Genomic DNA, 57,671 nt, shown 5'->3' with positions numbered 1-57,671 from the left:
CGCCGCCACCCTGGTGGACCGCCTCGGCGGACTCGCCGCACTCGTTCCGATGGACGGATTCCATCTCGCCCAGACCGAGCTGAACCGGCTCGGCCGGGCCGGCCGCAAGGGCGCGCCCGACACCTTCGACGCCACCGGCTACGCCGCCCTGCTCGCCCGGCTGCGCGCCCCCGAGCCGGGCACCGTCGTCTACGCGCCCGCCTTCGACCGCTCCCTGGAGGAGCCGGTGGCGGGCAGCATCGCGGTCGGACCCGAGATCCCCCTCGTCATCACCGAGGGGAACTATCTGCTGCACGACACCGGTCCCTGGGCCCCGGTCCGTACGCTCCTCGACGAGGTGTGGTTCCTGGAACTCGACCCCGGGGTGCGGGTCGGCCGGCTCGTGGACCGGCATGTCCGCCACGGCAAGGAGCGGGCGTACGCGGAGCGCTGGGTCAGGGAGTCCGACGAGGCCAACGCCCGGCTCGTGGAGCGTGGCAGGGACCGCGCCGATCTCGTCGTCCCCCTCTCGGACTAGCATCGGAGATACGGCGATCACCGGTGTGGCGGCGATCGGCCGGGCCCGGCCGGACATGAGCGGAGGCGATGGTGTGGGGCTGTTCCGACGAGGGCCCAGGCGTGACAGTCGCGAGACGACGCCGAGGGACCCCGCCTTCTCCTTCTTCTCGGTCGACGAGGCCGCGCGGTTCCGCGGCCAGGTCCGGGAGGCCTTCGCCGAGCGAGGGCTGGAGGTCACGCTCTACGCGGACATGGTGACGGACAGCGCGGGACGCCAGTTCGGACTGGGCAATCTCGCGGCCGTCTGCCACAACGACGACCGCGGCCCCCGTATCTGGGGCGAACTGGTTCGGCGGCACGTCGGGATGGTGCTGCGCACCATGGACGCCCCCTCCGCCCTGGACACGCTGCCCGCCGAGCAGATCCGCGCCCAGCTCTACCCCCGCGTGATCAGTCAGGACGGTCTCGACCCGCAGACCTTCGGTTACGCGCGGTCCGTCGCCCCGGGGCTCTACGAAGTGCTCGCGCTCGACCTTCCCGAGAGCGTCATGATGCTCACGGACGACGCGCTGGAGCCCCTGGGCGAGACCCGGCAACTGCGCGAGCGGGCGCTGCGCAACCTCCGCGGACTGCCGGTCGAGGGCCGTGAGACCGTCAAGGACTCCGACGGGACCCGGTTCGAGGTGGTCCTCGGCGACTCGTTCTACACGGCGAGCCGGGTGCTGGCCCTGGAGACGGTCGTGGAACAGGTCACGGGCCGGCCGATCCCCCCGGAAGGCGCGCTGGTCGCGATGCCCTTCCGCCATCAGCTCGCCTTCCATGTCATCCGCGACAGCACCATGATCCCGTCCCTGAACTCCATGGCCTCCTTCGCCGCCTCCGGGTACGAGGACACACCGGGGGCCATCAGCCCGTACGTCTACTGGTGGCGGGGCGGCACACTCACCCAGCTCAGCGACGAGGACGAGGACGGCGAGGGGCTGCGGATCGTCGTCGGCGAGGACTTCCAGGGCCTGCTGGAACGCCTGGTGGAACGGGAGCCACCGGAAGGGCACTGAACCCCGTGCCCGCGCGTGCCCCCCGTGTCTCACGCGCGGCTCGCGCCCGCGCGTGGGACGTGTCGCGCCCGCGCCTCGTGTCATCCCCCGGACAGGACGACACCGGACTCGGGCGGCAGGTGCAGCACACCGTTCCCGTCCGGCGGGCCGACCGGCTCCCAGGCGGCCAGGACCCGCCCGGCCTCGCCCCGGGGCCGCAGGCCGCCCAGCGGGATCCGCACCGGCTCGCCGGAGAGATTGACCGCGATCCGCAGCTCGCCCCTGCGGTAGGCGAGCCAGCGCGCCTCCTCGTCGAACGCCACCTTCGTCCCGGCCAGATCCGGATCGGAGAGGTCCGGCTGGCCGTGGCGCAGGGCGATCAGTTCGCGGTACCAGGCCAGCAGCCGCGCGTGCGGCTCCTTCCCGGTCTCGGAACGGTCCAGGCAGGAGCGCTCCCGGGTGGCCCGATCCTGGGGATCGGGGATCTCCTCCGCCGCCCAGCCGTGCGCCGCGAACTCCCGGCGCCGGCCCGTCCGTACGGCCTCGGCGAGCACCGGGTCGGGATGGTCGGTGAAGAACTGCCAGGGCGTGGTGGCGCCCCACTCCTCGCCCATGAAGAGCATCGGGGTACCGGGAGCGGTCAGGACGACCAGCGCGGCGCAGGCCAGCAGCCCGGGGGAGAGGGTGGCGGAGAGCCGGTCGCCGAGCGCCCGGTTGCCGATCTGGTCATGGGTCTGGGCGTAACAGAGGAAGCGGTGCGCCGGTGTTCTCGTACGGTCGACCGGTCGGCCGTGGGTCCGGCCCCGGAAGCTCGAATACGTACCGTCGTGGAAGAAGACCCGGGTGAGCGTCCTGTCGAGCGCGGCGAGCGGCTCACGGGCGAAGTCGGCGTAGTAGCCCTGGGATTCACCGGTGAGCGCGGTGTGCAGGGCATGGTGGAAGTCGTCGTTCCACTGGGCGTGCACACCGAGGCCGCCCTCGGCGCGCGGCGTGGTGGTACGGGGGTCGCCGAGGTCGGACTCGGCGATCAGGAAGAGCGGGCGGCCCAGATCGGCGGAGAGCGCGTCCACGGCGGTCGACAGCTCTTCGAGAAACGTCAGCGCGCGGTGGTCGGCCAGCGCGTGCACGGCGTCGAGCCGCAGCCCGTCGAGCCGGAAGTCCCGCAGCCAGGCCAGCGCGCTGCCCAGGAGATACGCCCGCACCTCGTCGGACCCGGGGGCGTCGAGATTGACCGCGGCGCCCCAGGGCGTGTGGTGCGTCTCGGTGAAGTACGGGCCGAAGCGCGGCAGATGGTTGCCGGAGGGACCGAGATGGTTGTGCACCACGTCGAGCACGACCCCGAGGCCCAGACCGTGCGCCGTGTCGACGAAGCGCTTGAGCGCCGCGGGGCCGCCGTAGGGCTCGTGGACCGCCCACAGCGACACCCCCTCGTACCCCCAGCCATGGGTGCCGGGGAACGGGCACACCGGCATCAGCTCGACATGCGTGATGCCCAGCTCGGCCAGCGGCGCCAACTGGGCCGCCGCCGCGTCGAGGGTGCCCTCGCGGGTGAAGGTGCCGAGGTGCAGCTCGTACAGGACCGCGCCGGGCAGCCCGCGGCCCTGCCACGGGGTGCGCCACTCGTACGCCGCGTGGTCGACGACGGCGCTCGTGCCGTCGGGGCCGTCCGGCTGGCGACGGGAGCGTGGATCGGGCAGTACGGGGCCGCCGTCGAGCGCGAAGCCGTACCGTGCGCCGTCGGCGGCCGGCGCCTCGGCGGTCCACCAGCCGTCCCGCTCCGGGTCCCGGTCCATGGGCAGGCCGGTGTCCTCCAGGTGGAGTACGACCCGTTCCTTCGCCAGTGGTGCCCATACCTCGAACCGCACGAGGGTTCCCCCTTGTCGTCGGGCCTGCCGCCCCGGCCCCTCGCCAGGTCCTGCCCTCGGCGCCGCGCTGTCGGCTGTCCCTCCCATGGTCGCAAGAGTGGGGGCCGGGGGCCCGGCGATCGGGACGATTCGGGTGGAGGTGCGGTGGAGCCTCGGTGGAGGCCGTGAGGACCCCCGCCCGCCGCCACGGGCGGGAGCGGAGAGAGGGGGGTCGGCGGCGGGAGCGGAACCGGACGGAAGGGGGCGGTGGTGCGAGAGACGGCGTGCGGGACAGGAGCGTCCCCGCCATCAGGTCCGTCCGGTCCATCAGGTCCGTCAGGTCCGTCCGGTCCGCGGCTCGTAACGGACGTAACGGCGGGCGTAACGGTGCGGCGGGGTGGGCCCGTTCCGTCTGGACACCCCAGGGCCCTCCGTCGGACAATCACACGTGTGACGTCCTCCTTCGAGTTCCACACGTATCCCGCGCGGCTCTCCGACGCCGAGCGCGACCGTGTGCTCGCGGTGCTCAGGGAGGGCGCGGCGCAGGGCATGCTGTCGCACGACACCTTTCTGCGCCGGATGGATCTCGCGCTGGCCGCTCGGAGGGCCGACGAGCTGAAGCTGCTCACGGCGGATCTGGAGATCGAAAGCCCTTGGTCACGGCGGCTGTTCGGCACGGTGAGCCGGGTGTCGGCGTTCTCCGTACGGCTGCGCAGGGCCTGGCAGGCCGAGCGGCTGCCGAAGCTGCTGCTGCCCCAGCCGGGACCGTATCCGCTCCGGATCGGCCGCGACCCGATGAACGGACTGCGGCTCAGCCATGACACGGTCTCGCGGCTGCACGCCGAACTGAGCATGCAGGGCGGGGTGTGGGTGCTGCGCGATCTGGGCTCGACCAACGGCACGACCGTCAACGGACGGCGGGTGACCGTGACGGCCGTCGTCCATGACGGGGACCTGGTGAGCTTCGGGCAGATGAGCTTCCGGCTGGCCTCGGACTGAGCACGGCCCCTCCCGAGGACCGCACCTCCCCGAGGACCGCCCCCCCGAAGCCCCCCCGAGGCCCCCGGCGGCCCTCGCGGCCCCGGCGGAATGTGTCGGACGGGGGGGCTAGCGCTGGTGCAGCCCCCGGCCCGCGAGGCTCAGGAATGTCTCCCCGACCGCTTCCGACAGTGTCGGATGCGCGTGGATGTGCCGTGCCACATCGGAGGGTTCCGCGTCCCAGCCCACGATGAGCTGGCTCTCGGCGATCATCTCGGAGACCTGCGGTCCGACGAGATGGACCCCGAGGACCCGGCCGCCCCGTTCCGCGACGACCTTCACCATGCCGCCCCGCCCGTGCACCATCCCCTTGGCGACGGCCGTCAGCGGCATCGTGTTGACGGTCACCTCGTGGCCGCGGTTGCGCGCCTCCTCCTCCGTCAGTCCCACGGCGGCGGTCTGCGGACTGGAGTACGTCACCCTCGGCACCGCCGCGTAGTCCACCGGCGCCGTGGCCAGCCCGGCCAGGGTCTCGGCCACCAACAGGCCCTCCGCGAAGGACGCGTGGGCCAGTCCCAGGGACGGCGGCGGCAGCAGATCCCCCACCACATGGATCCCGGGCACGGCCGTCTCCAGCCTCGACCAGTCCGCGGGGGCCACATGACCGCGCTCGTCCGCGGTGAGCCCGGCCGCCGCCAGCCCGAGCCCGTCGGTCACCGGCGCCCGGCCCACCGCGACCAGCAGCCGTTCGGCCTCGACCGTACGGATCTCGCCGCGCGCGGTGCGTACGGTCGCCCGCACCCCGTCCGTGACCAGTTCCGTCTCCACCAGTCGTGCCCCCGCCCGCACATCGACTCCGCGCCTCTTCAGACCCCGGGTCAGATGCCGGCTCACCTCGGGGTCCTCCAGCGGTACGAGCCGGTCCGCGGCCTCCACGAGGGTGACCTCCGCGCCCAGGGAACGGTGGAACGAGGCGTACTCCACGCCGATCGCGCCCCCGCCCAACACCAGTACGGAGCCCGGCAGTCCGGGCGCGAACAGGGCGTCGTCGCTGGTGACCACACGGCGTCCGTCGGGCACGAGACCGGGGAGGGTACGGGGCCGCGAACCGGTCGCCAGGACGATCCCCCGCCGGGCGCGGACCTCCCCGTACCCCTCGACGACCACCGAGCGAGGGCCGGTCAACCGCGCGCTCCCGTACGCCACTTCGACGCCCGCGTGCGCCAAGTGGTCCACGACCCCGCGGTGGTTGCGGGAGACGATGTCGTCCCGGGTGGCGACCAGCGCGGGCCAGTCGATCGAGTCGAGCGTCGAGGCCACGCCCCAGCGTTCCCGGGCCTCGGCGATGCCGTCGACCAGTTCGGCCGCGTGCAGCATCGCCTTGCTGGGGACGCAGCCGCGGTGCAGACAGGTGCCGCCCACCCGGTCGCGCTCCGCGAGGACGACCCGCAGACCCAGCGCGGCGGCGCGCAGCGCGGTGGAGTAACCGCCGGTGCCACCGCCGATCACGATCACATCGGCTTCGGAAAGTGTCATGGCTCCACCCTCCGTCCGGCGCTTGCCATGAGTCCAAGGCAATGTTTATGTGGTTCTGATGAACATCATTCATGGGGTACGCGTGCGCACGGCAGCCGGACACCACGCCGGCGGGATCGGAGGGCCGGAAGGATGAGCCTGCGGCAGATGGAGTACTTCCTCACGGTCGTCGAGGAGTCGTCCTTCACCCGCGCCTCCGAGCTGCTCCATGTCACCCAGTCCGCCCTGTCGCACCAGATCAAGGCACTGGAACGGGGGGTGGGAGGGCCGCTGCTCGAACGGCTGCCGCGCGGGGTGCGGCTGACCCCGATGGGACGCGCCTTCCTGCCGCACGCCGAGCTGGCCGTCCGCAGCGCCGCCCAGGCCCGCCGCGCGGCCCGTGCCGCGGCCGGGGCCGAGGGCGGTGAGCTGCATGTCGCCGCCCTGCACGGGGTGGCGGTCGGTGTGCTCCCCGAGGTCTTCGCGGCCTGGCGGCGGGCCCATCCCGAGGTGGCGCTCTTCCTCCATGAGTACGCGACCACCGAGGCGCTGGAGGAGCAGGTCGAACGCGGCACCGCGGACCTCGCGGTCGGACCGCCGCCCCGGAACTGGCCGGGACCGGTCGTCACGGTCGGCGAGGAGGAGATCGTCCTCGTGGTCCCCTTCGACGACCGGCTCGCGGGCCGTACGTCGGTGACGCTGGCGGAGCTGTCCGACCGTATGTGGGTGCGCTGTGCCATGGAACCGGTCGTCGAGGGCCAGGACTTTCTGGACTGGGCCTGCGCCGGGGCGGGATTCACCCCCCGTACGGCCGTCAGAACCGAGCACACCTCGACGGCCGTCCGGATGGCCGCGGCGGGCGTCGGCATCGTCACCGCGCCGTCCCATGTCGTCCGGGGAGCGGTCGGCGAGGACTGTGTGATCCTGCGGGTGGACCCGGACTGGCGGCGCCCGCTGACGGTGTTCTCCCGGGTGGAGCTGACGGGCGCGGCGGCCGCCTTCGCGGAGCTGCTGCGCGCCGCACAGCCGTACGCCTGACGAGGGCCCCGGGGCGGGGGACGAGCGCCCGGGGCCGTGACGAGCGCGCCCTACGGCCGGGGGCCGGACGCCCGCATCGCGTCCGGGGCAGCCCGGCGCGCGCCCCAGGCCCGGGGCGGGCCCGGACGCCCCAGGCCCGGCGCTGACCCGGCGTGCGCCCCAGGCCCGGGGCCGGCCCGAGGGCCGTCAGGGCCGCCGCGCGATCAGGGCCACGGGTCGGTCCGCGAAGAGCACGGCCAGATCGACCGGACCGCCGCCCTCGAACTCCCGTCCTGGCGAGGCGAGCAGATCCGTCCAGCGGCCCTCCGGCAGCGTCAGCTCCGTACCGGCCCAGCCCCCCGACTCCGCCAGCCCGAGCGCCAGGCGCGTGACGGCCGTGACCACCTCGCCCGAGCGGCAGAAGGCCAGACAGTGGTCCGCCGCCGGGCCGGCCGCGAGCAGCGGGGCATACGTCCCCGACTCGCCGAAGACCCGGGGCCGCTCGCGGCGCAGCCGCAGCGCGGCCGTCGTCACCACCGTCCGCTCGTCCGGCGGCCCGGTCCTGAACGGCCGCCGGTTGTCCGGGTCCACCAGCGCCACATACTCGCGCTCCGTGCCCTGGTAGAGGTCGGGCACCCCCGGCATGGTGAGCTGCACCAGCGCCGCGCCCAGCGCTCCGGCCCGTACATACGGGCCGAGCGAGCGCCGGAACTCCGCGACCGTCTTGCGCGCGGGACCCGCGGGACCCGCCTCGACAAAGGCCGTCACCGCCTGTTCGTAGAGCGGATCGGGCTCCGTCCAGCTCGTGTGCAGCCCCGCCTCCCGTACGGACTTCAGCAGCGCGGGCACCATCCGTGAGCCGTCGGGAAGGTCCGCGGCCCCGGTCTCCCCGTCGGCCGGGGTGAAACCGACCGCCGTCTGCCAGGCCTGCCAGGCCACCTGGGGATCCGGCGCCGCCACCCCGGTCTCGCCCGTGACCCTCTCCAGCAGCGCGGACCAGCGCCGGGGGCACTCGGACAGCACGGCGATCCCGGCCCGTACATCCGCGCTGCGCTTGGTGTCGTGCGTGGTCAGTACGGTGCCGGTGGTGGGCCAGTCGCGCGCCAGCCGCGCGCAGTACGCGTGGAACCGCTCCGGGCTCACGGCGGGGTGCCCCGGATCGCCGCCCACCTCGTTCGCCGAGATCAGCGGCACATAGCGGTAGAAGGCCGTGTCCTCGACGGATTTGGCGCGCAGCGCGGACGCGGTCTGGGCGAAGCGCACACAGAAGGCCGCGTGGTCCGGGCCCGTACCGAGCCTGCCGAGCGCCAGCTCCCGCACCACGTCCACGGCCGTCGCCTCCCGCTCCACCGTGAACGCGGCCTTCGCCTGGCGGGCCGCCTCCTCGGGGACCGCGGCCTCCGCCGCCTCCGGGCAGGGCCCGCCCGCCGTCACATAGGGGCGGTAGACGGGGACCCGTACGAGCAGCTCCTGGACCGCCGTACGCAGGGCCCAGGGGGCGTGGTCGCGCAGCGCGGGGTCGGCGGCGCAGATCCGCCGCGCCGTACGGACCAGGAAGGAGGTCTCGGCGGCCAGTTCATGGAGGACCACCTTGTAGGCGGCGCGCCGGACCGTCCCCTCCCAGTAGCCGCCCCGGTCCCCGACGGGCCCCACGACATCGCGGTAGTGCCGCTCCAGCACGGCGGCGCCCGCCGGGTCCGTGAAGAGTCCGTCGACATGGCGCAGCGCGTCGTAGCCGGTGGTGCCGGCGACCGGCCAGCCGGCGGGCAGCGTCTCGTCGTCGGTGAGGATCTTCTCCACCACCGTCCAGCAGCTCCGGCCGGTCGCGGCGGTCGCCTCGTTGAGCCGGCGCAGATACTCCTCCGGGTCGGCGAGCCCGTCCGGGTGGTCGACGCGCAGGCCCTCGACGACCCCGTCCCGTACCAGTTCGAGGATCTTGGCGTGGGTGGCTGCGAACACCTCCGGGTCCTCGACCCGTACCCCGATCAGCTCGGAGATGGTGAAGAAGCGCCGGTAGTTCAGTTCGGTGCGGGCCAGCCGCCACCAGGCGAGCCGGTAGTGCTGCGCGTCGAGCAGACCGGGCAGCGGGAGCCGCTCGGTGCCGGGCGCCAGCGGATAGCGCGCGTCGCCGTGGCGCAGCTCACCGCCCTCCACGCGCAGCGCGTCCAGTTCGTCCCCGAGCGGGGCCGGCAGCACCGGCAGCATCAGCTTGCCGTCGCCCGCGTCCCAGTCGATGTCGAACCAGCGGGCGTACGGCGAGTCCCGGCCCTCGCGCAGCACCTCCCACAGGGCCCGGTTGTGGACGGGGGCGGCGGCCATGTGGTTGGGCACGATGTCGAGGACGAGCCCGAGGCCGTGCTCCCCGGCGGTACGGGCCAGCCGGCGCAGTCCCTCCTCACCGCCCAGCTCGGCCCGTACGGCGGAGTGGTCGACCACGTCATAGCCGTGGGCGGAGCCCGGTACGGCCTCCAGGACCGGCGACAGATGGAGATGGGATACCCCGAGCGCGGCGAGATACGGCACCGCTCTCTCTGCGGCCGAGAAGGGGAAGTCCGGCTGGAGCTGGAGCCGGTAGGTCGCGGTCGGCGTCATACGATCGTACGTACCCAGCTCGGCGGGTTCTGTGTCATCGGTACGGCGTAAGGCTGGCCGACGGCCCAGGGAAAGCAGCCCGGGGACGGCGCGGTCGATGGCGCAGGGACGACGACGCGGACGACGGCCCCCGCGCCCGCCGACACCCCCCGGCCGACCCGGCCCCCCCGGCCCGGACCGGACGAGAACCGGACCGGGAACGGGAGCGCCGACCGGGTCCCGCGCCCGCGCCCGTTCCCGCGCCCGGCCCCGGGGGCTACGCGGGCCGCATCAGTACCGTCATACTGCGGCCGATCATGGTGATCCGGTCGCCCCCGTCCACCTTCTCCCCCTGCCCCGGGGCCACCCCCTCCGGGCGGGCCGTGTCCACCATGATCTGCCAGTGCCTGCCATGGTTCAGCGGCACCACGAACTCCAGCTTGTCGGCGCTCGCGTTGAACATCAGCAGGAACGAGTCGTCCGAGATCCGCTCGCCGCGCGGTCCCGGCTCGGAGATGGCGTTGCCGTTCAGGAAGACCGTCATGGCCTGTGCGTGCGCGGCCTGCCAGTCCTGCTGCTTCATCTCCTCGCCCTCGGGCGTGAACCACGAGATGTCCGACAGGTCGTCGTGGGTGCCCTCCACCGGCCGGCCGTGGAAGAAGCGCCGGCGCCGGAACACCGGATGGTCCCGGCGCAGCCACACCATCGCCTGGGTGAACTCCAGCATGCTGGTGTCGGTCTCCACGCCCGGCTCGGGCCAGCGGACCCAGGAGACCTCGTTGTCCTGGCAGTACGCGTTGTTGTTGCCGCCCTGCGTCCGGGAGAACTCGTCCCCGTGGCTGAGCATCGGGACACCCTGGGAGAGCATCAGCGTCGCGATGAAGTTGCGCATCTGGCGGTTGCGCAGCTCGATGATCTCCGGATCGTCGGTCTCGCCCTCCACCCCGCAGTTCCAGGACCGGTTGTGGCTCTCGCCGTCCCGGTTCGACTCGCCGTTGGCCTCGTTGTGCTTCTCGTTGTACGAGACGAGATCGTGCAGGGTGAAGCCGTCGTGGCAGGTGGTGAAGTTGATGGAGGCCAGCGGCCGGCGCCCGTCGTCCTGGTAGAGGTCGGACGAGCCGGTCAGCCGGGACGCGAACTCCGCCAGGGTCCTGGGCTCACCCCGCCACAGGTCGCGCACGGTGTCGCGGTACTTGCCGTTCCACTCGGTCCACAGCGGCGGGAAGTTCCCCACCTGATAGCCGCCCTCACCGACGTCCCAGGGCTCGGCGATCAGTTTCACCTGGCTGACCACCGGGTCCTGCTGGACCAGGTCGAAGAACGACGACAGCCGGTCCACCTCGTGGAACTGGCGGGCGAGGGTCGCCGCGAGGTCGAAGCGGAAACCGTCGACGTGCATCTCGGTCACCCAGTACCGCAGCGAGTCCATGATGAGCTGGAGGACGTGCGGACTGCGCATCAGCAGCGAGTTCCCGGTGCCCGTGGTGTCCGTGTAGTACCGGGGATTCTCGGCGAGCCGGTAGTACTGGGCGTTGTCCAGGCCCCGGAAGGAGAGCGTCGGGCCGAGATGGTTGCCCTCCGCCGTGTGGTTGTAGACGACATCGAGGATGACCTCGATCCCGGCCCGGTGCAGCGCCCGAACGGCCTGTTTGAACTCCAGGACCTGTTCGCCCCGGTCGCCCCACGAGGCGTACGCGTTGTGCGGGGCGAAGAACCCGATCGTGTTGTAACCCCAGTAATTGCCCAGACCGGAGTCGACCAGCCGGTGGTCGTTGACGAACTGGTGCACCGGCATCAGCTCCAGCGCGGTGACGCCCAGTTCCGTGAGGTGCTCGATCACCGCCGGATGGGCCAGTCCCGCGTAGGTGCCGCGCAGCTCGTCGGGCAGCTCCGGATGGAGCATGGTCAGACCCTTCACATGGGCCTCGTAGAGCACCGTGCGGTGGTATTCCGTACGCGGCAGCCGGTCGTCGCCCCAGTCGAAGTACGGATTGACCACGACCGAGGTCATCGTGTGCGGCGCGGAGTCCATGTCATTGCGCGAGTCCGGCTTGCCGAAGTGGTAGCCGTACACCGACTCGCCCCACTCGATACTCCCGCTGATCGCACGCGCGTACGGATCGAGCAGTAGTTTGGCGGAGTTGCAGCGGTGCCCGCGCTCCGGTTCATACGGCCCGTGGACCCGGAAGCCATAGCGCTGACCGGGCATGATGCCCGGCAGATAGGCATGCCGTACGAAGGCGTCCGTCTCGCGCAGCTCCACCGCCGTTTCTGAACCGTCGTCGTGCAGCAGGCACAACTCGATTCTGTGGGCGGCCTCTGAGTAGACCGCGAAGTTGGTGCCGGCGCCGTCGTACGTGGCGCCGAGGGGATACGTCTGTCCCGGCCAGACCTGCATAGATAAGACTCTTCCACTTCTGATCCGGGTGCTGCGGGGCCTTGAGCCAGATCTTCCCCGAAAGAAGCCGCTCCACCTAGGAACTCGATGGGTTCTTGCCGCTGGGTCAGGCCGGAGTCAACTTCACGTTCCCCGCCGTCGCCCGGACCCGGCCATGGTCCCAGAGGCCCCGCGGGGGACGTAACGCCCCGTCGGGCCCGGTCGCGGAACGGCTGTAACCCCTATGAATCAGCTCACTCCGGCCGAACTCGCCGCCGGGAACGAGCCGCACGAACAGGGGAGTTGTGAAAGGAGCCTGTGCATCGGGCTGCACCGCCTCCGGTCGGCGGAGTACCCTTCCTTGATCGTTGAAGGGGGAGGGAAGGCGGTGCGCGGGTGAGCTCGGGAGGGTTGGAGCTGCCCCCCGGTGACGCAGGTCACGCGGGGGACTCCGGCGACATTCCGCCCGGAACGGTCTCCCTCGCGCGGCCGATGGAGATCGGGGCGGAGCTGGAGTGGGGCCCGGACGCCTGGAGTGAGGTCCGTACGCGCGCCCAGCGGGCGGGGCGTGCGTATATCTGGCTGAATCTGGTGGAGCAGCGGTTGCGCGCGGTCGTCGCCGCGGTACTGCGGCCCATCTACGAACCGGTGCACGGCGAGGAGTGGGTGGTCGCCGCCGCCGGGCCCGCCGGGCAGGAGTGGGTGCAGCGCGCCGTCGCCGTACGGGAGGTCTCCCGGCGCAAGGGCTATCTGCTCGACCCGGCCGACGACAACGTCCTGAGCTTCCTCACGCTTCCGCAGCTCCGCGAGCTGATGGTCCAGCACTGGCCCGGTTTCGAACCGTATTTCGACGACCGCCGCGATGTGGAGCTGGCGCTCGACGAACTGGAGGTCGCGCGGAACGTCGTGTCACGCAACCGGGCGCTCTCCGAGACGGTCCTCGCCCAGGCGGAACGGGCCTCCGCCCGGCTGCTGGAGATCCTGGGCGGCGGCAGCGGGGTGCCGTCGGCGGCCCGGCTGCGGGTCGACGCCATGGAGGACCTGGTCGGCGACCGGTACGCGGACGTGGTCTCCGTCCATCCCGACCGGGTGAGGCTGCAACGGCAGATCCCGGCGGAGGATCTCTTCGGCGGCGCCCGGCGTGTCGACGCCATCGGCATCGGACTGAACCTCCTCGTCCAGAACTTCTCGGGGCGGCGGCTGATCCGGCTCGCCGAATCGGGCTGCCGGATACGGCTGGTCTTCCTCAATCCGGCGAGCAGCGCGGTCAAGCGGCGCGAACGCGAGCTGGGGCTCAGGAAGGGCGAGCTGAGCCGTTCGGTGGAGATGAACATCCTTCATATGCGCCGGGTGCGCTCCAAGCTGCGTGATCCGGGCGCCTTCGAGATCCATGTCTTCGACGAGACCCCGCGCTTCACCGCCTATCTCGTCGACGGTGACGGCTCCGACGGACTCGCCGTCGTCCAGTCCTATCTGCGCCGGGCGCGCGGTATGGAGGCGCCGGTGCTGGTGCTGCGCGGCGGCGGGCGTGACGTGGTCCGTTCGGGCCAGGAGACGGAGCACGGTCTCTTCCAGACCTACCGCGAGGAGTTCGAGTCGGTCTGGAGCGACTCCAGGCCGGTCTCCTGAGCCCGCGGAGTCCCGTGCGCGGGACGGACAGGGCCGGGGGGACCCCGCCCGTTCCCCCGCCGTCGCCACGGCGTTGTCAGTGGCGCGTGGCAGGGTGAAGGTCCAACGGGGGAAGCACCACCGCACCATGAGGGAGGGCCACGATGACTTGGCATGGGGAACCACTGGTCGGATTCGACCTGGAGACGACCGGCACGGAGCCGCTGGAGGCGCGGATCGTGACCGCCGCCGTCGTCGAGGTCCGGGGCGGCGAGGTGATACGGCAGCGGACCTGGCTGGCCGATCCGGGTATCCGTATCCCCGCCCAGGCGTCCGCGGTCCATGGCATCAGCAGCGAACGGGCGGCGGCCGAGGGGCGTCCCGCGGCCGAAGTGGCCCAGGAGGTCGCCGAGGTGCTCGGGGAGTACTGGGCGCGCGGAGTGCCGGTGGTGGCGTACAACGCGCCGTTCGATCTGACGCTGCTCTCCGCCGAGCTGCGCCGGCACGGACTGGCGCCGTTCGCCGGGATCGGCCCGGTGATCGACCCGTACACGATCGACCGCGCCGTCGACCGCTACCGCCGTGGCAAGCGCACTCTGGAGGCGGTCTGCGCGGAGTACGGCGTGGTGCTGGACAGCGCGCACGAGGCGGGCGCGGACGCCCTGGCGGCCGTCCGGGTGGCCACCGCGATAGCGGACCGGCACACCTCGGTGGCGGAGCTGACCCCGGCTCGGCTGCATGAGCGTCAGATCCAGTGGTACGCCGAGTGGGCGGCGGACTTCGAGCGGTTCCTGAGGAAGAAGGGGAACGCGGACGCGGTGGTCGACGCGGCCTGGCCGGTGCGCGAGCCAGTGGCGTCGAGGCCCTGAGCGGGCTCCGGGCACGGTCCTCGTCCCGGCGCGGCCTCGCGCCCCGTCCTCCGGGTCCCGTCGGGTCCTGCCGGGTCCGCCGGGCGTCAGAACGGGTACCAGCGGACCTCGGGGTCGTCGTCGCGCAGTGAGGCGACCCGCCGGCGGAACTCCGCGAGCGCCTGGGGGTTGGTCGGCGCGTGCTGGGCCACCCAGGCGCAGCTCGCCGTCTCGCGGGCGCCGCGCAGGACCGGACAGCCCGGCCACGCGCGGACATCCCAGCCGTAGGACGTGGTGAAGGTGTCGTACGCCTCGGCGGGCAGCCCGTACCGGTCACGGGAGAGGGCCATCACCACGAGGTCGTGCTCCCGGAAGTCCATGGAGAACGTCTCCAGATCGACCAGGACCGGTCCTCGCGGGCCCACATGGACATTGCGCGGCAGCGCGTCGCCGTGGATCGGACCCGGGGGCAGATGCGGGGTGAGCGAGGCCGCGGCCCCGGCGAAGCCGTCCCGGCGGCCACGCAGGAAGTCGGCGTCGGCCGGGTCGATCGCGTCGCCCGCGATCCGCAGCCAGCGTTCGACACCGCCCAGCAGTTCACGGCGGGGGAGCGTGAGGTCAGGAGCGGGCAGCGCGTGGACGAGCCGGAGCAGGGACGCCAGATCGCCGGGGCCCGCGGGCCGTACGGCCTCGGGCAGCCGGTGCCAGAGCGTCACCGGGTGGCCCTCCACCGACCGGGGGTGCGGCTCGGCGGCCCGCACGGCCGGAACGCCGGACTCCGCGAGCCAGGACGCGATGGCGACTTCACGCCGCGCGCGGTCCAGCAGCTCGGGGTGGTCCTCGGCGTTCCGCCCGACCTTGACGATCAGCTCGCCGGCGGCGAACACCGCGTTCTCCCCGAGGGAGAGCAGCTCCGCGCCGTCCGGCAGCCCCGTCGCGGCCAGGATCTCCCGCGCCCGTACCTCGTCCATCGTCCGCCCACTCACTTCCCGTCGGCCTTCCCGTCGGCCGGTCCGCGCAAGTCTCGCATCCGTGCCGGCCGTCTTGACGGACGGAGACCCCGTCAGCACGATGACGGGGGCCGCCGGGGCGGCCGGACCGTCACACGCCGCCCGAAGGAGTCGAATCCGTGACATCGGCGACCACGGTGGAGCGATCCGGGAAGGACGGGCCGGACGGGGACCGGCCGGGCGGCCGGCGGCCGGGCGGGGCACGGAGCGGCGGCGGGCGGCCGGGAAGGCCCCTGGACCACGGCGCCTGGTTCCTGGTGCTGCCCGCGCTGATTCCGATCCTGCTGCTGAGCGTCGGACCGCTGCTGTACGGCATCGCGCTCGCCTTCACCGACGCGCAGTCCGGCCGTACCGAGCCCACCCGGTGGATCGGCGCACTGAACTTCCAGGACCTGCTGCACGACACCCTGTTCTGGGACTCGTTCGGGATCGGCCTGCTGTGGGCGGCCGGGGTGACCGTGCCGCAGTTCGTGCTCGCGCTCGGTCTCGCCCTGCTGCTCAACCAGAATCTCCGCTTCCGGTGGCTGGCCCGCTCCCTGGCGATCATTCCCTGGGCGATGCCGGAGGTGGTCGTCGGCATCATGTGGCGGCTCGTCTACAACGCCGACGCGGGCATCCTCAACGAGACCCTCCGGGATCTGGGCCTCGGCGAGGGGCGGGACTGGCTGACCGGACTCGCCACCGCCCTGCCCGCGGTGATCGTCGTCGGCATCTGGGCCGGTATGCCGCAGACGACGGTCGCCCTCCTGGCCGGCCTCCAGAACACCCCGGGGGAACTGCACGAGGCGGCGGCGCTGGACGGCGCGGGCGCCTGGCGCCGGTTCCGTACCGTCACCTGGCCCGCGCTGCGGCCCGTCGCGCTGGCCGTCACGGCGCTCAACTTCATCTGGAGCTTCAACTCCTTCGCCCTGGTCTATGTGCTGACCAACGGCGGACCCGGCGGGCGTACCAGACTGCCGATGCTCTTCGCGTACGAGGAGGCCTTCCGCTACGGCCAGTTCGGCTACGCGGCGGCCATGGGATGCGTGATGGTGGCCGTGATCGCGGTGATCCTCGCGCTCCGGCTCGCGGGACGGCTCGGACAGGGGGAGGACGGGCGATGAGTCCGCGTACCGGTGGACCGGCGCGGGCCGGGCAGTATCTCGCGCTCCTGTGCTATCTCGTCTTCCTCGCCCTGCCCTTCCTCTGGCTGCTCTCCACGGCCTTCAAGCCCGCCAGGGAGCTGGGCAGTCTCCATCCCACCTGGATCCCGCGCGATCCCACGCTGGGCAACTTCCGGCAGGCCTTCGAGGAGCAGCCGCTGCTGCGGGCCGCGGGCAACAGCCTGACCGCCGCCCTGGCGGCGGCCCTGATCGCCGTGCTCATCGCCACCCCGATGGCCTATGTGACGGCCCGTCGGCGCGGCGGGCTCTCGGGGGCGGTCACCGGCTGGGTGGTGATCAGCCAGGCGTTCCCCTTCGTGCTGGTGATCATCCCGCTCTTCCTGGTGCTCAAAAATCTGCGGCTGATCAACTCGCTGACCGGGCTGGTCCTGGTGTACGTCGTCTGGGCCCTCCCGTTCGCGCTCTGGATGCTGAGCGGCTATGTCCGGGCCCTGCCCGCCGAGCTGGAGGAGGCGGCGGCCGTGGACGGCGCGGGAAGGCTCCGTACGCTCGTCTCGGTCACCGGGCCGCTGCTGGCCCCCGGTATCGTCGCCACGGCGCTCTTCGCCTTCATCACCGCGTGGAACGAGTTCTTCTTCGCCCTCGTCCTGCTCAAGTCCCCGGAGAAACAGACCCTGCCGGTCGTCCTCACCCACTTTCTGGGGGCGGAGGGCGTCGCCGATCTCGGGCCGCTGGCCGCCGCCGCGTTTCTCGCGACGCTGCCCTCACTCGTCGTCTTCGCGATCATCCAGCGGCGGATCACGGGCGGGATGCTCGCCGGGGCGGTGAAGAGCTGATGGGCCGCCGGACGCGGTCGCGGCCGGATATGCGGACCCGGCCCCGGATCCTGACCCGGACCCGGACCCGGCAGGTCCTGGTCATGGTGGCCGCCCTCGCCCTGCTGCTCGGGGGCTGTGCCGGCGGTGACGGCGGCGGGGACGCGCACGGCGGGCGGATCACCCTGCGCTTCCAGTCCCTGGCCTGGCAGGACGAGTCGGTCCGGGTCACCAGGGAACTGGTGCGGGAGTGGAACGCGGCCCATCCGGAGATCCGGGTCGAGTATGTCCAGGGGAGCTGGGACAGCGTCCATGACCAACTGCTCACCTCCTTCGAGGGCGGTGAGGCACCGGACATCATCCATGACGCCTCCGACGATCTGGCCGACTTCGCGTACGGCGGCCATCTCACCGATCTGGGGCCCCTGCTGCCCGACCGCCTGAAGCGGGACATCCCGGAGCGGAGCTGGGACGCGGCCACCTTCGGTGAGGGTGTGTACGGTGTGCCGTTCCTCCAGGAGCCGCGTGTCCTGATCGCCGGCACGAGGATCCTCGAATCCTCCGGGGTGCGTGTCCCGACCGTCGAACGGCCCTGGAGCTGGCCGGAGTTCCGGCGGATCACCCGGGAGCTGACCGAGCGGACGGGCCCGGGGACGTACGCGGTCGCCTGGCCGCTCAAGGACCCCGTCTCCGCCACGCTCAATCTGGGGCTCTCGGCCGGCGGGCGGCTCTTCCACCGGGGCGCGGACGGGAAGGTGACGATCCGGTTCACCGGCGGGGACGGAGTGGTCCCCGACACCATCCATGACCAGGTCAACCGGGACGGGAGCGCGTCCGGGGCCACCCTGGGCATGGGCGGTTCCGACACCCTGCCCGGTCTGTTCGCCGGCAAGTACGCGATGGTCCCGCTGGGCTTCTCCTACCGTCAGCAGATCGTCCAGCAGGCACCGGAGGGGTTCGAATGGACCGTACTGCCCGCTCCGGCCGGTGAGGGCGGGAGCCTGGCCCAGGGGGTGAGCCCGCAGACCCTCTCCGTGGCCGAGGACAGCCCGTACAAGAAGGAGGCCGTGCGGTTCATCGACTTCCTGCTCGGGCCGGAGAACATGGTGCGGCTCGCCAAGGGCGACTGGATGCTGCCGACCGGTACGCGGGCGCTCCGGGATCCGTCCCTGCGGGTGGCCGAGGACGGCTGGGCGACGGGGGCGGCGCTCGCACGGGAACTGCGCCCGGCCCCCGCCCAGTCGGTGCGCGGCTATCCCGAGTGGAAGGACAAGGTGGCGACGCCGGCGCTCCAGGAGTACTACAGCGGGGCGATCGACCGCGCCGAGCTGGAGAAACGCCTGGTCGAGGACGGGAACAGAGTACTGGCCCGCTATCAGCGCTGAGGGGGGCGCACGCTTACTGGATTGCACGAGACGTATCGTCTCGTTACGGTGCTGTCATGACCCCACCGCAGCCCGCCCATATCGCCATGTTCTCCATCGCCGCCCACGGACATGTGAACCCGAGCCTCGACATCATCCGGGAGCTGGTGGCCCGGGGCCATCGCGTCAGTTACGCGATCCCCGCCTCCTTCGCCGAGAAGGTGGCGGCGACCGGTGCGGAGCCGGTGCTCTACACCTCCGTCCTGCCCGGCCCGGACGACGATCCGGAGGCCTGGGGCACGGAACTGATCGACAACCTCGAACCGTTCCTCGACGACGCGGTCCAGGCGCTGCCGCAGCTCGCCGCCGCGTTCGAGGACGACCGGCCCGATCTGGTCCTCAGTGACATCACGTCCTTTCCGGCGCCGGTCCTCGCGCACCGCTGGGGCGTCCCGTATCTCCAGCTCTCGCCGAACCTGGTCGCCTGGGAGGGGTACGAGAAGGAGGTCGGCGAGCCGATGATCGCGGAGCTGATGTCGACCGAACGCGGCCGGGCGTACCGGGCGCGGTTCGCGGACTGGCTCGCCGGGCAGCGTATGGACCACACCGACCAGGACCGGCTGGTCGGCCGTCCCGGCCGCTCCCTGGTGCTGATCCCCAAGGTGCTCCAGCCCCATGCCGACCGGGTGGACGAGTCGGTCTACACCTTCGTCGGCGCCTGCCGTGACGAGCGGGCCGGGCAGCAGGAGTGGCGGCGGCCCGCCGGGGCCGAGAAGGTCCTGCTGGTCTCGCTCGGCTCGGCCTTCACCAAGCAGCCCGCGTTCTACCGGGCGTGCGTCGAGGCCTTCGGCGCGCTGCCCGGCTGGCACGTGGTGCTGGGGATCGGCGCCCATGTGGACGAGTCGGAGCTGGGTGAGGTGCCCGCCACCGTGGAGGTGCGCCGCTGGGTGCCGCAGCTCGCCGTGCTCCGGCAGGCCGACGCGTTCATCACCCACGCGGGCGCGGGCGGCAGTCAGGAGGGGCTCGCGACGGGCACGCCGATGGTCGCCGTACCGCAGGCCGTCGACCAGTTCGGCAACGCCGACATGCTGGTCTCGCTGGGGGTGGCCCGGCGCCTCGACACCGGGGCGGCGACACCGCGGGCCCTGCGCGCGGCGGTTCTGGAGCTGGTCTCCGACCCGGAGGTGGCCAGGAGGCTGGCGGAGATCAAGCGCGGGATGGCGGCGGAGGGCGGCACGCGGAGGGCGGCGGACCTGATCGAATCGGCGCTCCCGGCGGCTTCCTGACGGTCCGCGGGTCCGCGCTGTGGTTCTCCGCCCCGAAAGGTGGGGTTGAGATCAGGCCATATCATTCTCCGTTCCGACGCCCCGGAGCGGTGCTCCGTCCCGCTCCGGATCCGGTCGCATCCCCGACAAGGAGGATCGAAGCCCCCTACAGCTAACGGTGGTTAACGGACGGGCTCGGCGCTTTCCGGACTGGCCGGTTTCCTGTGGGGGATCGATGTTTACCTGTTCACGGCCGTCTGTGGGCCTTGATCTGCACGCGTCAATCGGTCAGGGTTTCGAGCCAGTCCGGCGGAGACCTTCCGTCCGCCGGACGATCCCCCCACAGAAGATGACGAGGAGCCCCCTCTTCATGGCAACTCCACAGCGTGCGACCGGATTCAAACTCACCGCCGCCCTCACCGCCGTCGCCGCGGCGGCCGGAATCACCGCGCTCACCTCCCCCACAGCGGGCGCGGCTCCGGCACAGGGCGTGGTGTACGGCGCCGACGCCCAGGGCGCGGTGGCCGGCAGCTACATCGTGATGCTGCGCCAGCGGGACGGCCGGCAGGCGGACGGGCGGCAGGCGGACGGGCGGTCCGGCGACACCGCCAAGACAGCCAAGACCGACAAGACCGACAAGACCGCCAAGCGCGAACTGGCCGAGGAGTACGGAGGCCGGCTCCAGCGGAACTACACCACGGCCGTCAACGGCTTCTCCGCCGACGGACTGACCGAGACGGAGGCCAAGCGCCTCGCCGCCGACCCCGCCGTCGCCAAGGTCGTCCAGAACAAGACCTTCACCATCAACGCCACCCAGGCCGACCCGCCCTCCTGGGGCCTCGACCGCGTCGACCAGACCACGACCGCCGGCGACAACGCGTACACCTACCCGGACAGCGCCGGTGAGGGGGTGACGGCGTATGTCATCGACACCGGTGTCCGGATCACCCATCAGGACTTCGAGGGCCGCGCCGGCTACGGCTACGACGCCATCGACGGCGACAACTCCGCCGACGACGGCTACGGCCACGGCACGCATGTCGCCGGCACCATCGCCGGCGCCGCGCACGGCGTCGCCAAGAAGGCGAGGATCGTCTCCGTACGGGTCCTCGACGACAGCGGCTTCGGCACCACCGAGCAGGTCATCGCCGGGATCGACTGGGTCGCCGCGAACCACCAGGGCCCGTCCGTCGCCAATATGAGCCTCGGTGGCGGCGCCGACCCGGCCCTGGACGAAGCCGTACGCAACGCCATCGCCTCCGGGGTCACCTTCGCCGTGGCGGCCGGCAACGACTCCAGCGACGCGAGCCTCACCTCGCCGGCCCGGGTCGAGGAGGCCATCACGGTCGCCTCGTCCACCCTGGAGGACGGACAGTCGTACTTCTCCAACTACGGCGCGATCGTCGATCTCTACGCCCCCGGCTCCAGCATCACCTCGGACTGGAACAACAGCGACAACGCCATCAGCACCATCTCCGGCACCTCGATGGCCACGCCCCATGTCGCCGGCGCGGCGGCCCTGTATCTCGCCGGGCACCCGGACGCCACGCCGGACCAGGTCGCCACGGCCCTGACCGACGGTGCCACGCCCGACGCGATCACCGACGCGACGGCGGGCACCGCCAACAAGCTGCTCAAGATCGTCGAGTAGCCGTACGACCCGCGGAACCGGCGGCCGTCGCGCTCTCCCCCCACGGGGCGCGGCGGCCGCCTCGCTCGTGCCGGGCGCCCCGGGCGCGGCCCCGCGTCCTATCGTGTGCTCATGACCACGGCATACGCGGCGCTCCTGCGCGGAATCAATGTCAGCGGCCACAGACGGGTCCCGATGGCCGACCTGCGCGAGCTGCTCTCGGAACTGGGCCACCGCGAGGTCCGTACCTACCTCCAGAGCGGAAACGCGGTCTTCACCAGCGACTGCGACGACGAGAGCGCCCTCGCCGCCGGTCTGGAGCGTGCCATCGAGCGGCGCTTCGGGTTCACCGTCGACTGTCTGGTGCGCGGCGCCGCGTATCTGCGGGAGGTCGCCGAGCGGTGCCCCTTCCCCGCCGCCACCCTGGAGGGCAAGCAGCTCCACGCCACCTACTTCTCCGAACAGGTGGACGCGGGACGGCTCGCCACGATCGACAAGGCTGCCTATCTCCCCGAGGACTTCGGCCTGGGGGACCGGGTGCTGTATCTCTACACACCCGACGGCCTCGGGCGCTCCAAGCTCGCCGGGGCGCTGGCCGCACCCGGCCTCCTCCCGGGCGTCACGGCCACCAGCCGCAACTGGAACACCGTCGTCAAACTGGTGGAGCTGACCCGTGGCTGACCGCGCCTCCGCTATCTCGTCCGCCATCCAGGCCGAACTGCGGCTGCTCGACCCGGTGGTCCGCGCCTCCGCGGACCTGCTCGGGGGACTGCTCCATCCGGACTTCAGGGAGTTCGGTGTCTCGGGCCGCGAGTGGGACCGCGACGCGCTCGTCGCCGCGCTCACCGCGCAGGGCGCGCCCGGACCCCGGCCGATCACCACATCCAAGATGCGAGGCGTCCAGCTCGCCCCCGGCGTGGTGCTGCTGACCTTCGACACGGATGTCAACGGCCGCCGGGCCCACCGCAGTTCGGTGTGGCGGCTGACCGAGAGCGGCTGGCTGCTCTACTTCCACCAGGGCACCCCGTACGACTGACCCCGCGCCGTACGGCTGACCCCGCACTGACCCCGCACCGTACGACTGACCCCGCGCCGTCCGTCCGTCCGTCCGTCTGTCTGGCCGGCCGCACGCCGTCCGTCCCGCGCGGTCACGCCGGGCGGGTCACGCCGGGCGTGCCAGCCGTATGAGACCGTCCGGGGCCGCCGCCCGCTCGTCGTAGCGGCGCAGCAGCAGCCGCGCCAGCTCCGGAGCCGCGCCCAGGACGCTGGCCAGCACATCGGCGCCGCCCTCCCGGGCGCCGGCCGCGATGCGGTCGGGCAGGAAGCCGGGGGCGATGACATACGGCGCCACGGCGATCCTCCGTACGCCTTCGGCCCGCAGCGCCCGCACCGCGTCCTCGGTGCGCGGCAGCGACGCGGAGGCGAACGCGGGCCGCACGGCGCACCAGCCGGTGCGCCGCCACTCCCGGGCGATACGGGCGATCACCGCGATCGCCTCCGGGTCCGAGGAGCCCGCCGAGGCCAGCACGACCCCGGTCGAGGCACGGTCGGCGGGCCTGAGTCCCGCCTCGTACAGCCGCCGCTCCAGCGCCTCGACCAGCAGTGGCGACGGACCGAGCACCTCGGCCGACCGCACCCGCAGACGCGGATGGCGCGCCCGCGCCTCCCGCAGTACGGCCGGGATGTCGGCCTTGGCGTGGAACGCGCGCGTCAGGAGCAGCGGCAGGACCACCACGTCCTCCACGCCCTCCCCCGCCAGCCGGTCCAGCAGCCGTGGCACGGCGGGGGCGTTGAAGTCCAGGAAGCCGGTCTCCACCCGCAGTCCGGGCCGCAGCGACCGCAGCCGCCGGGTCAGCGCGTGCACGGTCGCGGCATGGCGCGGATCGCGGCTGCCGTGCGCGACGACCAGCAGCACGGGAGGCGGCACGGGCCGCGGCACGGACCGCCGGACCGACGACAGGACGGACGACAGGACCGAAGGCGGTACAGAGGGGTGGTGCATGAGAATCAGCTCTTCACGAGAAGACCGCGGCCGCGCAGCACCCGCCGCTCCAGCGGGCTGAAGATCAGCAGGTCGATGGCGATACCGACGATCAGGATGAGGACGATGGCGAGGAACACCATGGGCATACTGCCGACTGTACGGCCGTTCTCCAGCAACTGGCCGAGCCCCACCCCGAGATCGGGCGAGGACGCGATGATCTCCGCCGCCATCAGCGAGCGCCAGGAGAACGCCCAGCCCTGCTTCAGCCCCGCGAGATAGCCGGGCAGCGCCGCCGGCATCACGATGTGCCAGGTGCCGCGCAGCCCCGTCGCGCCGAGCGTACGCCCGGCCCGCAGGAACAGCGGCGGCACCTGATCGACGCCGGAGACCAGGCCGTTGGCGATCGAGGGGACCGCGCCGAGCAGGATCACGGCGTACATCATCGAGTCGTTCAGACCCAGCCAGATCACCGCGGGCGGCACCCAGGCCACCGACGGCAGCGACTGGAGCCCGGACAGGATCGGGCCGATGGCCGCGCGGACGAACCGCACCCGGGCCACCAGCAGCCCGAGCGGCGTACCGATCACCAGCGCCAGCAGGAAGCCCAGCAGACCGCGCGAGACGCTGGTCCAGATATAGCCGAGCAGGGTGCCCTGGGCCCAGGCGTCGGCCACCTCGTCCCACACCGCCGACGGCGACGGCAGCTTGTAGTCGTCGGTGACCTTCGCCCAGACCAGGATCTGCCACACCACCAGCACCAGCGCGACGGCGACGAGGGGCGGCAGGACCTTCTGGACGAGTGTCTCGCGCAGGGGCGCGCGCCGGGTCTGTACGGTCTCCAGCGCGTCGAGCCCGGCCTCCAGACCCGCCAGATCGTGGTGCGCGGCGGCGCCCCCGGCCCCGCCCGTGGCCGGGTCCCCCGGCGCGGGACCCTCCGGCGCCGTGTCCTTCGGCGCTGTCGTCTCAGTGCTGCCCATGGCGGCGGATCTCCCCACGCAGTTCTTCGGTGATCTCGACGGACAGCTCCGCGACGGCGGGGTCCTCGATACGGCGCGGCTGCGGAATGTCCACACGCCACTGATGGGCCACCCGGCCGGGCCGCGACGACAGCAGGACGACCCGCTCGGCCAGCCGCACGGCCTCGCGCACATTGTGTGTGACGAACAGCACCGACAGCTTCGTCTCGCGCCAGATCCGGGTCAGCTCGTCGTGCAGCACATCCCGGGTGATGGCGTCCAGCGCCGCGAACGGCTCGTCCATCAGCAGCAGTTGGCTGTCCTGGGCGAGCGCGCGGGCCAGCGCGACCCGCTGGCGCATACCGCCGGACAGCTCGTGCACCCGCTTGCCGTACGAGCCCTCCAGCCGTACGAGACCGAGCAGCCGCTCCGTCTCGCCGCGCCGCTCCTGCTTGGGCACCCCGCGCAGCCGCAGGGCCAGTTCGATGTTCTTGCCCGCGGTCAGCCACGGGAACAGCGCGTGCTCCTGGAACATCAGGGCCGGCCGCCCGCCGGGTGTCTCGATGGACCCGGCGGACGGCCGGTCCAGCCCCGCGACCAGATTGAGCAGGGTGGACTTGCCGCACCCGGACGCTCCCAGGAGGGTGACGAACTCGCCCGGGGCGACATCGAGGGTGATGTCGTCCAGGACGAGCTGCTGCCCGGCCGGCGTCACGAAGGTCTTCGAGACGTGCGCGATACGGGCGGCGTGGTCCACCGCCGGGGTGCTGTCGGCGGCCTTGGCGAGAGCTGTCGCCATGGTCGTCACCTCCTGGGGACGGTGTGGGAACGGAACGGGATCACGCGGACACGGTGGCCGCGACGGATACGCCGGACAGGCCGGACGCGGCGGGCATCCGGCTACTTGACGCCGAGACCGGCGTCGGCGACCTCGGGCTGTCCCGCCGCCGTGAGCACCTTGTTCAGGGGCCGCAGGTCGTAGATGCCGGCCAGGTCGGGCTTCTCCAGCAGACCGGCCTTGACCGCGTGGTCGGCCTCCGCCTGGAGCGTCGCGGCCAGCGGGTCGTTGATGATCTCGATCGACTCCCACGCCGGGTCGAGCACCTCCGGCGGCAGGGCCTTGCCCGAGAGCGTCTTCAGCGCCTCGTTGGCCGCCGCCTTGGCCTGGGCGTCATTGGCGTTGATCCACTCGTTCGTCTTCACCGAGGCCCGCAGCACGGCCTCGACCACGTCCGGGTGCTCGCCGAGGAACTTCTGCGACACGATGATGTTCGTGATCACGAACTTCTTGTCCGGCCACAGGTCGGACTCGTTCAGCAGCTCCTTGGCGCCCTCGGAGATCAGCTTGGACGCGGTCGGCTCCGGCACCCAGGCGCCGTCGATGGAGCCCGCCTTGTAGGCGTCGGGGGTGATCTTGTTGTCCGTACGGACGACGGACACATCGCCCTTGCCGGACTGGGCGTCGACCTTCCAGCCCTTCTCGGAGATCCAGTTGAGGAAGGCCACGTCCTGGGTGTTGCCGAGCTGCGGAGTGGCGATCTTCTTGCCCTTGATGTCGTCCAGGGTCTTGATCTTCGCCGGGTTCACCACCAGCTTCACACCGCCGGAGGCCGAACCGCCGATGATGCGCAGGCTCTTGCCGCCCGTCTGGGTGTAGCCGTTGATGGCGGGGGAGGGGCCGATGAAGCCGATGTCGATGCTGCCCGCGTTGAGGGCCTCGATCTCGGAGGGGCCCGCGTTGAAGGTGGACGGCGCCACCTTCGTGCCGCCCAGCTCCTTCTGGAAGAGCCCCTCCTGGATGCCGACGAGAGCCGTGGCATGGGTCAGGTTCGGGAAGTAGCCGATCTTCACCGTGTCGGCCGAGAGCGCCTTGCCCGTGACGGCGGGGGCGACCTTGTCGTCCTCGGTGTCGGAGTCCGAGCCGTAGCCGCAGGAGGTGAGCGCGACGGTGAGCAGGGGCAGTGCGGTGGCGACGGCGGCGAGACGACGGCGCGCGAGGGAGCGGGAGGCTGGCACGGGAGGGGTTCCTCTCGTTGGCCCGGTGCTCACGCCCTTCCGGAGTACGGGGGCGGGACCGGGAAGTCGGCAGGTCTTCGGGGGTGCGGGGGGTCGGGGTGGTGCGACGGACACGGAGACGGCAGGTGGGGGGTGCGGGCGCGCGAGCGGTGCGCGTACGTCATCGCACACATCGCGCCACCCCGCCCGTTCCCGCGCCGAGGGCGCCGCTGCCGACGCGGCCGCCCTCCTTCGCGAAGGTCGCGTACATGTCCCTCACCATCAGAAGTCCCAGGCGTCGTGGTCGGCGGCGTCGGCGTCGGCGGTGCCCGCGGCCCCGGCGGCCCCGTCGGTGAACGCGTCGCCCGCCATGCCGGCGGTCAGCGTCGTACCGTCCGCGGGGTCGATCAGCAGAAAGGAGCCGGTGCGCCGGGAGTCCGCGTAGGCGTCGAGCGCGAGGGGCTCGGCCGTACGGACCCGGACCCGGCCGATGTCATTGGCGACGAGCCGCCCCGGCGCCGGATGCTGGGAGAGATCGTCCAGCGTCAGCCGCGACGGGATCTCCTTCACGATCGCCTTGACCGTACGGGTGGTGTGCTTCAGCAGCACCCGCTGGCCCACCACCAGCGGCGCGTCGGCGACATGGCAGACGGTCGCCTCCACGTCCTGGGTGGTGGCGGGCGCGCCGGCGCTGGGGGCGATCAGATCGCCGCGCGAGATGTCGATGTCGTCGGCGAGCCGGAGGGTCACGGACTGCGGGGCCCAGGCGAGGTCCACGCTCCCGCCCAGCGCGTCGATGGACTCGATGGTGCTCGTGCGGCCCGAGGGCAGCACGGTCACCGGGTCGCCCACCCGCAGGACCCCGGAGGCGATCTGGCCCGCGTAGCCGCGGTAGTCGGGGTGCTCGGCGGTCTGCGGGCGGATCACGTACTGCACCGGGAAGCGCGCCGGGGCGCCGGTCAGATCATGGCTGACGGGCACGGTCTCCAGATGCTCCAGCACGGTCGGGCCGCCGTACCAGTCCATGTGCGCGGACGGCTCCACGACATTGTCACCGGCCAGCGCCGAGATCGGGATCGCCGTGACCTCGGGTATGCCCAGCGAGGCCGCGTACGCCGTGAACTCCTCGGCGATGGCGGCGAACACCGGCTCCTCGTACCCGGCCAGATCCATCTTGTTGACCGCGAGGACCACATGCGGAACGCGCAGCAGCGCGGCCACCGCGGCGTGCCGGCGGGTCTGCTCGACCACACCGTTGCGGGCGTCCACCAGGACGACGGCCAGCTCCGCGGTCGAGGCGCCGGTGACCATGTTCCTGGTGTACTGCACATGCCCCGGCGTGTCCGCGAGAATGAACCGCCGCCGGGGCGTGGCGAAGTAGCGGTAGGCGACGTCGATGGTGATGCCCTGCTCGCGCTCGGCCCGCAGGCCGTCCGTGAGCAGCGCCAGATCGGGGGCGTTCTGGCCCCGGCTGCGGGAGGCGTGCTCGACGGCCTCCAACTGGTCGGTCAGCACCGACTTGGAGTCGTGCAGCAGCCGGCCCACCAGCGTGGACTTGCCGTCGTCGACGGAGCCCGCGGTGGCGAAGCGCAGCAGTGTGGTCGCCGGGCGCCCCTCGGCGAACCCGGCGAACTCCGCGGACGGCTCGGTGGTGCTCGTCATGGCTAGAAGTACCCTTCGCGCTTGCGGTCTTCCATCGCGGCCTCGGACAGCTTGTCGTCGGCGCGGGTCGCGCCGCGCTCGGTCAGCCGGGAGGCGGCGATCTCCGCGATCACCGCGTCGAGCGTGGTGGCGTCCGAGTCGACCGCGCCCGTGCAGGACATGTCCCCGACCGTGCGGTAGCGCACCTGGCGCCGCTCGACGGTCTCGGACTCCCTGGGGCCGCCCCAGTCACCCGCGGTCAGCCACATGCCGGAGCGCCGGAAGACCTCGCGCTCGTGCGCGAAGTAGATCCGGGGGAGTTCGATCCCCTCGCGGGCGATGTACTGCCAGACGTCCAGCTCGGTCCAGTTGGAGAGCGGGAAGACCCGGACATGCTCCCCGGGGGCGTGCCGGCCGTTGTAGAGCTGCCACAGCTCGGGCCGCTGCCGGCGCGGGTCCCACTGGGAGAACTCGTCGCGCAGCGAGAACACCCGCTCCTTGGCGCGCGCCTTCTCCTCGTCGCGCCGGCCGCCGCCGAAGACCGCGTCGAACCGCTCGGCCTGGATCTTCTCGGTCAGCGGGACGGTCTGGAGCGGATTGCGGGTGCCGTCGGGCCGCTCCCGCAGCTTCCCCGCGTCGATGTACTCCTGTACGGAGGCGACATGCAGCCGCAGCCCGTGCCCGGCCACCGTACGGTCCCGGTACTCCAGCACCTCGGGGAAGTTGTGCCCGGTGTCCACGTGCAGCAGCGAGAACGGCACCGGCGCGGGCGCGAACGCCTTCAGCGCGAGATGCAGCATGACGATCGAGTCCTTGCCGCCGGAGAAGAGGATCACCGGCCGCTCGAACTCCCCCGCCACCTCACGGAAGATATGGACCGCCTCGGACTCCAGGGCGTCGAGATGGCTCAGCGCGTACGGGGCGCCGGTGCCCTCGCTCACGGCTGCGACGGTCGTGGTCACGCGAGACCCCTCTCGGTGAGCAGCGCGTGGAGCGCGGCGGCGGACTCCTCGACGGACTGGGTGTGCGACTCGATCCGCAGATCCGGCGACTCCGGGGCCTCGTAGGGGTCGTCGACCCCGGTGAGCCCGGAGATCTCGCCCGCCGCCTGCCGGGCGTACAGCCCCTTCACATCGCGTACGGAGCACACCTCGACCGGCGTGGCCACATGGATCTCCAGATAGCCGGTGGACTCGGTGTGATGGCGCTTGCGCACCGCCTCGCGGCTGTCCGCGTACGGCGCGATCACCGGCACCAGCGCCTTGACGCCGTTGGACGCGAGGAGTTCCGCGACGAAGCCGATGCGCTGGACATTGGTGTGCCGGTCCTCGCGGCTGAAGCCGAGACCGGACGAGAGGAACTCCCGGATCTCGTCGCCGTCGAGCACCTCGACCCGGTGGCCCTCGGTACGGAGCCGGCCGGCCAGTTCGTACGCGATGGTCGTCTTGCCCGCGCTCGGCAGCCCGGTGAGCCAGACCGTGGCGCCCCGCTCCGTCACAGCCCGCCCCGTCGCACTCAACCGCCGCTCCTCGCGATCGCGCTGATGGTCCGTCATCCGTGCAGTCCGCATTCGGTCTTGGAGCGTCCGGCCCAGCGTCCGGCGCGCGCGTCCTCGCCCTCCAGCACCCGGCGGGTGCAGGGGGCGCACCCCACGGAGGCGTAACCGTCCGTCAGCAGCGGATTGGTGAGCACGCCGTGCTCGGCGACGTACGCGTCCACGTCGTCCTGCGTCCAGCGGGCGATCGGGGAGACCTTGACCTTCCCGCGCTTCTCGTCCCAGCCGACGACCGGGGTGTTCGCGCGGGTCGGTGACTCGTCGCGGCGCAGCCCGGTGGCCCAGGCGTCATACCCGGTCAGGCCCTCTTCCAGGGGCTTGACCTTGCGCAGGGCGCAGCAGAGGTCGGGGTCGCGGTCGTGCAGCCTCGGGCCGTACTCGGCGTCCTGCTCGGCGACGCTCTGGCGCGGGGTGAGGGTGATGAGGCGGACCTCCATCACGGCTTCCACCGCGTCACGGGTGCCGATGGTCTCGGGGAAGTGGTAGCCGGTGTCGAGGAAGACCACATCGAGGCCGGGCAGCACCCGGGAGGCGAGATGGGCGACCACCGCGTCCTCCATCGAGGAGGTGACGCAGAAACGTTTCCCGAATGTCTCCGTGGCCCAGCGCAGAATCTCCGGGGCGGAGGCGTCCTCCAGTTCCCGTCCCGCCCGCTCGGCGAGGCCCTTCGGACCGTCGGTCTCCGTCAGTGCCGTCATGGCCGTCACGTCCCTTCCTGTCCGTCGCTCCGCTGGAGTCCGCGCGACAGCAGCCCGAGGAACTTGAGCTGGAAGGCCCGGTTGCACGCGGCGCACTCCCAGGCGCCGTGGCCCTGCTCATGGGGGCGCAGGTCCTCGTCGCCGCAGTAGGGGCAGTAGAAAGGCGCGGCGCGCTCGCTCATGTCCGCTCCTTCCGCCGTGGTCCGCCGAGGCTCACGACAGCGCCTCCTCCGACGCGCGGGCCGCCCAGGCGGCGAAGCGCTCGCCGTCCTCGCGCTCCTTCTGGAAGCGGCCGAGTACCCGCTCGACATACTCGGGCAGCTCTTCGGACGTGACCTTCAGCCCGCGGACCTTGCGGCCGAAGCCGGCCTCCAGACCCAGCGCGCCGCCCAGGTGCACCTGGAAGCCCTCGACCTGGTTGCCGTGCTTGTCCAGGACGAGCTGGCCCTTGAGGCCGATGTCCGCCACCTGGATACGGGCGCAGGCGTTGGGGCAGCCGTTGACATTGATGGTGATCGGCTGGTCGAAGTCCGGGAGGCGGCGCTCCAGTTCGTCGATCAGCGTGGCGCCGCGCTGCTTGGTCTCGACGATCGCCAGCTTGCAGAACTCGATACCGGTGCAGGCCATGGTGCCGCGCCGGAACGGCGAGGGCTTGACCCGCAGGTCCAGCGCTTCGAGACCGGCCACCAGTGAGTCGATCCGGTCCTCCGCCACATCGAGGACGATCATCTTCTGCTCGACGGTGGTACGCAGCCGGTCGGAGCCGTGTGCCGCGACCAGTTCGGCGATCTTCGTCAGGGTCGGGCCGTCCACCCGGCCGACGCGCGGCGCGAAGCCGACGTAGAAGCGTCCGTCCCGCTGGCGGTGCACACCGACGTGGTCGCGCCACTGCTGTACGGGCTGCGCCGGCGCGGGACCGTCGATCAGTTCGCGCTTGAGGTACTCGTCCTGGAGGATCCGGCGGAACTTCTCCGTGCCCCAGTCGGCGACCAGGAACTTCAGCCGGGCGCGGGTGCGCAGCCGGCGGTAGCCGTAGTCACGGAAGATCCCGATGACTCCGGCCCATACGTCCGGCACCTCGTCGAGCGGGACCCAGGCGCCGAGCCGCTGCCCGATCTTCGGGTTGGTCGACAGGCCGCCGCCGACCCACAGGTCGAAGCCGGGGCCGTGCTCGGGATGCTCCACGCCGACGAACGCGATGTCGTTGATCTCGTGCGCCACGTCCAGCAGCGGCGACCCGGAGATCGCCGTCTTGAACTTGCGCGGGAGGTTCGAGAACTCCTTGGTCCCGATGAAGCGGGCGTTGATCTCGTCGATGGCCCAGGTGCCGTCGATGATCTCGTCCTCGGCGACCCCGGCGACCGGTGAACCGAGGATCACCCGCGGTGTGTCCCCGCAGGCCTCGGTGGTCGACAGGCCGACGCCCTCCAGACGCCGCCAGATCTCCGGCACGTCCTCGATCCGGATCCAGTGGAGCTGGATGTTCTGCCGGTCGGTGATGTCCGCCGTCCCGCGCGCGAACTCCTGCGAGATCCCGCCGATGGTCTTGAGCTGCTCCGTGGTCAGCCTGCCGCCGTCGATCCGTACCCGCAGCATGAAGTACTTGTCGTCCAGCTCCTCCGGCTCCAGGATCGCGGTCTTGCCGCCGTCGATCCCGGGCCTGCGCTGGGTGTACAGCCCCCACCAGCGCATCCGGCCGCGCAGATCATTGGGGTCGATCGAGTCGAACCCGGCCTTGGAGTAGATCGTCTCGATACGTGTCCGTACGTTGAGACCGTCGTCGTCCTTTTTGAACTGCTCATTGCCGTTGAGCGGAGTGAAGTGGCCGACGGCCCACTGGCCCTCGCCGCGGTGACGGCTCACCTTGCGGCGGGGCGTGGCGGTGGACGGCTTTTCCGGGGTGGCGGCCATGGCGGGTACGTCCTTCGAGACATGCAGGAGGGCGGCTCTGAGCCGCACACTCGCGCGGAGGCGCGTCGGTGCGCGGCGGGGACAGAGAATGAGGAGAGCGCGGCGGTACCGGGACTCTCAGCCTGCCGGACAGATGGCGCTGGACAGGCGGCCGAGATCGACGTGCCGCCGACTCACCAAGGCTATTCCAGCTCGAGACATGACGGAAGCGTGTCACGCGTATCTCCGGGCAGTCCACCACTATCCATCATGTGGACGTGAGTGTCCCGCTCTGCGAGACGATATGGGGCCTCTGGCGCACGGCGGGGGCGTGCGGGACGGGCCTCAGACCAGGGCGCCGGGCCAGGGGCCGGGGGCCGCCACCTCGGGCTCCTCGGTGGCCCTGGTGTCGAAGAGCGTGAAGCCGCGGCGCAGATAGTTGGCCAGGGCGTGCGGCCCGTCCTTGGAGCAGGTGTGCAGCCAGACCCGCTTGGTGGGCCCGGCCCCGGGGTGGCGCTCGGCCAGGTCCCACGCCCGCGCCACCCCGTACGAGAGCAGATGACCGCCGATGCGCCGGCCGCGGAAGGCCGGGATCAGCCCGAAGTACGCGATCTCGACCGTGCCCTGCGCCTGCGCCTCCAGTTCGAGATAGCCGGCCGGGGTGCCCTTCTCGTACGCGACCCAGGTCTCGACGCCGGGCCGGGCGAGGAGCTCCTGCCAGCGGGCGTACGAGTACGTCAGCCGGTCCGTCCAGCGGACGTCCCCGCCGACGGCGGTGTACAGGAACCGGCTGAACTCCGGCGAGGGGATCTCGGCCCGTGCGATCCGCACCTCGCCCGGGGGCTCGGCGGCGGGCCGCAGATCGGCGGGCGAGGTCTGCTCCAGGGACCAGGTGGTCACGGTGATGCTCATACGCGCCAGCGAATCACGCGCCGGCGACGCACGGGAACCCGCCCCCGCGCCGCTCCGCCGCCGCCCCCGCGCCGTCCGCGCGCGCCCACGCGCACCGGAGCCGGGCCGGGGCGTACGGGGGCGGCCGGAGCCCGCACGGGCGAGCGGGGCGTACGGGGACGGCCGGAGTGCCGGAGTGCGCGGACCCGGCGGGGGGCAGGGGGGCGGGGGGCGCGCGGGGCGCGTGGGGCTCAGGGGGCCGGCGGGCGGCGGGCGCTCAGAACGGCGGGGGCCTGGGAGTGCGGCAGCAGATCCACCGGGTCCTCCGGCCGTACCACCGCCACCTCGATCCCCTCGCTGAACCGGTACGGCCGGTGCGCCAGCACGCCCGACAGATGCCGCCGCACACGGGACAGCTCCGCCCGCACCGTCACCGTACGGGTGGGGTCGCCGAAGACATCCGCGGCCAGCTCCGCCGCGCTCCTGCCGTTCCGGTGCACGGCCAGCAGATAGAGCAGCTCGGCATGGCGCGGGCTCAGCTCCTGGGTCCAGCCTCCCGCCGGTCCGGAGACCGCGACCGACGAGCGCCGGGGGCGGCTCAGATCCAGCACGACGCGGCTCGGGATCTCCTCCCGGGGGCGCTCCTCGTCCACCTGGATCAGCCAGCCGCCGGGCAGCGGCTCGACCGTGCACATGCCCAGGGACGGCAGCAGGACCCGGCCCGCCCGGAACGGCGTGGGCAGGATCAGCCGGTCCACCGGCGCCATGCCCGTGACGGCCGCCGTCCACCCGTGCGCGTCGACCGCCAGGGCGCGGCCGCCGCCCAGCCGGCACATGATCGGCGCGGCCACCGAGCGCAGCCGCTCGACGGCCCGCCCGTGCCGCTCGCGCAGCTCACCCTCCGCGAGCCGGGCCATCGAGCTGACCAGCGCCAGGGTCATCGGATGGAAGGTCCGCGCGGGACCGCTCACATCGACCACGCCCAGCAGCCGTCCGTCCCGGGGATCGTGGACGGGGGAGGCCGCGCAGGTCCAGTTGTGCAGCGTGTGCACGAAGTGCTCCGCCGCGTGCACCCGTACCGGCCGGCGCACCGCCAGCGCCGTGCCGATGGCATTGGTTCCCGTGGAGCACTCCGACCAGGCCGCGCCCTCCTCCAGACCGATCCCGTTCGACCGGCGCAGCCCCGCCGGGCCGCCCGTGCGCCACAGCACCCGTCCCTCGTCGTCCGTGACCACCAGGATCTGGAGCGAGGGCTCGATGATCTCGCCGAGCGTTCCGCTGAGCGTCCGCAGCACCTGGCCCAGCACGGTGGTGCGCCTGCGGTGCTCCAGTTCGTCCGGCTCCAGCAGCGCACCGCAGGCGTAGCGTTCCGGATCGGCGCCGATCCGGAACATCCGTCTCCAGGAGGCGTCGATCACCGGTCTCGGAGCCACCGGCGGCCGTTCACCGGCGAGCACGGCGTCCCGTATCCGGTGGAGCAGCCGCATGGCTCGGGCGCTGTCCGTCGTGGTGAGCCTGGCCAGGTCGAGCGGTCCGTCGCTGAACCGGGCGGGCTCGGGCGACGGGTACCCGGACGGTCCGTCATGGAGAGGAACGTCGAGAGGGAGGCGGGGAGGAGCGTCGAGAGGGAGGCGGGGAGGAGCGTCAAGAGGGACGCGGGGAGGAGCGTCGAGAGGAACCTCAAGAGGGACGCCGGGAGGGACGCGGGGAGAAATGTCGTCGAGAGGCGTGGTCCTCACCGTTTCGTCCTTCATCGGGCTCCCTCCGCCACGAGCGACGCTGAATCGGTTCTTCTGCAACGGCCTGCAACCCTGGTGAACCACGGACGGGGTGCAAGAAGGTGACTACAGGTCAGGGGTGGTGCCGTGTCGGCGCAGCACCACCCCTGGCTCCAGGCCGCCCGCGCGCGACTCAGCCGACGGGCCGCGCCCGGTCCACCACCGAGGCCAGATCGAGGGTGTGGGGGAGCGTGCCGAAGGCCGTGCCCCAGTCCCCGCCCAGCCGCGAGGCGCAGAACGCGTCCGCCACCTCCGGCGGCGCCCAGCGCACCAGCAGCGAACCCTGGAGCACCAGCGCCAGCCGTTCCACCAGCCGGCGGGCACGGGCCTCGATCCCGGTCAGATCGGCCAGTTCGGTCAGCAGATCCTTGATCGCGCCATCGAGCCGGTGATCGGCGCCGCGCGCCAGGCCCACCTCCTGGAGAAAGGCGTTCAGCGCCTCCGGCTCGCGCTGGAGCGCCCGCAGCACATCCAGCGCCTGGACGTTCCCGGACCCCTCCCAGATCGAGTTGAGCGGCGACTCGCGCAGCAGCCGCGGCATCCCGGACTCCTCCACATAGCCGTTGCCGCCCAGGCACTCCAGGGCCTCCCCGGCCACCGGCGTACACCGCTTGGTCACCCAGTACTTGGCGGCGGGGACCGCCAGCCGCAGAAACGCCCGTTCGTGGCCGGAGCCGCTCCCGCCGCTCCGGATCACGTCGTACGCCGACGCCAGCCGCAGCGCCAGCGTCGTGGCCGCCTCCGACTCCAGCGCCAGATCGGCCAGTACGTTGCGCATCAGCGGCTTGTCGATCAGCTCACCGCCGAACGCGCTTCGGTGGTCGGCGTGGTGCACCGCCTGCGCCACGGACTGCCGCATCAGCGCGGCCGATCCGAGCACACAGTCGAGCCGGGTCGCCGCCACCATCTCGATGATGGTGCGCACCCCCCGGCCCTCCTCGCCGACCCGGCGGGCCCACGTCCCGTCGAACTCCACCTCGCTCGACGCGTTGGACCGGTTGCCCAGCTTGTCCTTGAGGCGCTGGATCAGGAACACGTTGCGTGTCCCGTCGGCCAGGACCCGGGGGACGAGAAAACAGGTCAGCCCGCCGGGCGCCTGGGCCAGCACGAGGAAACCGTCGCACATCGGCGCGGAACAGAACCACTTGTGCCCGGTGAGCAGATACTCGCCGTCCGCGTCCAGCGGCCGTGCGCCCGTCGTGTTGGCGCGTACGTCGCTGCCGCCCTGCTTCTCGGTCATGCCCATCCCGAAGAGCGCGCCGGCCTTCTCCGCGGCCGGCCGCAGCCCCGGCTCGTACCGGTGCGAGGTCAGCCTCGGCTCCCACTCCGCCGCGAGTTCCGGCTCGGCGCGCAGCGCGGGCACCGCCGCGTGCGTCATCGACACCGGGCAGCCGTTCCCGGCCTCCGCCTGCGTCCAGACGAAGAAGCCGGCCGCACGGCGCAGATGGCCGCCGGGCCTGCCCCAGGCGTCGGTCAGCCCGGCGGAGACCGCCTGTCCCAGCACCTGGTGCCAGGCCGGATGGAAGTCGACCTCGTCGATCCGGTTGCCGTAGCGGTCATGGGTGCGGAGCCTCGGCGGATACTCGTTGGCCTGCGCTCCCCACTCCTGGGCCGCCGCGGATCCGGCGGTGCGGCCGAGCGCCGTCAGCTCCGCGCGGGTCTCGTCGAGAAGGCCGGGCGCGCTGTGCCGCTCCACGCCCTCCACGAGAACCCGGTCGGCGCTGAAGACGTCGTACCCCACCAGGGGCGGAACCTGATTGGTCACTGTGTGGGTGGTGGCTGCCATGCCGATACGGTAAGGAGGTGCAGGCAGCAAAAGAAACACCCGAGCGGCCGGCGGGTCGACTCCACCGGGCCCGAGTCCTCTACCGCAACGTCTCCAAGCGGCGGATGGCCTGGCTGCTGCTGAAAGACACGGTCAACTCGTGCATCGAGTACCGGGTGCTGGGCCTCGCGGCCGAGGCTGCGTTCTTCACGCTGCTCTCGCTGCCGCCCCTGCTGCTCGGTCTGATCGGGTTGCTCGGCTACGTGGACGACTGGACCAGCACCGCCACCGTCGCCTCGATCGAGAAGAACATCCTCGGGGCGGTCGGCACGGTGCTCTCCGACCGCGGGGTCAACCAGATCGCCAAGCCGCTGCTGGAGGACATCACCCACGGCGGCCGGCCGGACGTGATCTCGCTCGGCTTCGCGATCGCGCTCTGGTCGGGCTCCCGGGCGGTCAATGTCTTCGTCGACACGATCACGGTGATGTACGGGCTCGACGGCCGGCGCGGCATCGTCGCGACCCGGCTGCTCGCCTTCCTGCTCTTCCTCGTGGCGCTGCTGATCGGCGCGGTGGTGCTGCCGCTGGCGGTGGTCGGTCCCGACCGGGTCGTCGCGCTGGTCCCCTGGGGGACGGCGGTGGTCAGTGTCCTGTACTGGCCCGTGGTCATATTGCTCTCCATCGCCTTCCTGACCACGCTCTACCATGTCTCGGTGCCGGCCAGGTCCCGCCGCTGGATCGAGGACGTGCCGGGGGCCCTGGTGGCGCTGGCGATGTGGGTGCTGGGCAGCTTCCTGCTCCGGATCTATCTGACCAGCACGGTCGAGGGCCCGACGATCTACGGCTCCCTGGCCGCGCCGATCGCCGTACTGCTCTGGATCGGTGTCTCCGCCTTCGCGGTCCTGGTGGGCGCGGCGGTCAACGCGGCGATCGACCGCGTCTGGCCGTCGGTGGCCACGGCGGCGGCACGCGCCTCCAACGAACGGCTGCGCGCGGCCCACGCGGCGGAACTGATGGCGCGCGCGGCGGCCGCCGCGGAGGCCAGGAACGCGCTGGTGGACGACGACGGGACCGATCCGGGCATGCCCTCGGAGTTCCCGGAGCGCTGGTCGAGGTTCCTGCCGCCCGACGATGTGAAGGCACGCGTGAAGGCCCGCCTCCAGGGAGTGCGGGACAACCGGCACAAGAGCAGGTAGGGGCCGGCGTCGGCGGTACGCACGAGGAGTCGGCGGTATGTACGAGGAATGGGCGTCGCGGCTCGACGGCGCGATCGTCTGGACGCGGACGGTGAGGACCGGGAACGGGTCCGCGCCCTACCCGGTGCTGCCCGACGGCTGTATGGATCTGCTGTGGACCGGGGGCAGGCTGCTGGTCGCGGGGCCCGACACCCGGGCGTACGCGCCCGAGGGGATCGACGGGGCGCACTGCGCCGGGGTGCGCTTCGCCCCCGGGACCGCGCCCGCGCTCCTCGGCGTACCGGCGCACGAACTGCGTGACCGGCGGGTGGAGCTGGCCGAACTCTGGTCACCGGCCGAGGTGCGCCGGCTCACCGGGCGGCTGGCGTCCGCCGAGGACCCCGCCGAGGCGCTGGAGGCCGTGGCGCTGCGCCGGGCCGAGGCCGTCGGACCGCCCGATCCGCTGCTGCGGGCGGTCGCCGACGGGCTGAACGCCGGGCATACGGTCGCGGCGACCGCCGACGCGGTGGGCCTCGGTGCCCGGCAGCTCCACCGCCGCTCCCTGGACGCCTTCGGCTACGGGCCCAAGACGCTGGCCCGCGTGCTGCGGCTCCAGCGCGCGCTGGCGTTCGTACGGGCGGGAAAGCCGTACGCCGAGGCGGCGCTCGCCGCGGGCTGTGCCGACCAGGCGCATCTCGCCCGTGAGACACGTGAGTTGGCCGGGCTCACGCTCGGCGCCTACGCGGCGCTGGCGAACAGCGAGACCTCGATGCCGTCCGGGTCCAGGACCACGGCGTAACGCTGTCCCCAGACCGCGTCCCACGGCTTCAGATGGCCCCGGTACCCGGCCGCGACCAGGGAGTCGTAGGTGGCGTCCACCTCGGCGGGACCGGCGCAGAGGAAGGCGAGCCCGGTCCGTCCCCCGCCCTGCGGCCGGGTCCAGCCTGGATCGTAGGAACGGACGGTCTCCTCCGTGTCCCAGAGCACGCGCGGGCCCCCGGGCAGGGTGGCCTCGGCATGGGGCGCGGTGTCGGCGTCGGCGGGTACGGGCACGCCGAGCGCGCGGTAGAAGGCGAGGGAGGCGGCCATGTCGGAGACGACGAGGCCGATCGCGTCGAGTCGTGGAGTGGAGGTCATGCGCCCAGGGTAGGAGCGGCGGCCGGAGGCGGTCTTGAACGAATCGGACGTGCGGAGGAACGCGACGGGCCGCGCACCAGGTGCGCGGCCCGTCGGTGTTCCGAGGAAGGATCAAGCAGGTGAAGCGTGTTGTCCGTGCCCGTGGTGCGTGTGGAGACCGCGAAAGACCGCGGAGACCGCAGAGACGGCAGAGACGACAGAGAGTGGAGAGACGACAGAGACTAGAAGACGCTGACGCCGTAGGCGTTCAGGGCCTCCACGACCGGCTGGAAGAACGTGGTGCCGCCGGAGGAGCAGTTGCCGCTGCCGCCCGAGGTCAGGCCCAGCGCCGTGCTGCCGGCGAAGAGCGAGCCGCCGCTGTCGCCGGGCTCGGCGCAGACGTTGGTCTGGATCAGACCGCCGACGATCTGGCCGCTGCCGTAGTTCACGGTCGCGTTGAGACCGGTGACCGTACCGCTGTGGACACCCGTGGTCGAGCCGCTGCGGCGCACGCTCTGGCCGACCGACGGGTTGGCGGCGCTGGTGATGTCCTGGTACGAGCCGTTGTACAGGTAGACCCGCCCGTCGGCCGCGGCCGCGTTGGAGTGGCGGATGATGCCGTAGTCGTTGGTCGGGAAGCTCGTGCCGGCACGGGTGCCGATGCTCCAGGAGCTGCTGATGTTGGTGCAGTGTCCGGCGGTCAGCGCGTAGTACGTCGAGCCGCTGCGGACGTTGAAGCCGAGGGAGCAGCGGCTGCCGCCGGTGGTGATGGCCTCGCCGCCGGCGATGAGCGCGTTGAACTTGCCGGGGGTGTGCTTGATCGTGAGGCCCGCGGTGTCACCCACGGAGTTCTTGATCTCGGCTATCTCGGCGTCCGAGACCGTGCTGTCGACGGTGACGACGACCTTGCCGGAGGCCTTGTCCGTGTACCAGGCCGTACCGGCGACGTCGGCGCCGCGGACGGCGGAGCTGGCGTCGGCGAGCTGGGCCGCGGTGGCCTTGGGGGCCGGAGCCGGGGCCGCGATGGCAGACGGGGCCGCAAGCGCGACAGCGGTCACCAGTCCTGAGGCGACGGCGAGGAGCCGTACCCGTCCTGATACCGCTCCGAGGGGGGAAAAGCGCTTGAAGGTCACTACATCCTCCATAGGTGGGGGAAACTCGCGATCCGTCGGGTAAGCGGGCCGCTGCGTGCGATCGTTCACCGCCATTCGGTTTTGGCCGTGAACCTGTCAATCGCACGGAGTGAATCGTTGACTCCGTTTGGGTTTTGGGCAAGGCCCACTTCTGGACCGACGGCGGAGAACGGCTGTCGGGCCCGCGCGGCCACCCGGTCGGGGGTCCGGAGTCCGTCGGCGGAACGCTCCGCCGACGGGTTCTGCCGGCCGTCCCTCGCACCCGCCAGTGAATTGCTGCAAAGCCCGCGCCGACGGGAACGTGGCCGGTGAATGGCCGTCAGAACACACGGTCAGGCTGAGAATCGGCGGAGAGCGCCATTCGGCCATGTGGCCGGGGCGTCACAATCACACATGCTTCACCGTGGGTGCTGCTTGTATGACACAGCGGGTTCGGAAGCTCGCCGGGTGATGGCCTGAAGCCGCTGGAATGGCGGAAGTTCTACTCGCGTCGCGAGGGTCGAGTCGCCCGTTTGCTCGACGTACCACCCAAATGTTCCCGTGTTGATCATGGCCGGATTCAGACACCGGCCGGGCGTCCAGGCGTGGAACGGCCCGGGGCGGCAGTCGGATTCGACCGGTGGGGCGCTCTTGCGGGGCATCAGAGACGTGTGCAGCGGATGGGTCTGCCGATACCCGTCTCGGGGCGCCCTTCCGGCTGTCGTACGGCACCGGGCCCACGCGCGCCGGGGCCCGGAGCCGCCCTGTGGCCTCGGTCCGTTGGCGCCGCCCGTGCGTCGGCGTCACGGCCCGTGGGCGCGCCGCCGGGCCCGTCGTGATCCGGTTCCGGTTCTGAAGGCAACATACCGACTGGTCGGACAGGCGGACAGGGGGCCGTACGGTGGCGGACCGGTGGCCGGCGCGGGGCGGCGGACGGGTGATCCCTCCGGTGACGGGGCCGCGCCACGGGGTACCCGGGTAGCAGCGGACCGTCCGAAGTTCCTGTCCAGCCCCTGTCCCGCCCCTGAACGAGGAGCCCCGCCATGAGCACCGAACTCCAGATCCTCCTCGCCGTGGCCGCGCTCCTGGTCGCACTGACCCTGGGCATCGCGATCACCCTGGTCGTACGGCTGGTGCGGACCCGGCGCGCGCTGCGCGGGGCGGGTCTGCCGGTGGAGAACCGCTGGGTGTTCTGGGCGGCCGTCGGCTATCTCGTCCTCCCCGTCGATCTCCTGCCCGATCCGGTTTTCGTGGACGACATCGGCGTACTGATGCTGGCGCTGCGCTCTCTGCGCCGGGGCGGGGAGCGGGCGGCGGCCGAGCGCGCTCCCCGCCCCGCTTCGCTCCGTTCCCGGTCCTGGAGCCGGACCCGGTGAGCCGGGGCGGACGGTACCGGAGCGGCCGGTGGAGGACGGAACTCCGCTCAAGGGCGGCTCGGTGACGATCACACCCGTAGGGACGACCCCGGCCTCCGCCGCCACCTGATATGTGGTGTCCGTCACCGCCGTGCGTCCGGCGCCGGCACCGCGGCCACATGCCCTTTTGTGCCAGGGCCCGCCCACCGCCGTTCCCGGACAAGGGGCGGACAGGGATGGTCAGGGACGGGCTCGGACCGGCGGCCCTGCCTCCCGGATCGATCACCGTCCCACCGAGGGCTGACCCCTCCGGTGGTCTCAAGGGATGATCGCACCGGCACCATGGCAGTCAGCCCGGTGGCCTTCATCCCGGCACGAGAGGTATCAGTGACTCAGCACGCGTTCCCGGACGGCAACGGTGACGGCAGCGGAAACAGCGTCGGCAATGGCAATGGTAACGGCGACGGTGACGGCGACGGCATCACTGTCGGCGACGGTGGCGGCGGCGGAAGCGATGACGGCACCACTGGCACCGGCGACGGCACCGGCGCTGCCGCCGGCCGTACCGGCGCCCATGCCGGTGGCGCCCGTGCCGGTGGCGGCCGTGACTGGTGGCGGGAGTCCGTCGTCTACCAGATCTACGTCCCCAGCTTCGCCGACGCCGACGGCGACGGCATGGGAGACCTGCGCGGGATCACCGACCGGCTCGGCCATGTCGCGGACCTCGGCGCGGACGCCGTGTGGCTCACCCCGTTCTACCGCTCCCCGCTGGCCGACGGCGGCTATGACGTCGCCGACTACCGGGAGGTCGATCCGCGCCACGGCACCCTGGACGACTTCCGGGCGCTGCTCGGGCGGGCCAGGACGCTCGGTCTCCGTACCATCGTGGACATCGTGCCCAACCACTGCTCCGACCGGCATCCGTGGTTCGTGGAGGCGCTCGCCTCGGCGCCCGGCTCCGCCGCGCGCGACCGCTTCCTCTTCCGCGACGGCAGGGGGCCCGACGGCGCGGAGCCGCCCACGGACTGGCGGTCCAAGTTCGGCGGCGCCGCCTGGACCCGGGTGCCGGACGGCCAGTGGTACATGCATATCTTCGCTGCCGAGCAGCCCGATCTGAACTGGGAGAACCCCGAGGTCGCCGCGGAGTTCGAGGCCGTCCTGCGGTTCTGGCTCGACCTCGGTGTCGACGGCTTCCGTATCGACGTGGCCCACGGCCTGCGCAAGGACCTCACCCCGCCGCTGCGCGACACCCACGGCGGCGACTCGGCGTCCCTCAACGCCCCGCCCAGCGGTGAGAACCACCCGTTCTGGGACCGCGACGAGGTCCATGAGATCTACCGTCACTGGCGGAAGGTCACCGACTCCTACGCCCCGCCCCGGATCATGGTCGCCGAGGCGGGCGTCAGCGCCGCCCGGCTGCCGCTCTACACCCGGCCCGACGAACTGCACCAGGCCTTCAACTTCTTCCATCTGCGCTGCCCGTGGGACGCGGGCTCGTTCCGTGACGTCATCGACCTCTCACTCACCGGGGCGGCGGCCAACGGCGCGCTGCCGACCTGGGTGCTGTCCAACCACGACGTGGTGCGCCACCGCACCCGCTACGGCGCGCCCGAGGGCACCGATCTCCCCGGCTGGCTGCTGACCGGCGGCCGGGAACCGGCGCTCGACGAGGACCGGGGCCGCCGCCGTGCCAGGGCCGCCGCGCTGCTGACCCTCGCCCTGCCCGGCACGACCTATCTCTACCAGGGCGAGGAGCTGGGTCTGCCCGAGGTGGCCGACCTGCCCGAGGAGGCGTTGCGCGACCCCATGTGGGAGCGGACGGGGCACGCCGTGAAGGGGCGCGACGGGTGCCGGGTGCCGCTGCCGTGGACCAGGACGGGACCGTCGTACGGCTTCGGGCCCGGCGGCAGTTGGCTGCCCCAGCCGCAGGGATGGGGTGAGCGCTCGGTCGAGGCCCAGACCGGCGATCCCGGCTCCTTCCTGGAGCTGTACCGCACGGCGCTGAGGCTGCGCCGCCGCTGTCTCGGGGACGAGGGCTTCGCCTGGCTGACCTCGGCGCCGGGCGAACTGGCCTTCCGCAAGGGCGGGGACGGAGACGGGGGCGGGGGCGGAAACGGAGACGAGGACGCCGGCCCCGGCCCCGGCCCCGGCACGGGCGGGAGCGCGGGTCTGGAGTGCCGCGTCAACCTCTCCGACGAGCCGCTGCCGCTGCCCGCCGGTTCCGTACCGCTGCTGGCCAGCGACGAGCTGGCGGACGACGCCACGACGGGCCGGCTGCTGCTGCCGCCGGACACGGCGGTCTGGCTGGGCGCCGGGGCACACTGACCGGACGGACCCGGGGGGCGCCCGCACACCGTGCGGACGGCCCCCGAGCCGTGCTGTCCGTCACTCGCGGTCTCTGCCGCTCGCGGCCCGTTCCGCGCGGCGTGCGGTGCGCGAGGGTCAGCGGGTGAGGATCGCCGGGTCGCTCACACCGGGGGCGCCGTTCTCGACATGTCCGGCCAGCCGGCGCAGGAAGCCCTGGTCCGTGTCGGACACCACCGTCAGGTCGTACCACCGCTTGGTGCCCCGCAGCTCCACGGGGTGCACCACACGCCCGCCCGCCGGGACCCTGACGGTCGTGCTCTTCCCGCCGTACGCGTTGGAGATGGTCAGACGGCAGGCGGCGGCGCCCGTGTTCGTCAGGGTCAGCACCACGCGCGCGGAGCCGGAGTCCTTGCCCGCGCCCCGGCCGGTGTGGCCGGTGTCATGGCGGGCGGTCACCTCGGGGCCCGCGGTGGTGCCGGCTCCCCGGAACGTACGGAGGAAGCCGTTGGGCCCGAACACCGACAGGTCGTACACGCCCTCCGAGTAGGCCGTGTTCCAGGTGTCGGAGAGCTTCCGCCCGGCGGCGGTGGTGTAGGTCCAGGGACCGTCGGCGCGGTTCGCCGAGGTCACCGTGAAGCAGGCGCCCGCCGCCGCGCCACTGCTGAAGGTGAGCGTGAAACGCCCGGTCGAGGGGGTGGCGGCCCCGTCGACGAGCGGTGCGTACGGCAGCGGGCGCGTGGGCCTGGAGCCCTTCTCCTGCTTGGGCAGGACGGCGCGGCCGGGCGGGGTCGGCGTATAGCTGGGGTGCCGCTCCTGGTCGGGCGGCTCGTACGCGTCGGTGGCCGGGAGCGCGGCGGGCCTCGTGTCCTGGAGGCCGAAGTCGAACGCGGAGGTGAGATCGCCGCAAATGGCCCGCCGCCAGGGGGAGATGTTCGGCTCCGCCACCCCGAAACGGCGCTCCATGAACCGGAGGATCGAGGTGTGGTCGAAGACCTCGGAGCAGACGTAACCGCCGGTGCTCCAGGGGGAGACGACCAGCATGGGGACCCGCTGGCCCAGGCCGTAGGGCCCGGCGGCGTAGCGGCCGCTGCCCGGGAAGTGGTCGAGCGCGGTGTCGACGGTGGAGGCGCCCTGCGCGGCGGAGGCCGGGGGACAGGGCGGTACGACGTGGTCGAAGTAGCCGTCGTTCTCGTCGTACGTGATGAACAGGGCCGTCCTGCTCCACACCTCGGGGTTGGAGGTGAGGGCGTCCAGCACCTGGGAGATGTACCAGGCGCCGTAGTTCGCGGGCCAGTTGGGGTGCTCGGAGAAGGCCTCGGGGGCGGCGATCCAGGAGATCCGGGGCAGCTTCCCGGCCTTGACGTCGGCCCTGAGGATGTCGAAGAAGCCGTCGCCGTTCTTCGCGTTCGTGCCGGTACGCGCCTTCTCGTAGAGCGGATCGCCGGGTGCGGCGTTGCGGTAGTTGTCGAAGTAGAGGAGCGAGTTGTCCCCGTAGTTGCCGCGGTAGGCGTCGTCGATCCAGCCCCAGCCGCCGGCGGCGTCGAGCCCGTCGCCGGTGTCCTGGTAGATCTTCCACGAGACGCCGGCCTCTTCGAGCCGCTCCGGATAGGTCGTCCAGCCGTACCCGGCCTCGTCGTTGCCGAGAACGGGCCCGCCGCCCTTGCCGTCGTTCCCGGTGTGGCCGGTCCACATGTAGTAGCGGTTGGGGTCGGTGGCCCCGATGAACGAGCAGTGGTAGGCGTCGCACACGGTGAAGGCGTCGGCGAGCGCGTAGTGGAACGGTATGTCCTCGCGCTTCAGATACGCCATCGTCCCCGCGGACTTGGCGGGGATCCACTGGTCGTAACGCCCCTGGTTCCACGCCTGGTGGCCGCCCGCCCAGTCGTGGTCGAGCCCGGCGATGAACCGCATGCCGAGATCCTCGGCGTCCGGGTGGTACGGCAGGATGTCCTGGGAGCCGTCCGACTGGTGCCAGACCGACCGCCCGCCGACCGGGGTCACGGGCCGTGGGTCGCCGAATCCCCGTACGCCCCTGAGCGACCCGAAGTAGTGGTCGAAGGAACGGTTCTCCTGCATCAGCACGACGATGTGGTCGACATCCTTGATGGTGCCGGTCCGCCGTCCGGCCGGAATGGCGGCGGCACGGGCGATGCTGTCGGACAACGCGGAGAAGCCGGTGGTGGCGCCGGCGATCTGAAGGAACCTGCGCCGGTTGAGTTCAGGCATGAGGGTGGGGACCCGTCTCTTCGGGGGATGTGGGGAGCGAAGCGGAAGGAGGCCTTCAAGGTCACCCACCGCGGGGGAAGCCCCGGTATCCCCCGCCCGACACACCGCCGTACAGCACACGAACAGCACCCCGGCCCGGTCCCGGCACCCCGGCCCGGAAGAGCCGGAAGCCGGGGTGGGTGCCGCGCGGGAAGGCCGATGATCCCGCCCGTACGCCCGTACGCCCGCCCGGAAGACCGGAAGACCGGAAGACCGGAAGACCGGAAGACCGGAAGACCGGAAGACCGGAAGACCGGAAGACCGGAAGACCGGAAGACCGGCCGGCCGCGGAGTCAGCTTCCGAAGAAGACGCCGAACTCCCGGTACAGCTCGGCGGGTACGCGTTTGGGCGTCCGCAGGGCCTCCGCGAGCGGGACCCGCACGATCTCCGTGCTCCGCAGGCCCACCATCGTCCCGAAAGCCCCGTCCTTGATCCCCGCCACGGCGTGGAGTCCGAACCGGGTGGCGAGCCAGCGGTCGTACGCGCTCGGGGTGCCGCCGCGCTGGATATGGCCGAGGACCGTGGTGCGCGCGTCCTTTCCGGTACGGATCGCGATTTCCTGGGCCAGCCAGTCGCCGATACCGGACAGGCGCACATGCCCGAATTCGTCGCGGGACTCGTCCTTCACCACCATCTGGCCCGTGAGCGGCGTCGCTCCCTCCGCCACCACGACGATCGGCGCGTAGTTGATCCGGAAACGGCTCTCCACCCACGCGCACACCTGGTCGACGTCGAACTCCCGCTCAGGGATGAGGATCGCGTTCGCGCCTCCCGCGACGCCCGCGTGCAGGGCGATCCAGCCCGAGTGGCGGCCCATGACCTCGACGACGAGCGTCCGCCGGTGCGACTCCGCGGTCGTGTGCAGCCGGTCGATCGCCTCGGTCGCGATATTGACGGCCGTGTCGAAGCCGAAGGTGTAGTCCGTACCGCCGACGTCGTTGTCGATGGTCTTGGGGACCCCGATCAGCCTGACCCCCTGCTCGGACAGGGCCTTCGCCACACCGAGCGTGTCCTCGCCGCCGATCACGACGAGCGCGTCGATCCCGTGCGCGTTCAGGGTGTCCCGGACACGGTCGAGACCGTCCTCGGCGCGGAGCGGATTGGTACGGGACGAGCCCAGAATCGTGCCGCCGAGCGGCAGGATGCCGCGTACGGCGGCCACGTCCAGCGGCATGGCCAGATCGTTGAGGACACCGCTCCAGCCGTCCCGGAAACCGGTGAACGTCCAGGCGTACTCCTGCGCGCCCTTCCGTACGACGCTGCGGATCACCGCGTTGAGCCCCGGGCAGTCGCCCCCTCCGGTCAGCACTCCGACCCGCATGCGCCTTCTCCCTCGCCCTCACACTCCGACCGGTGCGGAGAACACACGCGGTGCACCAATGGGTCACACTCCCGGTGCCGTCCCTGCGCTCCCGTGACCGGCTCCGGCAGCGCCCCGGGCCACGCGCCGCCTCAGAGCCACGCCGCCTCAGAGCCACGCACCGCCTCCGGGCCACACGCAGCCACGACGTCCGCGGGCCACTTCGAGACGTCCGCGGGCCTCTCCGATCAGGAAACGACACGCCGTTCACCCCCGCCACTCAGGTCCCCCGCGTCCCCGCGCGCGCCGCTTCTCCCGAGCGGGCGGACGCGGGACCCGGCGCGGGCGTGGAAAAGGGCCGTATGGCCGCGCGGCGAGGACATTCAGCCCACAGCCCCCGGGTCTGTCCGGGGCTCACGATGGTCACGGCGGAGAACTCGTCGAGTTTCGGAGGCCCGGATCATGAAGACCCCGGATCCACGAGAACCCGGGAGACACCGGCCGGCACCACCGGGTGTCTCCCCGGGAGACGGCCGGCTCCGTCATCCGTCCGACCGGCTGCGTCGCTGGGTCGACCTGCTTCTTCTGGTCGTCATGGTGGTCTGCGTGCCGATCGCCGGAGCCGTCACGGGGACCCTCGCGTACGAGCACGCCCAGCACGCCGCACAGACGAAGAGCTCGGGTGACCGTCAGATCACGGCCCGTCTGACCGCGAACGCGAGCGTTCTTGTGCCGGGGGCCGACACGGGCAGCGCGACGGCCGACGCACCGGTCCGCTGGAACGACAAGGGGAAGACGCACACGGGCAGGGCCATGGTCGCCGTGGGCCAGCACAAGGGAACGTCTGTACGTATCTGGGTGGACCGGGACGGACGGATCACCGTGCCCCCGGCGGACTCCACCGCGAGCCTCACCGCGGGGGTGGCCGTCGGGTTCACCGCGGCGGGCGCGGCGGCGGTCCTCGGGTGCGGCACGCTGGCGGGGTTCCACCGGTCGCTCGACCGCCGGAACCACGCCCGGTGGGAGAGGGAATGGGCGCTGGTCGAGCCGCGGTGGTCGCACTGTGACAGCGGGTGAGACGCCGGCCGCCGCGGGAGACGGGGCAGGCCGCCCGTTCCGCCGGACCCGGGCGCCCGTTTCCCGCGGCCGACCGTACGACGGTGTGCCACGGGGGCGCACCACTGCGGTGCACCACCGCGGTGTGCCACGACGATGTGCCCGACGGTGCGCCCCTGCGGTGCGTCACGGGTTACGCAGAGGAGCCAGTGATGTCATCGAACCGCGCGGAATCCTTCACCCGTCCCGGGCGCACCGGTCCCCGCGCGGAGGTGGCCGAGACGCACACCGCGGTCGTGGTGTTCATCGAGGAGCGCGCCTACAAGATCAAGAAGCCGGTCGACCTCGGATTCCTCGACTTCCGCACGCCGGCCGCCCGTCTGGCGGCGTGCGAACGGGAGGTGCTCCTCAACCGGCGCTTCTCGCCCGATGTGTACGAGGGAGTCGCCGAGCTCCGTCTGCCGTGGGGAGGCCGGCCGGAACCGGTGGTGGTGATGCGCCGTATGCCGTCCGGCCGCCGGCTGGCACACCGCGTGAGCGTCGGGGCTCCGGTCGACGACGAGCTGCGCGCGATCGCCCGGCTGCTGGCGGCCTGCCACGCCAAGTCCCCGCAGAGCCCCGCGATCTCCCGCGAGGGCAGCCGGGACGCGCTGCGGGCGCGCTGGGAAGCGAGCTTCGAGCAGGTCCACGGGCTCGGCGGGCAGGCTCCCGCGCGTGGGACGGCGGAGATCGAGCGCCTGGTGCGACGCTATCTCGACGGCAGGCGGAACCTCTTCGACTCCCGTATCGAGACCGGGCGTGTGGTGGACGGGCACGGCGATCTGCGGGCCGAGGACATCTTCTGTCTCGACGACGGACCTCGTGTCCTGGACTGCCTGGAGTTCGACGACGCCCTGCGCTGTGTCGACGGCCTCGACGACGCCGCGTTCCTCACCATGGATCTGGAGCAGCTCGGGGCGCCGGACGCCGCCGCGTACTTCCTCGCGCGCTACAGCGAGTTCTCCGGCGACCCCGCACCCCCGTCCCTGCGTCACCATTACGTCGCCTACCGGGCTTTCGTCCGGGCCAAGGTGTCGCTCCTCCAGGCCGAGCAGGGCACGGCGGGGGCGCGGTCGGACGCGGAGCGGCTCGCGGACCTCACCCTGCGCCATCTGCGGACCTCGGCGGTACGGCTCGTCCTGGTCGGCGGTCTGCCCGCCAGCGGGAAGTCCACCCTGGCCGGCGCGCTGGCCGACCGGCTGGGGCTCACCCTGCTGAGCAGCGACCGGTTGCGGAAGGAACTGGCCGGTATACCGCCCGAGCGGCCCGCGCCCGCCGAGTACGGGAAAGGCGCGTACACCCCCGCGTGGACCCGGCGTACGTACGAAGAGCTGATCGACCGGGCCTCGGCGCTGATGTCCATGGGGGAGTCCGTGGTGCTCGACGCCACCTGGACGGACCGCGCATGGCGGGACGCCGCGGCGGAGGCGGCCGGTCGCGCCGACGCGGACCTGGTCTCCCTGCGCTGCGAGGTACCACCGGGTGTGGCGGCCCGCCGGCTCGCCACGCGCCCGCCGGGACCTTCCGACGCCGGTCCGGGTGTGGCCGAAACCATGGCGGCGACGGCGGATCCCTGGCCCGAGGCGGTCACGGTGGATACGAGCGGAAGGCTGGACTCCGCGGTGGAGCGGGCCCTAGAGGTGATCCGCCCCGGCGGCGCCGAGCGGACGAGGATCTTCAGGCGTTCCTACATGGAACCCGACTGACCGGAGGCCGGGATAAATGGCTCGCGGTGCTCGGCGGGGTGCGGCTATGGTGGGCCCCGTTCGGAGCGGTGCCGTAACAGGGCTCTGCCGACGCGTTGTTGGACCGTTGAGGAAGCAGGAGGTGAGGACGTTGATGACTGTCATTGCGCTGGGCGCTGCCCAGGTTCAGAGGCTCATCGTTCCCATTCCTGTGGTCTCCGGCCGACCTTCCTTGTTCTTCCACGCCTGATCGGCGCGTGTGCCGGGGCCACCCTTGTGAAGGGTTTCCCCTTGTCTTTCTCTCTTGCCTCTCCTGAGGCTTCGTCCGCTTCGCACCCGCTCGCCCCGTACGGCTGGGACGAGGGCTGGGAGGCGGAGTTCGCTCCGTATGCCCGGCAGGGGCTGGTGCCCGGCCGCGTGGTGCGGGTCGACCGCGGGCAGTGCGATGTCGCCACCGCCGGCGGTGTCGTACGGGCCGACACCGCCTTCGTCACTCCGCACGATCCGCTGCGGGTGATCTGCACGGGTGACTGGGCGGTGCTCGACCCGGCCGGCGGGGATCCCCGTTTCGTACGGGAGTATCTGCCGCGCCGCACCGCCTTCGTACGGTCCACCTCCTCGCTGCGGTCCGAGGGTCAGATCCTGGCCGCGAACCTCGACCACGCGATCATCGCCGTCTCGCTCGCCGTCGAACTCGATCTGGGCCGGATCGAACGCTTTCTGGCCCTCGGCTGGGAGAGCGGGGCGCTGCCGCTCATCGTGCTGACCAAGGCCGATCTCGTGGCTGATCCCGCCGTCCTGGGCCATCTCGTCGACGATGTCCGGACCACCGCGCCCGGTGTCCAGGTGCTTGCCGTCAGCGCGGCGACGGGGGAGGGGGTCGAGGTGCTCTCCGCCGTGCTGTCGGCCGGTACGAGTGTGCTGCTGGGTGTGTCCGGCGCGGGCAAGTCGACCCTCGCCAACGCACTGCTCGGGGACGAGGTGATGGAAGTGCGGGCCATCCGTGAGGTCGACGGAAAGGGACGGCACACCACCACCACCCGCAATCTCCTCGCGATGCCGGGCGGCGGGGTGCTCATCGACACCCCCGGGCTGCGGGGTGTGGGGCTGTGGGACGCGGAGACCGGGGTCGGGCAGGTCTTCTCGGAGATCGAGGAACTGGCGGAGCGCTGCCGGTTCCACGACTGCGCCCATGTGTCCGAGCCGGGGTGTGCCGTGCTCGCCTCGGTGGAGGACGGTTCGCTGTCCGTGCGCCGGCTGGAGAGCTACCGCAAGCTGCTGCGGGAGAACCAGCGCATCGTCGCGAAGACCGATGCCCGGCTGCGCGGTGAGATCCGGCGCGAGTGGAAGCGCAAGGGCGCGGAGGGGCGGGCGGCCATGGAGGCCAAGCGGGGCGGCGCGCCCGGACGTATGCGGTAACCGGGAACGCGGACGCGGGCGCGAACGCCGACGGGCGGGGGCGTGCGCGGCGTGCGCGGGCGGGGGGCGCGGGGCAATGGCTTCCGCGCCCGCCGCCCGGTGCGGCGCGTACGCCGCCTGACCGGGCAGGGCGGGGGCGGGCTCAGCCGCGCAGACCGCGCGTCACCCAGCCCTTCTCGTACGCGTGCCAGCCGAGTTGGAGCCGGGTCGTCACCCCGCTCAGTTCCATCAGCCCCTTCACCCGGCGCTGTACGGTCCGCAGCCCCAGGTCGAGCTGTTTGGCGACGCTCGCGTCGGTCATCCCGGCGAGCAACAGCGACAGGATCTCCAGATCGGTGGAGTCGGGGCCGGGGGCCCCGCCCTCCGTCACCGCGCCGTCGGCACGCAGCCGCAGCGGCAGCGCCTCCCGCCATACCGACTCGAAGAGTCCCCTCAGCGACTCCAGCAGCCCACTGGCATGGACCACCAGGGCGGCGGGCTCCGCGCCACGGCCCGTCAGCGGGACCATCGCCAGACTACGGTCCGCGACCACCAGTTTCGTGGGCACCCGCTCGATCACCCGGACCTGCTCGTCGCGCCCGAGCGCCGCGGAGAGTTCGCTGATCCCGGCGGGCAGCGAGAGCACCTCGCGCTCGATCACCACCCGGTACGCGACCCCCCGGGTCGCCGCGCGCTCCTCGGCCTCGTTGTCGATGCCGTTCACGGCCACGGGCTTTCCGGTGACCAGGGCACAGACCTCTTCGGTGGCCCCGAGCTGGAGCTGGAGGAAACGGTGAGCCACCGCGCTCGCGCCCGTCACGACCTCGACCAGATCGTGCACGGCCGGTTCGGCGGCCTCCGCGCGGTACTCCTCGGCGAGCAGCACGGCGGCCAGTTCGGCCTGTTCCAGCTCATGGCGGTGCTGGGTGAGCAGCGCGCCCAGCGCGACGGCGGGCGGCGCCGCGACCCACCGCCCGGTACGGGACGAGGACTGCGCGGCCAGACCCTGCCGCTCCAGCCGGCGCAGGGCCTGTTCGGTGTCCGGTTCGGGAAGCGCCAGCCGATGGGCCAGATCCGCGACCTCCGCCGCTCCGATCGCCACCAGCGCGCGGTACGCGGACTCCTGCCGCTCGTCGAGACCTATCGCTCCCAGCACCCCTGCACCCCTCCCAGGACACCCGTTTCCCGCCGCGGGCCGTGGCGGATACCGGCCACGGCGTAAACCCGCCGTGCCACATCATCGCTGTTCGGGGCGGCATTCTGCCAAGGTGGCGCCATCACAGCAGTAACAGATCCCGGCCATATGCCCCTTGGGTACCGTTGGCCCGGATTGTGCGGGAGGGCGATGTGCGCGGCCCTGGTGGCGCCGCATCGGCCCGCGCTGGACCTGTGACGTTCGCCGGGCGTCCTTCCCGTGGGGGGTGGGGTCGCCCGGCGGACCTGAATATTTCCGGAGGTCCCGTTTTCGTGCCCCCGGCGCGGTCGACAATAGGGTCATGAGTCAGCAGGGGCAGAGGCCAGCCGCCGACGACTGGTGGAACCGGTTGTACGACGAGTCCGCACCCGACACCGGCCCCGCCGCCGCTTCGGGTGACACACTCGACGACCGCTTCGACTCGGCGGCGGACACGGTGGGTACGGACGCGGGGGACGCGCCCGGCGCACCGGGGGACGCGCCCGGCGCACCGGAGGAGGCGCCCGGCTCCCACGGGGTCGAGGCGCGACCGCCACGGGCCTGGTGGGAGGAGCCGCGACGGCGGCAGCCGGCCCAGCGGGAGCAGGAGTCACCGCACCGGTCACAGCGGAACGAGGAACCCCAGCGTCCCGAGGGTCGGCAGTCCGAGCCCCAGCGGCAGCCGTCCGAGCCTCAGCGGCCCGAACGGCGGCTGCCCGAGCCCCGGCAGCCCGAGTCCCGGCGGCAGCGGCCCGAGCCTCAGCGGACCGAGCCCCAGCGGCCCGAGCGCCGGCAGCCCCAGTCGCCACCCGGCCCGCCGCCTCCGCCGTACACCCCGAGCGACGCGAGACCTCTGCCGGGCACCGTGGATTCCCCCGGTCCGCCGGAGCGTCCGGACGTCCCCGATCCGCGCCGGCCGGAGCCCGGCAACGGATCCGCCGACAGCGACACCGTATGGCTGCCCCGGCAGCAGGGCCCCCTCGGGAGTCCCGCCGCCGGAAGTGCCTGGGGTACGCCCCAGCCGCGCCCGGAGCCCGAGCCGCCGTCCGCCCCGCACACACCGCCGTCCGCCCCGCCGCCCCCGCCCGCGTCGGCGGCCTCCCCGGCCCCTTCGCCCGCCCCGGCCCCTTCACCCGCCCTCGCGCCCCCGCTCTCCGGCTCCCGGCCCGCCGTCACCCATCTCGGCGACCGGCCACCCACCTACGACCCCGAGCCCGCCGTACTGCCCGCCGCCGACCCCGAGCGGCTGGACGAACTCGTCGCCGACACCGTCCTCGACGGCGCGTCCTACGGTTCGTACTCCCTGCGGGCCGCCTCCGTACGGGGCGACTCCGCGCGCTACCGGGGCGAGCCCCGGCGGGACGCGCTGCTCACCGCCCGCTTCGGGACCGGCGCCGGGGCGCTCGTCCTCGTCGCGGTCGCCAGCGGTTCCCGGGCGGCCGAGGGCACCCATCGCGCCGCGACGGAGGTGTGCCACTGGATCGGCGGCGCCGTCGGACGCAGTCACGGCCGGCTCTCCGAGGACATAAGGGCGGGGCGCAGGGGCGATCTCAAGTCCGGGCTGCACCGGCTCACCGACCGGGGTTTCGGCAAGCTCCGGGCCCGCGCCGCCGAACTGGGCCTGTCACCCGGGGAGTACACCGCGAGCCTGCGCTGTCTGCTGCTCTCCGCCGATCCGGAGTGCCGGACGCGGGTGTTCTTCGGGGTCGGCGGCGGTGGCCTCTTCCGTCTGCGGGACGGCGCGTGGCAGGACCTGGAACCGGTGATCCCCGAACCGGCCGCCGTCACGGGCGACCCGGTCCTCGGCTTCGGCTCCCCGCCCGCCGAGACCCGGGAGGGCGACCGGCTCACCATGGATCTGGAGATCACCAAGCCCCCGTCCCCGTATGGAGAGGGGCCGCTTCCGCCACCGTCCGAGCCCTTCCGGTTCCGGGCGTCGCTCGCCAGACCGGGAGACACGCTCCTGCTGTGCGGCGCCGGCCTCGCGGACCCGCTGCGCGGCGAGCCCGCCCTCGCCGAGGAACTGGCCGCCCGCTGGGCCCCGGCCGGCGCGCCGGCTCTGACGGAGTACCTCGCGGACATCCAGCTCAGGGTCAAGGGATACGCCGACGACCGCACCGCCGTCGGCGTCTGGGAGGAGTAGCCGCCGTGGCGTAACCGCGCAGGCGCGCCCGCCCCGGGCATGGGTTGATGGACACGTGCGTCGACAGGCTCGTGGTCCGGCGGACACCCGACACCGGCGGAGAAGGGCGCGCTTCCATGGCCAGGCAGAACGTGGCGGAGCAGTTTGTCGACATCCTCGTCAGGGCGGGCGTCCAGCGGCTGTACGGAGTCGTCGGCGACAGCCTCAACCCGGTCGTGGACGCCATCCGCCGTACCCGCGCGATCGACTGGATCCAGGTCAGACACGAGGAGACCGCCGCCTTCGCCGCCGGCGCCGAGGCCCAGATCACCGGCAGACTCGCCGCCTGCGCCGGCTCCTGCGGGCCCGGCAATCTGCACCTCATCAACGGCCTTTACGACGCGCACCGCTCCATGGCCCCCGTACTCGCCCTCGCCTCCCACATCCCGTCCGGCGAGATCGGGCTCGGCTACTTCCAGGAGACCCATCCCGAGCAGCTCTTCCGCGAGTGCAGCCACTACTGCGAGATGATCTCCAACCCGAAGCAGATGCCCCGGCTGCTCCAGACGGCGATCCAGCACGCGGTCGGGCGGAGCGGTGTCAGTGTGGTCACCCTGCCCGGCGACATCGCCTCCGCGCCGGCCCCCGAACGGGCGGTGGAACACGCGCTGGTGACCTCCCGGCCCTCCGTACGGCCCGGTGACGCGGAGATCGAGAAGCTCGCCCGGATGATCGACGAGGCGGAGCGGGTGACGCTCTTCTGCGGCAGCGGTACGGCCGGCGCGCACGCCGAGGTGATGGAGTTCGCGGAGCGGGTCAAGTCCCCGATCGGGCACGCGCTGCGCGGCAAGGAGTGGATCCAGTACGACAACAAGTACGACGTCGGCATGAGCGGCCTGCTCGGCTACGGGGCCGCCTACGAGGCCACGCACGAGTGCGATCTGCTGATCCTCCTCGGCACGGACTTCCCGTACAACGCCTTCCTGCCCGACGATGTCAAGATCGCCCAGGTCGACGTACGGCCCGAGAACCTCGGCCGGCGCTCCAAGCTGGACCTCGCGGTCTGGGGCGATGTCCGGGAGACCCTGCTCTGTCTCACCCCGCGCGTACGGGCCAAGACGGACCGCCGCTTCCTCGACAGGATGCTGAAGAAGCACGCCGACGCGCTGGAGGGCGTGGTCAAGGCGTACACCCGCAAGGTGGACAAGCACCTTCCGATCCACCCCGAGTATGTCGCCGCCGTCCTGGACGAACTCGCCGACGACGACGCCGTGTTCACCGTCGACACCGGTATGTGCAATGTCTGGGCGGCCCGTTACCTCACACCGAACGGGCGCCGTCGTGTGATCGGCTCCTTCAGCCACGGCTCGATGGCCAACGCGCTGCCGCAGGCCATCGGCGCGCAGTTCGTCGACCGGAACCGCCAGGTCGTCTCCATGTCCGGCGACGGCGGATTCTCCATGCTGATGGGGGACTTCCTCACCCTCGTCCAGCACGATCTGCCGGTGAAGGTCGTCCTCTTCAACAACTCCGCGCTCGGCATGGTGGAGCTGGAGATGATGGTGGCCGGGCTGCCGTCGTACGGCACGACCAACCACAACCCCGACTTCTCGGCCATCGCCCGCGCGGCGGGCGTCCACGGCGTACGGGTGGAGAAGCCCCGACAGCTCGCGGGTGCGCTCAAGGACGCGTTCAGTCACAAGGGCCCCGCGCTGGTCGATGTGGTCACCGACCCGAACGCGCTCTCCATCCCCCCGAAGATCAGGGCGGACATGGTGACCGGGTTCGCGCTCTCGGCGAGCAAGATCGTGCTGGACGGGGGAGTGGGCCGGATGGTCCAGATGGCCCGCTCGAACCTACGGAACATGCCACGCCCGTAGCCTGGGCCGGCCTTGGACGGCGGGCTCCGGACAGCGCGTAGCGGCGGGCCGTCGGGCCGGCGGACCACCACGCGTCGTCGTTCATCGAGGCGCTTGAGGCCGCTGTGGGCACGTGCGGCGAGGCGGCCGGGATCGGTTCGGCGCCACGCTTCCGAGACGGGTTGTACGCGTGTCCGCGGTGCGGCACACCGGCCTGTTGTCCTGCCGTCACCTGTCTGTTTCCGCAGGTACCAGCGCTGTTCGCGCACGCTCTCGGGTCGCCCTGAAGTGGGTCCTGGGGCCCTGTGCACTGGGTCCGGGCCCATCTTTAGATGGCTGCCGGTCGGGGGTTGTGACGGGTGGGCGAGGAGAACTGATGACGGGCGCCGACAGGTTCCCTGTGTGGCATGGGCATGCCCGAAAATGGAGTGGCCGGCTACGGAGTGATCGAGGGCAGAGCGGGGCCGAGTACGCCGCGATGGTCGGGGTGGTGTCCCTGGTCGTGGCCGCGATCGTCGGCCTGAGTGTGCCGACGGACGAGGCGACCGGGCTGAAGAGCGCCGTGTGCCGAATACTTCACCCGCTGAGCGGGGCCGAAGCGTGCTCCTCGGGTGACTACGCCGGGGACGGGGACGGGGACGGGGACGACGGTGACGGAGGTGACGGAGGTGACGGCGGAGGTGACGGCGGAGGCGGTGGTCCCGGCGATCCGTTCGTTCCCAACGGCGATCCGTTCGAGCCCGCGAGGTGTCTGCTGTCCCAGGACCAGACCAAGGACACCGTCGTCATCCAGGTGGTCTTCGTCAAGATCAGTGCCTCGGAGACGGTCAAGCTCCAGCAGTGGTCGGACGGTACGGTCACCCTGGAGCGGGTGAGTGAGACCGGGGGCGGGGTCACGGCGAGCATCTCCGCGGGGATTCCGGGTCTGAAGGACTGGGGCGGCAGTGCCAAGCTGAGCGGCACCTATCTGGCGGGCAGTGGCAGCGGCGGGCAGTGGCTGTTCAACGGGAACAAGAGCGGCGATCCCCAGGCGGACCTGGAGGCCAACCTCGCGGACGCGCAGAAGTTCGCCGC

47 protein-coding genes and 1 pseudogene (1 of these 48 running past the window's edge) are annotated in these 57,671 nt (G+C 72.0%); 24 read left to right on the top strand and 24 right to left on the bottom strand.

What is annotated here, in order from left to right; genetic code table 11:
• Both ACFYYH_RS23195 and ACFYYH_RS23190 read left to right on the top strand, forming a co-directional pair.
• Positions 1–517 carry the 3' portion of a nucleoside/nucleotide kinase family protein gene (locus tag ACFYYH_RS23195; RefSeq protein ID WP_388554148.1) on the top strand. Its footprint begins 221 nt before the window's first position, so only the last 517 of its 738 coding nucleotides appear in the window; its start codon lies beyond the left edge, outside the window; it ends in the stop codon at positions 515–517.
• A 73-nt stretch (positions 518–590) separates the two neighbouring features.
• Positions 591–1,556 carry a hypothetical protein gene (locus ACFYYH_RS23190; protein ID WP_388554146.1) on the top strand — a complete coding sequence of 322 codons (966 nt, stop codon included), beginning with the start codon at positions 591–593 and terminating at the stop codon, positions 1,554–1,556.
• An 80-nt stretch (positions 1,557–1,636) separates the two neighbouring features.
• Here the strand turns inward: ACFYYH_RS23190 and treZ are convergent, their stop codons facing one another.
• Positions 1,637–3,400 (bottom strand): malto-oligosyltrehalose trehalohydrolase, encoded by a 1,764-nt coding sequence (gene treZ / locus ACFYYH_RS23185; protein ID WP_388554143.1) that lies wholly within the window; start codon positions 3,398–3,400, stop codon positions 1,637–1,639.
• Between the two features lie 429 nt (positions 3,401–3,829).
• Here treZ and ACFYYH_RS23180 point away from each other — a divergent pair, with 429 nt between their 5' ends.
• Complete coding sequence (locus tag ACFYYH_RS23180; RefSeq protein WP_388554141.1) at positions 3,830–4,378, top strand: FHA domain-containing protein; 549 nt, start codon at positions 3,830–3,832, stop codon at positions 4,376–4,378.
• A gap of 108 nt (positions 4,379–4,486) precedes the next feature.
• Here ACFYYH_RS23180 and lpdA read toward each other — a convergent pair whose 3' ends face one another.
• On the bottom strand, positions 4,487–5,893 hold the full coding sequence (lpdA, locus tag ACFYYH_RS23175) for a dihydrolipoyl dehydrogenase (protein ID WP_388554139.1): 1,407 nt from the start codon (positions 5,891–5,893) through the stop codon (positions 4,487–4,489).
• Positions 5,894–6,025: 132 nt separating this feature from the next.
• Here lpdA and ACFYYH_RS23170 point away from each other — a divergent pair, with 132 nt between their 5' ends.
• Positions 6,026–6,910, top strand: a complete 885-nt coding sequence (locus ACFYYH_RS23170; RefSeq protein ID WP_388554136.1) for a LysR family transcriptional regulator — start codon at positions 6,026–6,028, stop codon at positions 6,908–6,910.
• Positions 6,911–7,096: 186 nt separating this feature from the next.
• On the opposite strand, the gene treY is transcribed toward ACFYYH_RS23170, so the two are convergent.
• A complete protein-coding gene (gene treY / locus ACFYYH_RS23165; protein ID WP_388554134.1) occupies positions 7,097–9,481 on the bottom strand; it encodes a malto-oligosyltrehalose synthase in 2,385 nt (794 codons plus the stop codon).
• A gap of 256 nt (positions 9,482–9,737) precedes the next feature.
• Complete coding sequence (gene glgX, locus ACFYYH_RS23160; protein ID WP_388554131.1) at positions 9,738–11,858, bottom strand: glycogen debranching protein GlgX; 2,121 nt, start codon at positions 11,856–11,858, stop codon at positions 9,738–9,740.
• A gap of 375 nt (positions 11,859–12,233) precedes the next feature.
• On the opposite strand from glgX, the gene ACFYYH_RS23155 reads away from it, so the two are divergent.
• A complete protein-coding gene (locus ACFYYH_RS23155) occupies positions 12,234–13,466 on the top strand; it encodes an SAV2148 family HEPN domain-containing protein (protein WP_388554128.1) in 1,233 nt (410 codons plus the stop codon).
• Positions 13,467–13,609: 143 nt separating this feature from the next.
• Positions 13,610–14,314: a 3'-5' exonuclease gene (locus tag ACFYYH_RS23150; protein WP_388554126.1), complete on the top strand. Its 705-nt coding sequence runs from the start codon at positions 13,610–13,612 to the stop codon at positions 14,312–14,314.
• An 86-nt stretch (positions 14,315–14,400) separates the two neighbouring features.
• Here the strand turns inward: ACFYYH_RS23150 and ACFYYH_RS23145 are convergent, their stop codons facing one another.
• Entirely contained in the window at positions 14,401–15,264 is an 864-nt protein-coding gene (locus ACFYYH_RS23145) for a phosphotransferase enzyme family protein (RefSeq protein WP_388554501.1), read from the bottom strand.
• A gap of 158 nt (positions 15,265–15,422) precedes the next feature.
• Between ACFYYH_RS23145 and ACFYYH_RS23140 the strand changes: the two genes are divergently transcribed.
• The 7 genes and pseudogenes from ACFYYH_RS23140 to ACFYYH_RS23110 all read left to right on the top strand — a co-directional run bounded on the left by ACFYYH_RS23140 (position 15,423) and on the right by ACFYYH_RS23110 (position 22,516).
• Positions 15,423–16,406 carry a carbohydrate ABC transporter permease gene (locus tag ACFYYH_RS23140; RefSeq protein ID WP_388554124.1) on the top strand — a complete coding sequence of 328 codons (984 nt, stop codon included), beginning with the start codon at positions 15,423–15,425 and terminating at the stop codon, positions 16,404–16,406.
• The gene (locus ACFYYH_RS23135; protein WP_388554122.1) at positions 16,403–17,242 is read left to right on the top strand and encodes a carbohydrate ABC transporter permease; all 840 of its coding nucleotides are present in this window, start codon (positions 16,403–16,405) and stop codon (positions 17,240–17,242) included. Before ACFYYH_RS23140 ends, ACFYYH_RS23135 begins: the two co-directional genes overlap by 4 nt.
• A gap of 29 nt (positions 17,243–17,271) precedes the next feature.
• Positions 17,272–18,606 (top strand): ABC transporter substrate-binding protein, encoded by a 1,335-nt coding sequence (locus ACFYYH_RS23130; protein WP_388554120.1) that lies wholly within the window; start codon positions 17,272–17,274, stop codon positions 18,604–18,606.
• 21 nt (positions 18,607–18,627) lie between these two features.
• Positions 18,628–19,871 (top strand): annotated as a pseudogene (mgt, locus tag ACFYYH_RS23125) (macrolide-inactivating glycosyltransferase).
• Between the two features lie 349 nt (positions 19,872–20,220).
• Entirely contained in the window at positions 20,221–21,501 is a 1,281-nt protein-coding gene (locus tag ACFYYH_RS23120; protein ID WP_388554117.1) for a S8 family peptidase, read from the top strand.
• Between the two features lie 111 nt (positions 21,502–21,612).
• A complete protein-coding gene (locus ACFYYH_RS23115; RefSeq protein WP_388554115.1) occupies positions 21,613–22,161 on the top strand; it encodes a DUF1697 domain-containing protein in 549 nt (182 codons plus the stop codon).
• Entirely contained in the window at positions 22,154–22,516 is a 363-nt protein-coding gene (locus tag ACFYYH_RS23110; protein ID WP_388554112.1) for a DUF4440 domain-containing protein, read from the top strand. Before ACFYYH_RS23115 ends, ACFYYH_RS23110 begins: the two co-directional genes overlap by 8 nt.
• A 126-nt stretch (positions 22,517–22,642) precedes the next feature.
• Here ACFYYH_RS23110 and ACFYYH_RS23105 read toward each other — a convergent pair whose 3' ends face one another.
• From ACFYYH_RS23105 to ACFYYH_RS23045, 13 genes are all read right to left on the bottom strand, one after another.
• Positions 22,643–23,482, bottom strand: a complete 840-nt coding sequence (locus ACFYYH_RS23105) for a sirohydrochlorin chelatase (protein ID WP_388554109.1) — start codon at positions 23,480–23,482, stop codon at positions 22,643–22,645.
• Between the two features lie 5 nt (positions 23,483–23,487).
• Positions 23,488–24,441: an ABC transporter permease gene (locus tag ACFYYH_RS23100; RefSeq protein WP_388554107.1), complete on the bottom strand. Its 954-nt coding sequence runs from the start codon at positions 24,439–24,441 to the stop codon at positions 23,488–23,490.
• Positions 24,428–25,219: an ABC transporter ATP-binding protein gene (locus tag ACFYYH_RS23095; protein ID WP_388554105.1), complete on the bottom strand. Its 792-nt coding sequence runs from the start codon at positions 25,217–25,219 to the stop codon at positions 24,428–24,430. Before ACFYYH_RS23095 ends, ACFYYH_RS23100 begins: the two co-directional genes overlap by 14 nt.
• 101 nt (positions 25,220–25,320) lie before the next feature.
• A complete protein-coding gene (locus tag ACFYYH_RS23090) occupies positions 25,321–26,436 on the bottom strand; it encodes an aliphatic sulfonate ABC transporter substrate-binding protein (protein ID WP_388554103.1) in 1,116 nt (371 codons plus the stop codon).
• A 261-nt stretch (positions 26,437–26,697) separates the two neighbouring features.
• The gene (locus ACFYYH_RS23085) at positions 26,698–28,077 is read right to left on the bottom strand and encodes a sulfate adenylyltransferase subunit 1 (RefSeq protein WP_388554101.1); all 1,380 of its coding nucleotides are present in this window, start codon (positions 28,075–28,077) and stop codon (positions 26,698–26,700) included.
• A 2-nt stretch (positions 28,078–28,079) separates the two neighbouring features.
• On the bottom strand, positions 28,080–29,018 hold the full coding sequence (gene cysD / locus ACFYYH_RS23080; protein ID WP_388554098.1) for a sulfate adenylyltransferase subunit CysD: 939 nt from the start codon (positions 29,016–29,018) through the stop codon (positions 28,080–28,082).
• On the bottom strand, positions 29,015–29,611 hold the full coding sequence (cysC, locus tag ACFYYH_RS23075) for an adenylyl-sulfate kinase (RefSeq protein ID WP_388554095.1): 597 nt from the start codon (positions 29,609–29,611) through the stop codon (positions 29,015–29,017). The genes cysD and cysC overlap by 4 nt, the downstream gene beginning before the upstream one ends.
• The gene (locus ACFYYH_RS23070) at positions 29,608–30,309 is read right to left on the bottom strand and encodes a phosphoadenylyl-sulfate reductase (protein WP_388554092.1); all 702 of its coding nucleotides are present in this window, start codon (positions 30,307–30,309) and stop codon (positions 29,608–29,610) included. The genes cysC and ACFYYH_RS23070 overlap by 4 nt, the downstream gene beginning before the upstream one ends.
• Before the next feature lie 5 nt (positions 30,310–30,314).
• Entirely contained in the window at positions 30,315–30,491 is a 177-nt protein-coding gene (locus ACFYYH_RS23065) for a hypothetical protein (protein ID WP_388554090.1), read from the bottom strand.
• 31 nt (positions 30,492–30,522) lie between these two features.
• On the bottom strand, positions 30,523–32,220 hold the full coding sequence (locus ACFYYH_RS23060) for a nitrite/sulfite reductase (RefSeq protein ID WP_388554087.1): 1,698 nt from the start codon (positions 32,218–32,220) through the stop codon (positions 30,523–30,525).
• 117 nt (positions 32,221–32,337) lie between these two features.
• Positions 32,338–32,421: a putative leader peptide gene (locus tag ACFYYH_RS23055; RefSeq protein WP_342671247.1), complete on the bottom strand. Its 84-nt coding sequence runs from the start codon at positions 32,419–32,421 to the stop codon at positions 32,338–32,340.
• A gap of 123 nt (positions 32,422–32,544) precedes the next feature.
• The gene (locus ACFYYH_RS23050; RefSeq protein WP_388554084.1) at positions 32,545–33,111 is read right to left on the bottom strand and encodes a GNAT family N-acetyltransferase; all 567 of its coding nucleotides are present in this window, start codon (positions 33,109–33,111) and stop codon (positions 32,545–32,547) included.
• 230 nt (positions 33,112–33,341) lie between these two features.
• The gene (locus tag ACFYYH_RS23045) at positions 33,342–34,577 is read right to left on the bottom strand and encodes a GAF domain-containing protein (RefSeq protein ID WP_388554081.1); all 1,236 of its coding nucleotides are present in this window, start codon (positions 34,575–34,577) and stop codon (positions 33,342–33,344) included.
• 96 nt (positions 34,578–34,673) lie between these two features.
• Here ACFYYH_RS23045 and ACFYYH_RS23040 point away from each other — a divergent pair, with 96 nt between their 5' ends.
• Positions 34,674–34,934 carry a hypothetical protein gene (locus tag ACFYYH_RS23040; RefSeq protein ID WP_388554078.1) on the top strand — a complete coding sequence of 87 codons (261 nt, stop codon included), beginning with the start codon at positions 34,674–34,676 and terminating at the stop codon, positions 34,932–34,934.
• 67 nt (positions 34,935–35,001) lie between these two features.
• On the opposite strand, the gene ACFYYH_RS23035 is transcribed toward ACFYYH_RS23040, so the two are convergent.
• Positions 35,002–36,654, bottom strand: coding sequence for an acyl-CoA dehydrogenase family protein (locus ACFYYH_RS23035; RefSeq protein WP_388554075.1), 1,653 nt, complete (start codon positions 36,652–36,654; stop codon positions 35,002–35,004).
• A gap of 17 nt (positions 36,655–36,671) precedes the next feature.
• Here ACFYYH_RS23035 and ACFYYH_RS23030 point away from each other — a divergent pair, with 17 nt between their 5' ends.
• On the top strand, positions 36,672–37,829 hold the full coding sequence (locus ACFYYH_RS23030) for a YihY/virulence factor BrkB family protein (RefSeq protein ID WP_388554072.1): 1,158 nt from the start codon (positions 36,672–36,674) through the stop codon (positions 37,827–37,829).
• Positions 37,830–37,866: 37 nt separating this feature from the next.
• Positions 37,867–38,607 carry a DUF6597 domain-containing transcriptional factor gene (locus ACFYYH_RS23025; RefSeq protein ID WP_388554071.1) on the top strand — a complete coding sequence of 247 codons (741 nt, stop codon included), beginning with the start codon at positions 37,867–37,869 and terminating at the stop codon, positions 38,605–38,607.
• Here ACFYYH_RS23025 and ACFYYH_RS23020 read toward each other — a convergent pair.
• The gene (locus ACFYYH_RS23020) at positions 38,547–38,945 is read right to left on the bottom strand and encodes a VOC family protein (RefSeq protein ID WP_388554069.1); all 399 of its coding nucleotides are present in this window, start codon (positions 38,943–38,945) and stop codon (positions 38,547–38,549) included. The genes ACFYYH_RS23025 and ACFYYH_RS23020 overlap by 61 nt on opposite strands.
• Before the next feature lie 221 nt (positions 38,946–39,166).
• Positions 39,167–40,057 (bottom strand): S1 family peptidase, encoded by an 891-nt coding sequence (locus ACFYYH_RS23015; RefSeq protein ID WP_388554067.1) that lies wholly within the window; start codon positions 40,055–40,057, stop codon positions 39,167–39,169.
• A gap of 1,022 nt (positions 40,058–41,079) precedes the next feature.
• Here ACFYYH_RS23015 and ACFYYH_RS23010 point away from each other — a divergent pair.
• Positions 41,080–41,412, top strand: coding sequence for a YkvA family protein (locus tag ACFYYH_RS23010; RefSeq protein WP_388554064.1), 333 nt, complete (start codon positions 41,080–41,082; stop codon positions 41,410–41,412).
• A gap of 366 nt (positions 41,413–41,778) precedes the next feature.
• A complete protein-coding gene (locus tag ACFYYH_RS23005) occupies positions 41,779–43,716 on the top strand; it encodes a glycoside hydrolase family 13 protein (protein WP_388554061.1) in 1,938 nt (645 codons plus the stop codon).
• A 117-nt stretch (positions 43,717–43,833) separates the two neighbouring features.
• Here the strand turns inward: ACFYYH_RS23005 and ACFYYH_RS23000 are convergent, their stop codons facing one another.
• Positions 43,834–45,924, bottom strand: a complete 2,091-nt coding sequence (locus tag ACFYYH_RS23000; RefSeq protein WP_388554059.1) for a phosphocholine-specific phospholipase C — start codon at positions 45,922–45,924, stop codon at positions 43,834–43,836.
• A gap of 332 nt (positions 45,925–46,256) precedes the next feature.
• Positions 46,257–47,285 (bottom strand): 6-phosphofructokinase, encoded by a 1,029-nt coding sequence (locus ACFYYH_RS22995; protein ID WP_388554056.1) that lies wholly within the window; start codon positions 47,283–47,285, stop codon positions 46,257–46,259.
• 441 nt (positions 47,286–47,726) lie between these two features.
• Between ACFYYH_RS22995 and ACFYYH_RS22990 the strand changes: the two genes are divergently transcribed.
• From ACFYYH_RS22990 to rsgA, 3 genes are all read left to right on the top strand, one after another.
• Complete coding sequence (locus ACFYYH_RS22990; protein WP_388554054.1) at positions 47,727–48,341, top strand: hypothetical protein; 615 nt, start codon at positions 47,727–47,729, stop codon at positions 48,339–48,341.
• 191 nt (positions 48,342–48,532) lie between these two features.
• The gene (locus tag ACFYYH_RS22985; protein WP_388554051.1) at positions 48,533–50,065 is read left to right on the top strand and encodes an AAA family ATPase; all 1,533 of its coding nucleotides are present in this window, start codon (positions 48,533–48,535) and stop codon (positions 50,063–50,065) included.
• Between the two features lie 270 nt (positions 50,066–50,335).
• On the top strand, positions 50,336–51,463 hold the full coding sequence (gene rsgA / locus ACFYYH_RS22980; protein WP_388554048.1) for a ribosome small subunit-dependent GTPase A: 1,128 nt from the start codon (positions 50,336–50,338) through the stop codon (positions 51,461–51,463).
• 142 nt (positions 51,464–51,605) lie between these two features.
• Here rsgA and ACFYYH_RS22975 read toward each other — a convergent pair whose 3' ends face one another.
• Positions 51,606–52,598, bottom strand: a complete 993-nt coding sequence (locus ACFYYH_RS22975; RefSeq protein ID WP_388554046.1) for a helix-turn-helix domain-containing protein — start codon at positions 52,596–52,598, stop codon at positions 51,606–51,608.
• 340 nt (positions 52,599–52,938) lie between these two features.
• Here ACFYYH_RS22975 and ACFYYH_RS22970 point away from each other — a divergent pair, with 340 nt between their 5' ends.
• From ACFYYH_RS22970 to ACFYYH_RS22960, 3 genes are all read left to right on the top strand, one after another.
• Positions 52,939–54,759: a protein phosphatase 2C domain-containing protein gene (locus ACFYYH_RS22970; RefSeq protein ID WP_388554044.1), complete on the top strand. Its 1,821-nt coding sequence runs from the start codon at positions 52,939–52,941 to the stop codon at positions 54,757–54,759.
• Between the two features lie 116 nt (positions 54,760–54,875).
• On the top strand, positions 54,876–56,618 hold the full coding sequence (locus ACFYYH_RS22965; protein WP_388554042.1) for a pyruvate dehydrogenase: 1,743 nt from the start codon (positions 54,876–54,878) through the stop codon (positions 56,616–56,618).
• Between the two features lie 469 nt (positions 56,619–57,087).
• On the top strand, positions 57,088–57,671 hold a 584-nt coding region (locus ACFYYH_RS22960), incomplete at its 3' end, for a hypothetical protein (protein ID WP_388554040.1).

Source organism: Streptomyces sp. NPDC002018 (genome assembly GCF_042890865.1).
Lineage (GTDB): Bacteria > Actinomycetota > Actinomycetes > Streptomycetales > Streptomycetaceae > Streptomyces.
Note: the sequence above shows the minus strand (reverse complement) of the source record. Positions and strands in the feature narration are given on the sequence as shown.

Excerpts from the sequence above, each read along its gene's own strand:
- ACFYYH_RS23035 (WP_388554075.1), bottom strand. The coding sequence starts at position 36,654 with ATGGCAGCCACCACCCACACAGTGACCAATCAGGTTCCGCCCCTGGTG.
- ACFYYH_RS23135 (WP_388554122.1), top strand. The coding sequence starts at position 16,403 with ATGAGTCCGCGTACCGGTGGACCGGCGCGGGCCGGGCAGTATCTCGCG.
- ACFYYH_RS23145 (WP_388554501.1), bottom strand. The coding sequence starts at position 15,264 with ATGGACGAGGTACGGGCGCGGGAGATCCTGGCCGCGACGGGGCTGCCG.
- ACFYYH_RS23120 (WP_388554117.1), top strand. The coding sequence starts at position 20,221 with ATGGCAACTCCACAGCGTGCGACCGGATTCAAACTCACCGCCGCCCTC.
- lpdA (WP_388554139.1), bottom strand. The coding sequence starts at position 5,893 with ATGACACTTTCCGAAGCCGATGTGATCGTGATCGGCGGTGGCACCGGC.
- ACFYYH_RS22985 (WP_388554051.1), top strand. The coding sequence starts at position 48,533 with ATGTCATCGAACCGCGCGGAATCCTTCACCCGTCCCGGGCGCACCGGT.
- treY (WP_388554134.1), bottom strand. The coding sequence starts at position 9,481 with ATGACGCCGACCGCGACCTACCGGCTCCAGCTCCAGCCGGACTTCCCC.
- ACFYYH_RS23115 (WP_388554115.1), top strand. The coding sequence starts at position 21,613 with ATGACCACGGCATACGCGGCGCTCCTGCGCGGAATCAATGTCAGCGGC.
- ACFYYH_RS23170 (WP_388554136.1), top strand. The coding sequence starts at position 6,026 with ATGAGCCTGCGGCAGATGGAGTACTTCCTCACGGTCGTCGAGGAGTCG.
- ACFYYH_RS23065 (WP_388554090.1), bottom strand. The coding sequence starts at position 30,491 with ATGAGCGAGCGCGCCGCGCCTTTCTACTGCCCCTACTGCGGCGACGAG.
- ACFYYH_RS22995 (WP_388554056.1), bottom strand. The coding sequence starts at position 47,285 with ATGCGGGTCGGAGTGCTGACCGGAGGGGGCGACTGCCCGGGGCTCAAC.
- ACFYYH_RS23085 (WP_388554101.1), bottom strand. The coding sequence starts at position 28,077 with ATGACGAGCACCACCGAGCCGTCCGCGGAGTTCGCCGGGTTCGCCGAG.
- ACFYYH_RS22990 (WP_388554054.1), top strand. The coding sequence starts at position 47,727 with ATGAAGACCCCGGATCCACGAGAACCCGGGAGACACCGGCCGGCACCA.
- cysC (WP_388554095.1), bottom strand. The coding sequence starts at position 29,611 with ATGACGGACCATCAGCGCGATCGCGAGGAGCGGCGGTTGAGTGCGACG.
- ACFYYH_RS23040 (WP_388554078.1), top strand. The coding sequence starts at position 34,674 with ATGGAGAGGAACGTCGAGAGGGAGGCGGGGAGGAGCGTCGAGAGGGAG.
- ACFYYH_RS23070 (WP_388554092.1), bottom strand. The coding sequence starts at position 30,309 with ATGACGGCACTGACGGAGACCGACGGTCCGAAGGGCCTCGCCGAGCGG.
- ACFYYH_RS22965 (WP_388554042.1), top strand. The coding sequence starts at position 54,876 with ATGGCCAGGCAGAACGTGGCGGAGCAGTTTGTCGACATCCTCGTCAGG.
- ACFYYH_RS23045 (WP_388554081.1), bottom strand. The coding sequence starts at position 34,577 with ATGCGGCTGCTCCACCGGATACGGGACGCCGTGCTCGCCGGTGAACGG.
- ACFYYH_RS23020 (WP_388554069.1), bottom strand. The coding sequence starts at position 38,945 with ATGACCTCCACTCCACGACTCGACGCGATCGGCCTCGTCGTCTCCGAC.
- ACFYYH_RS23025 (WP_388554071.1), top strand. The coding sequence starts at position 37,867 with ATGTACGAGGAATGGGCGTCGCGGCTCGACGGCGCGATCGTCTGGACG.
- ACFYYH_RS23105 (WP_388554109.1), bottom strand. The coding sequence starts at position 23,482 with ATGCACCACCCCTCTGTACCGCCTTCGGTCCTGTCGTCCGTCCTGTCG.
- ACFYYH_RS23010 (WP_388554064.1), top strand. The coding sequence starts at position 41,080 with ATGAGCACCGAACTCCAGATCCTCCTCGCCGTGGCCGCGCTCCTGGTC.
- glgX (WP_388554131.1), bottom strand. The coding sequence starts at position 11,858 with ATGCAGGTCTGGCCGGGACAGACGTATCCCCTCGGCGCCACGTACGAC.
- ACFYYH_RS23095 (WP_388554105.1), bottom strand. The coding sequence starts at position 25,219 with ATGGCGACAGCTCTCGCCAAGGCCGCCGACAGCACCCCGGCGGTGGAC.
- ACFYYH_RS23000 (WP_388554059.1), bottom strand. The coding sequence starts at position 45,924 with ATGCCTGAACTCAACCGGCGCAGGTTCCTTCAGATCGCCGGCGCCACC.
- ACFYYH_RS23150 (WP_388554126.1), top strand. The coding sequence starts at position 13,610 with ATGACTTGGCATGGGGAACCACTGGTCGGATTCGACCTGGAGACGACC.
- ACFYYH_RS23130 (WP_388554120.1), top strand. The coding sequence starts at position 17,272 with ATGCGGACCCGGCCCCGGATCCTGACCCGGACCCGGACCCGGCAGGTC.
- ACFYYH_RS23055 (WP_342671247.1), bottom strand. The coding sequence starts at position 32,421 with ATGTCTCGAGCTGGAATAGCCTTGGTGAGTCGGCGGCACGTCGATCTC.
- ACFYYH_RS23050 (WP_388554084.1), bottom strand. The coding sequence starts at position 33,111 with ATGAGCATCACCGTGACCACCTGGTCCCTGGAGCAGACCTCGCCCGCC.
- ACFYYH_RS23060 (WP_388554087.1), bottom strand. The coding sequence starts at position 32,220 with ATGGCCGCCACCCCGGAAAAGCCGTCCACCGCCACGCCCCGCCGCAAG.
- ACFYYH_RS23100 (WP_388554107.1), bottom strand. The coding sequence starts at position 24,441 with ATGGGCAGCACTGAGACGACAGCGCCGAAGGACACGGCGCCGGAGGGT.
- ACFYYH_RS22970 (WP_388554044.1), top strand. The coding sequence starts at position 52,939 with ATGAGTCAGCAGGGGCAGAGGCCAGCCGCCGACGACTGGTGGAACCGG.